This window comes from Glycomyces sp. YM15 (assembly GCF_016918015.1).
In the GTDB taxonomy this organism is placed as follows: domain Bacteria; phylum Actinomycetota; class Actinomycetes; order Mycobacteriales; family Micromonosporaceae; genus Glycomyces.
Genome location: NZ_JAERMK010000016.1, coordinates 75,892 through 129,513 on the forward strand (window position 1 = coordinate 75,892; position 53,622 = coordinate 129,513).

67 protein-coding genes (2 of these 67 cut by a window edge) are annotated in these 53,622 nt (G+C 66.8%); 28 read left to right on the forward strand and 39 right to left on the reverse strand.

What is annotated here, in order from left to right; genetic code table 11:
- Positions 1-217: the 5' portion of a hypothetical protein gene (locus JHY01_RS17800; protein WP_205327011.1), read on the reverse strand. Its footprint begins 335 nt before the window's first position; 217 of the gene's 552 nt are visible here — the first part of the coding sequence; it begins with the start codon at positions 215-217; its stop codon lies beyond the left edge, outside the window.
- A 37-nt stretch (positions 218-254) separates the two neighbouring features.
- On the opposite strand from JHY01_RS17800, the gene JHY01_RS17805 reads away from it, so the two are divergent.
- Positions 255-704 (forward strand): hypothetical protein, encoded by a 450-nt coding sequence (locus JHY01_RS17805; protein ID WP_205327012.1) that lies wholly within the window; start codon positions 255-257, stop codon positions 702-704.
- Positions 705-754: 50 nt separating this feature from the next.
- On the opposite strand, the gene JHY01_RS17810 is transcribed toward JHY01_RS17805, so the two are convergent.
- The 3 genes from JHY01_RS17810 to JHY01_RS17820 all read right to left on the reverse strand — a co-directional run bounded on the left by JHY01_RS17810 (position 755) and on the right by JHY01_RS17820 (position 2,628).
- Positions 755-1,210, reverse strand: a complete 456-nt coding sequence (locus JHY01_RS17810; RefSeq protein ID WP_205327013.1) for a hypothetical protein — start codon at positions 1,208-1,210, stop codon at positions 755-757.
- A 66-nt stretch (positions 1,211-1,276) separates the two neighbouring features.
- Positions 1,277-1,897 (reverse strand): hypothetical protein, encoded by a 621-nt coding sequence (locus JHY01_RS17815; RefSeq protein WP_205327014.1) that lies wholly within the window; start codon positions 1,895-1,897, stop codon positions 1,277-1,279.
- A complete protein-coding gene (locus JHY01_RS17820) occupies positions 1,894-2,628 on the reverse strand; it encodes a hypothetical protein (protein WP_205327015.1) in 735 nt (244 codons plus the stop codon). Before JHY01_RS17820 ends, JHY01_RS17815 begins: the two co-directional genes overlap by 4 nt.
- A gap of 397 nt (positions 2,629-3,025) precedes the next feature.
- Between JHY01_RS17820 and JHY01_RS17825 the strand changes: the two genes are divergently transcribed.
- Complete coding sequence (locus JHY01_RS17825) at positions 3,026-3,229, forward strand: hypothetical protein (RefSeq protein WP_205327016.1); 204 nt, start codon at positions 3,026-3,028, stop codon at positions 3,227-3,229.
- Positions 3,230-3,284: 55 nt separating this feature from the next.
- Here the strand turns inward: JHY01_RS17825 and JHY01_RS17830 are convergent, their stop codons facing one another.
- The 7 genes from JHY01_RS17830 to JHY01_RS17860 all read right to left on the reverse strand — a co-directional run bounded on the left by JHY01_RS17830 (position 3,285) and on the right by JHY01_RS17860 (position 7,727).
- Positions 3,285-3,947: a GIY-YIG nuclease family protein gene (locus JHY01_RS17830; RefSeq protein WP_205327017.1), complete on the reverse strand. Its 663-nt coding sequence runs from the start codon at positions 3,945-3,947 to the stop codon at positions 3,285-3,287.
- Positions 3,944-4,201, reverse strand: coding sequence for a hypothetical protein (locus tag JHY01_RS17835; RefSeq protein WP_205327018.1), 258 nt, complete (start codon positions 4,199-4,201; stop codon positions 3,944-3,946). Before JHY01_RS17835 ends, JHY01_RS17830 begins: the two co-directional genes overlap by 4 nt.
- A gap of 148 nt (positions 4,202-4,349) precedes the next feature.
- Positions 4,350-4,685, reverse strand: a complete 336-nt coding sequence (locus tag JHY01_RS17840; RefSeq protein WP_205327019.1) for a hypothetical protein — start codon at positions 4,683-4,685, stop codon at positions 4,350-4,352.
- Positions 4,686-4,999: 314 nt separating this feature from the next.
- Positions 5,000-5,440 (reverse strand): leucine zipper domain-containing protein, encoded by a 441-nt coding sequence (locus tag JHY01_RS27820; RefSeq protein WP_205327020.1) that lies wholly within the window; start codon positions 5,438-5,440, stop codon positions 5,000-5,002.
- Positions 5,437-5,709 carry a hypothetical protein gene (locus JHY01_RS17850; protein ID WP_205327021.1) on the reverse strand — a complete coding sequence of 91 codons (273 nt, stop codon included), beginning with the start codon at positions 5,707-5,709 and terminating at the stop codon, positions 5,437-5,439. Before JHY01_RS17850 ends, JHY01_RS27820 begins: the two co-directional genes overlap by 4 nt.
- A 423-nt stretch (positions 5,710-6,132) precedes the next feature.
- Positions 6,133-6,930, reverse strand: coding sequence for a hypothetical protein (locus JHY01_RS17855; protein WP_205327022.1), 798 nt, complete (start codon positions 6,928-6,930; stop codon positions 6,133-6,135).
- Positions 6,927-7,727: a hypothetical protein gene (locus tag JHY01_RS17860; protein WP_205327023.1), complete on the reverse strand. Its 801-nt coding sequence runs from the start codon at positions 7,725-7,727 to the stop codon at positions 6,927-6,929. The genes JHY01_RS17855 and JHY01_RS17860 overlap by 4 nt, the downstream gene beginning before the upstream one ends.
- A 417-nt stretch (positions 7,728-8,144) precedes the next feature.
- On the opposite strand from JHY01_RS17860, the gene JHY01_RS17865 reads away from it, so the two are divergent.
- Together JHY01_RS17865 and JHY01_RS17870 are read left to right on the forward strand one after the other, a co-directional pair.
- Positions 8,145-8,591 carry a helix-turn-helix transcriptional regulator gene (locus tag JHY01_RS17865; protein WP_205327024.1) on the forward strand — a complete coding sequence of 149 codons (447 nt, stop codon included), beginning with the start codon at positions 8,145-8,147 and terminating at the stop codon, positions 8,589-8,591.
- Between the two features lie 92 nt (positions 8,592-8,683).
- A complete protein-coding gene (locus JHY01_RS17870) occupies positions 8,684-9,094 on the forward strand; it encodes a hypothetical protein (RefSeq protein WP_205327025.1) in 411 nt (136 codons plus the stop codon).
- A 44-nt stretch (positions 9,095-9,138) separates the two neighbouring features.
- On the opposite strand, the gene JHY01_RS17875 is transcribed toward JHY01_RS17870, so the two are convergent.
- Positions 9,139-9,744 (reverse strand): hypothetical protein, encoded by a 606-nt coding sequence (locus JHY01_RS17875; RefSeq protein WP_205327026.1) that lies wholly within the window; start codon positions 9,742-9,744, stop codon positions 9,139-9,141.
- A gap of 326 nt (positions 9,745-10,070) precedes the next feature.
- Between JHY01_RS17875 and JHY01_RS17880 the strand changes: the two genes are divergently transcribed.
- From JHY01_RS17880 to JHY01_RS17915, 8 genes are all read left to right on the forward strand, one after another.
- On the forward strand, positions 10,071-10,487 hold the full coding sequence (locus JHY01_RS17880; RefSeq protein WP_205327027.1) for a hypothetical protein: 417 nt from the start codon (positions 10,071-10,073) through the stop codon (positions 10,485-10,487).
- Between the two features lie 65 nt (positions 10,488-10,552).
- Positions 10,553-11,368: a hypothetical protein gene (locus JHY01_RS17885; RefSeq protein ID WP_205327028.1), complete on the forward strand. Its 816-nt coding sequence runs from the start codon at positions 10,553-10,555 to the stop codon at positions 11,366-11,368.
- An 85-nt stretch (positions 11,369-11,453) separates the two neighbouring features.
- On the forward strand, positions 11,454-11,711 hold the full coding sequence (locus JHY01_RS17890) for a hypothetical protein (RefSeq protein WP_205327029.1): 258 nt from the start codon (positions 11,454-11,456) through the stop codon (positions 11,709-11,711).
- A 3-nt stretch (positions 11,712-11,714) separates the two neighbouring features.
- A complete protein-coding gene (locus JHY01_RS17895) occupies positions 11,715-12,047 on the forward strand; it encodes a hypothetical protein (protein WP_205327030.1) in 333 nt (110 codons plus the stop codon).
- A gap of 89 nt (positions 12,048-12,136) precedes the next feature.
- A complete protein-coding gene (locus JHY01_RS17900) occupies positions 12,137-12,958 on the forward strand; it encodes a protein phosphatase 2C domain-containing protein (protein WP_205327031.1) in 822 nt (273 codons plus the stop codon).
- A gap of 37 nt (positions 12,959-12,995) precedes the next feature.
- Entirely contained in the window at positions 12,996-13,967 is a 972-nt protein-coding gene (locus JHY01_RS17905; protein ID WP_205327032.1) for a hypothetical protein, read from the forward strand.
- A 17-nt stretch (positions 13,968-13,984) separates the two neighbouring features.
- Positions 13,985-14,899, forward strand: coding sequence for an endonuclease/exonuclease/phosphatase family protein (locus JHY01_RS17910; protein WP_205327033.1), 915 nt, complete (start codon positions 13,985-13,987; stop codon positions 14,897-14,899).
- 214 nt (positions 14,900-15,113) lie between these two features.
- Positions 15,114-15,413, forward strand: coding sequence for a hypothetical protein (locus JHY01_RS17915; RefSeq protein WP_205327034.1), 300 nt, complete (start codon positions 15,114-15,116; stop codon positions 15,411-15,413).
- Positions 15,414-15,752: 339 nt separating this feature from the next.
- On the opposite strand, the gene JHY01_RS17920 is transcribed toward JHY01_RS17915, so the two are convergent.
- The 4 genes from JHY01_RS17920 to JHY01_RS17935 form a co-directional block, all read right to left on the reverse strand.
- Positions 15,753-17,567 carry an ABC transporter ATP-binding protein gene (locus JHY01_RS17920; RefSeq protein WP_205327035.1) on the reverse strand — a complete coding sequence of 605 codons (1,815 nt, stop codon included), beginning with the start codon at positions 17,565-17,567 and terminating at the stop codon, positions 15,753-15,755.
- 471 nt (positions 17,568-18,038) lie between these two features.
- A complete protein-coding gene (locus tag JHY01_RS17925; RefSeq protein WP_205327036.1) occupies positions 18,039-18,851 on the reverse strand; it encodes a hypothetical protein in 813 nt (270 codons plus the stop codon).
- A gap of 150 nt (positions 18,852-19,001) precedes the next feature.
- Entirely contained in the window at positions 19,002-19,949 is a 948-nt protein-coding gene (locus JHY01_RS17930; RefSeq protein ID WP_205327037.1) for a GIN domain-containing protein, read from the reverse strand.
- Between the two features lie 160 nt (positions 19,950-20,109).
- Positions 20,110-20,478, reverse strand: coding sequence for an ASCH domain-containing protein (locus tag JHY01_RS17935; protein WP_205327038.1), 369 nt, complete (start codon positions 20,476-20,478; stop codon positions 20,110-20,112).
- 92 nt (positions 20,479-20,570) lie between these two features.
- Between JHY01_RS17935 and JHY01_RS17940 the strand changes: the two genes are divergently transcribed.
- Positions 20,571-21,407, forward strand: coding sequence for a hypothetical protein (locus tag JHY01_RS17940; RefSeq protein ID WP_205327039.1), 837 nt, complete (start codon positions 20,571-20,573; stop codon positions 21,405-21,407).
- Between the two features lie 10 nt (positions 21,408-21,417).
- Here the strand turns inward: JHY01_RS17940 and JHY01_RS17945 are convergent, their stop codons facing one another.
- Entirely contained in the window at positions 21,418-22,584 is a 1,167-nt protein-coding gene (locus tag JHY01_RS17945; protein WP_205327040.1) for a nucleoside 2-deoxyribosyltransferase domain-containing protein, read from the reverse strand.
- Positions 22,585-22,808: 224 nt separating this feature from the next.
- On the opposite strand from JHY01_RS17945, the gene JHY01_RS17950 reads away from it, so the two are divergent.
- Positions 22,809-23,162 carry an Lsr2 family protein gene (locus JHY01_RS17950; RefSeq protein ID WP_205327041.1) on the forward strand — a complete coding sequence of 118 codons (354 nt, stop codon included), beginning with the start codon at positions 22,809-22,811 and terminating at the stop codon, positions 23,160-23,162.
- Positions 23,163-23,210: 48 nt separating this feature from the next.
- Here JHY01_RS17950 and JHY01_RS17955 read toward each other — a convergent pair whose 3' ends face one another.
- The 3 genes from JHY01_RS17955 to JHY01_RS17965 form a co-directional block, all read right to left on the reverse strand.
- The gene (locus JHY01_RS17955) at positions 23,211-23,489 is read right to left on the reverse strand and encodes a hypothetical protein (RefSeq protein ID WP_205327042.1); all 279 of its coding nucleotides are present in this window, start codon (positions 23,487-23,489) and stop codon (positions 23,211-23,213) included.
- Complete coding sequence (locus JHY01_RS17960) at positions 23,446-23,778, reverse strand: hypothetical protein (RefSeq protein WP_205327043.1); 333 nt, start codon at positions 23,776-23,778, stop codon at positions 23,446-23,448. The genes JHY01_RS17955 and JHY01_RS17960 overlap by 44 nt, the downstream gene beginning before the upstream one ends.
- A 301-nt stretch (positions 23,779-24,079) precedes the next feature.
- On the reverse strand, positions 24,080-24,730 hold the full coding sequence (locus JHY01_RS17965) for a hypothetical protein (RefSeq protein WP_205327044.1): 651 nt from the start codon (positions 24,728-24,730) through the stop codon (positions 24,080-24,082).
- A 134-nt stretch (positions 24,731-24,864) separates the two neighbouring features.
- Between JHY01_RS17965 and JHY01_RS17970 the strand changes: the two genes are divergently transcribed.
- From JHY01_RS17970 to JHY01_RS18000, 7 genes are all read left to right on the forward strand, one after another.
- Complete coding sequence (locus JHY01_RS17970) at positions 24,865-25,116, forward strand: hypothetical protein (RefSeq protein ID WP_205327045.1); 252 nt, start codon at positions 24,865-24,867, stop codon at positions 25,114-25,116.
- A 235-nt stretch (positions 25,117-25,351) separates the two neighbouring features.
- Positions 25,352-26,083, forward strand: a complete 732-nt coding sequence (locus JHY01_RS17975; RefSeq protein WP_205327046.1) for a hypothetical protein — start codon at positions 25,352-25,354, stop codon at positions 26,081-26,083.
- Positions 26,080-26,898, forward strand: a complete 819-nt coding sequence (locus JHY01_RS17980; RefSeq protein ID WP_205327047.1) for an HAD family hydrolase — start codon at positions 26,080-26,082, stop codon at positions 26,896-26,898. Before JHY01_RS17975 ends, JHY01_RS17980 begins: the two co-directional genes overlap by 4 nt.
- A gap of 110 nt (positions 26,899-27,008) precedes the next feature.
- Positions 27,009-27,605, forward strand: a complete 597-nt coding sequence (locus tag JHY01_RS17985) for a GntR family transcriptional regulator (protein ID WP_205327048.1) — start codon at positions 27,009-27,011, stop codon at positions 27,603-27,605.
- A 30-nt stretch (positions 27,606-27,635) separates the two neighbouring features.
- Entirely contained in the window at positions 27,636-28,067 is a 432-nt protein-coding gene (locus JHY01_RS17990) for a hypothetical protein (protein WP_205327049.1), read from the forward strand.
- 111 nt (positions 28,068-28,178) lie between these two features.
- On the forward strand, positions 28,179-28,400 hold the full coding sequence (locus JHY01_RS17995; RefSeq protein WP_205327050.1) for a hypothetical protein: 222 nt from the start codon (positions 28,179-28,181) through the stop codon (positions 28,398-28,400).
- Between the two features lie 4 nt (positions 28,401-28,404).
- Positions 28,405-29,001 carry a hypothetical protein gene (locus tag JHY01_RS18000; RefSeq protein WP_205327051.1) on the forward strand — a complete coding sequence of 199 codons (597 nt, stop codon included), beginning with the start codon at positions 28,405-28,407 and terminating at the stop codon, positions 28,999-29,001.
- 399 nt (positions 29,002-29,400) lie between these two features.
- On the opposite strand, the gene JHY01_RS18005 is transcribed toward JHY01_RS18000, so the two are convergent.
- From JHY01_RS18005 to JHY01_RS18035, 7 genes are all read right to left on the reverse strand, one after another.
- Complete coding sequence (locus JHY01_RS18005) at positions 29,401-29,748, reverse strand: hypothetical protein (protein WP_205327052.1); 348 nt, start codon at positions 29,746-29,748, stop codon at positions 29,401-29,403.
- Positions 29,718-30,059, reverse strand: a complete 342-nt coding sequence (locus JHY01_RS18010; RefSeq protein WP_205327053.1) for a hypothetical protein — start codon at positions 30,057-30,059, stop codon at positions 29,718-29,720. The genes JHY01_RS18005 and JHY01_RS18010 overlap by 31 nt, the downstream gene beginning before the upstream one ends.
- Complete coding sequence (locus JHY01_RS18015; RefSeq protein ID WP_205327054.1) at positions 30,056-30,478, reverse strand: hypothetical protein; 423 nt, start codon at positions 30,476-30,478, stop codon at positions 30,056-30,058. Before JHY01_RS18015 ends, JHY01_RS18010 begins: the two co-directional genes overlap by 4 nt.
- Positions 30,475-30,882, reverse strand: coding sequence for a hypothetical protein (locus tag JHY01_RS18020; protein ID WP_205327055.1), 408 nt, complete (start codon positions 30,880-30,882; stop codon positions 30,475-30,477). Before JHY01_RS18020 ends, JHY01_RS18015 begins: the two co-directional genes overlap by 4 nt.
- Before the next feature lie 100 nt (positions 30,883-30,982).
- The gene (locus JHY01_RS18025; protein WP_240192944.1) at positions 30,983-31,606 is read right to left on the reverse strand and encodes a GNAT family N-acetyltransferase; all 624 of its coding nucleotides are present in this window, start codon (positions 31,604-31,606) and stop codon (positions 30,983-30,985) included.
- A gap of 5 nt (positions 31,607-31,611) precedes the next feature.
- Complete coding sequence (locus JHY01_RS18030) at positions 31,612-33,096, reverse strand: APC family permease (protein ID WP_205327057.1); 1,485 nt, start codon at positions 33,094-33,096, stop codon at positions 31,612-31,614.
- A 24-nt stretch (positions 33,097-33,120) separates the two neighbouring features.
- Entirely contained in the window at positions 33,121-33,804 is a 684-nt protein-coding gene (locus JHY01_RS18035; protein ID WP_205327058.1) for a GPP34 family phosphoprotein, read from the reverse strand.
- 292 nt (positions 33,805-34,096) lie between these two features.
- Here JHY01_RS18035 and JHY01_RS18040 point away from each other — a divergent pair, with 292 nt between their 5' ends.
- Complete coding sequence (locus JHY01_RS18040) at positions 34,097-35,356, forward strand: helix-turn-helix transcriptional regulator (protein ID WP_275889815.1); 1,260 nt, start codon at positions 34,097-34,099, stop codon at positions 35,354-35,356.
- 19 nt (positions 35,357-35,375) lie between these two features.
- Here JHY01_RS18040 and JHY01_RS18045 read toward each other — a convergent pair whose 3' ends face one another.
- The gene (locus JHY01_RS18045; RefSeq protein ID WP_205327060.1) at positions 35,376-36,251 is read right to left on the reverse strand and encodes a phosphotransferase enzyme family protein; all 876 of its coding nucleotides are present in this window, start codon (positions 36,249-36,251) and stop codon (positions 35,376-35,378) included.
- Positions 36,252-36,507: 256 nt separating this feature from the next.
- On the opposite strand from JHY01_RS18045, the gene JHY01_RS18050 reads away from it, so the two are divergent.
- Together JHY01_RS18050 and JHY01_RS18055 are read left to right on the forward strand one after the other, a co-directional pair.
- A complete protein-coding gene (locus tag JHY01_RS18050) occupies positions 36,508-36,804 on the forward strand; it encodes a hypothetical protein (protein WP_205327061.1) in 297 nt (98 codons plus the stop codon).
- A 105-nt stretch (positions 36,805-36,909) separates the two neighbouring features.
- On the forward strand, positions 36,910-37,989 hold the full coding sequence (locus tag JHY01_RS18055) for an NAD-dependent epimerase/dehydratase family protein (RefSeq protein ID WP_205327062.1): 1,080 nt from the start codon (positions 36,910-36,912) through the stop codon (positions 37,987-37,989).
- A 92-nt stretch (positions 37,990-38,081) separates the two neighbouring features.
- On the opposite strand, the gene JHY01_RS18060 is transcribed toward JHY01_RS18055, so the two are convergent.
- Complete coding sequence (locus JHY01_RS18060; protein ID WP_205327063.1) at positions 38,082-40,295, reverse strand: site-specific integrase; 2,214 nt, start codon at positions 40,293-40,295, stop codon at positions 38,082-38,084.
- 238 nt (positions 40,296-40,533) lie between these two features.
- The gene (locus JHY01_RS27825; protein ID WP_205327064.1) at positions 40,534-41,751 is read right to left on the reverse strand and encodes a tyrosine-type recombinase/integrase; all 1,218 of its coding nucleotides are present in this window, start codon (positions 41,749-41,751) and stop codon (positions 40,534-40,536) included.
- A gap of 71 nt (positions 41,752-41,822) precedes the next feature.
- Between JHY01_RS27825 and JHY01_RS18070 the strand changes: the two genes are divergently transcribed.
- Positions 41,823-42,248 carry an HNH endonuclease family protein gene (locus tag JHY01_RS18070; protein ID WP_205327065.1) on the forward strand — a complete coding sequence of 142 codons (426 nt, stop codon included), beginning with the start codon at positions 41,823-41,825 and terminating at the stop codon, positions 42,246-42,248.
- A 106-nt stretch (positions 42,249-42,354) separates the two neighbouring features.
- Here the strand turns inward: JHY01_RS18070 and JHY01_RS18075 are convergent, their stop codons facing one another.
- On the reverse strand, positions 42,355-43,923 hold the full coding sequence (locus JHY01_RS18075) for a hypothetical protein (protein ID WP_205327066.1): 1,569 nt from the start codon (positions 43,921-43,923) through the stop codon (positions 42,355-42,357).
- A gap of 67 nt (positions 43,924-43,990) precedes the next feature.
- Positions 43,991-44,836 (reverse strand): hypothetical protein, encoded by an 846-nt coding sequence (locus JHY01_RS18080; protein WP_205327067.1) that lies wholly within the window; start codon positions 44,834-44,836, stop codon positions 43,991-43,993.
- A 108-nt stretch (positions 44,837-44,944) separates the two neighbouring features.
- Between JHY01_RS18080 and JHY01_RS18085 the strand changes: the two genes are divergently transcribed.
- Complete coding sequence (locus JHY01_RS18085; RefSeq protein WP_205327068.1) at positions 44,945-45,832, forward strand: Ku protein; 888 nt, start codon at positions 44,945-44,947, stop codon at positions 45,830-45,832.
- Between the two features lie 57 nt (positions 45,833-45,889).
- Positions 45,890-46,105, forward strand: a complete 216-nt coding sequence (locus tag JHY01_RS18090) for a hypothetical protein (RefSeq protein ID WP_205327069.1) — start codon at positions 45,890-45,892, stop codon at positions 46,103-46,105.
- Between the two features lie 478 nt (positions 46,106-46,583).
- Here JHY01_RS18090 and JHY01_RS18095 read toward each other — a convergent pair whose 3' ends face one another.
- Entirely contained in the window at positions 46,584-47,267 is a 684-nt protein-coding gene (locus JHY01_RS18095; RefSeq protein WP_205327070.1) for an ATP-dependent DNA ligase, read from the reverse strand.
- A 20-nt stretch (positions 47,268-47,287) separates the two neighbouring features.
- Positions 47,288-47,884, reverse strand: coding sequence for a hypothetical protein (locus JHY01_RS18100; protein WP_205327071.1), 597 nt, complete (start codon positions 47,882-47,884; stop codon positions 47,288-47,290).
- Between the two features lie 307 nt (positions 47,885-48,191).
- Between JHY01_RS18100 and JHY01_RS18105 the strand changes: the two genes are divergently transcribed.
- The gene (locus tag JHY01_RS18105) at positions 48,192-49,442 is read left to right on the forward strand and encodes a hypothetical protein (protein ID WP_205327072.1); all 1,251 of its coding nucleotides are present in this window, start codon (positions 48,192-48,194) and stop codon (positions 49,440-49,442) included.
- 121 nt (positions 49,443-49,563) lie between these two features.
- Here the strand turns inward: JHY01_RS18105 and JHY01_RS27830 are convergent, their stop codons facing one another.
- From JHY01_RS27830 to JHY01_RS18130, 5 genes are all read right to left on the reverse strand, one after another.
- Positions 49,564-51,885 (reverse strand): recombinase family protein, encoded by a 2,322-nt coding sequence (locus tag JHY01_RS27830; protein ID WP_205327073.1) that lies wholly within the window; start codon positions 51,883-51,885, stop codon positions 49,564-49,566.
- 12 nt (positions 51,886-51,897) lie between these two features.
- Positions 51,898-52,311, reverse strand: a complete 414-nt coding sequence (locus JHY01_RS18115) for a hypothetical protein (RefSeq protein WP_205327074.1) — start codon at positions 52,309-52,311, stop codon at positions 51,898-51,900.
- On the reverse strand, positions 52,304-52,543 hold the full coding sequence (locus tag JHY01_RS18120; RefSeq protein ID WP_205327075.1) for a hypothetical protein: 240 nt from the start codon (positions 52,541-52,543) through the stop codon (positions 52,304-52,306). Before JHY01_RS18120 ends, JHY01_RS18115 begins: the two co-directional genes overlap by 8 nt.
- A 167-nt stretch (positions 52,544-52,710) precedes the next feature.
- A complete protein-coding gene (locus JHY01_RS18125) occupies positions 52,711-53,127 on the reverse strand; it encodes a tetratricopeptide repeat protein (RefSeq protein ID WP_205327076.1) in 417 nt (138 codons plus the stop codon).
- Between the two features lie 156 nt (positions 53,128-53,283).
- Positions 53,284-53,622 carry the 3' portion of a Tn3 family transposase gene (locus tag JHY01_RS18130; protein WP_205327077.1) on the reverse strand. It continues 333 nt past the right edge of the window, so the window shows 339 of its 672 coding nt (coding positions 334-672); the start codon falls outside the window, past its right edge; the stop codon is at positions 53,284-53,286.

Consider the following 53,622-nt stretch of genomic DNA (forward strand, 5'->3'; position numbering starts at 1 on the left):
ACCGCGGCCAGTACCGGATCAACGCTCCGCCGTTCCCGTACGTCCAGAACGTCCGCCACTGGTCGATCGCGACCGTGCCACCGGCCTTGTCGACCGCCGCGAGCGCCGCCGCAACCTCAACCGTTGCCAGCGGCCGTTCGACGGAACCAGTGCTTGACGAGTGCGCTGTCCAGGTCGTACGTACGCACTGGCCGATCATGCTGCTGCTGTTAGCCACGGTCGCCGTCCAGGCCGTACCGGCCAGGGGCACACCCATGTCCGCCTCTGGCGAGCACCTGCTCGTCGGGGTCGAACTTGTTGGCGAAACCGCGCAGGACCCTCTCGGCATATCCACCGTCCAGTACAGCGCCAACGGCTTTGCGTCTCACAGCGTCGTGTTCCAGGACCGAAGCGGCAGCGCGAAGCACGATCGCGGCAATGTGCGGCGCGGCAGCGGCGACGCCAGCGCGGGCGAGCACGCCGTCAGCGAGACATTCGCTCGCGCCTGCTTGCTCGATCGCTTCCTCAATCGCGCGGTGCGCGGCGTCTTCAGCCCAGGTGAGCTGTCGCGGTTCGGCCCGGATCGCGTCGTGCGCGATCCGGACGGGAGAGTCCGCAGTCGTGTACGGAAGACTTTCCACCTGGTTCCTTTCGTCGTGTTTCCTTGCGCTGCTTCAATTCTAGTCGACCTCGACGTGCGTTTTTGCTGCTCAGGCGGGTTGTAGTCGCTTCGATGTTGGATCGTTGTCGACGCGCGCGAACAGGTCCTGAGGGGTTAAGCGCTCGCGGCCGCGAGCCGGTGGGCCAGCATCAGGTACCCGATCGCGGTCACGGTCCCGCGGCCGCCGGTCACGGTGACCCAGCCGCGGTCAATGAGCATCGCCGAACCCACTGCGTCGATTAGCCTGCCGGTCAAGCGGAGCCGGATCTGCCCGAGCCGGTCAAACTCTCCTGTGAAAGCGGGTGCGTCCGCGACACGTGCGAGCAGTTCCCACTGCCACGGCAGCGGACGAACACCGACGTGCGCAGGCGTGAACGTGACCCGTTCGGCCGGGTCGCTGCGGTCGATGACGATCCTGCGGTCGGCGTCGACGGTGATGGCTGCGCCGACATGTTCGGCTTCGGTGATCTCGTGGCACGCGAGCGCAGTGTTGATCTCAGCCCGCCCGGTCCGGTTCGAAAGGCGGACCCACGTGGTTGTGCTGTTGACGTCGTCAGGGTCGTGGCGCATGCGGTGGTGTCTCCAAGTGAGGTTCTCGGTCGGACGCGGGACGGCCAGGTGGCCGCCCCGCGTGGCCTATTCGGCGGGTTGGGTGTGGCGTCGTGTCTGCAGAAGCCGCGCGGTGTCGATGACGGCCTGGCCGAGCGGCGCGGGGTCGCTGCTGCGTTTGCGTGTCGCGCGGTGCGCGGCCGCGGCAGCCGCGGCACGATGGTCACGCTCCCGATCAGGTTCCACAGCTGCCGGGGCCGCAGCCGCTTTCCGGCGTTCAGCGAGAGCAGCGTCAATGAGCGCTCGCCCACGGCGGATGCGATCGACAGCTGTCGCTGCACCGAGCTCCGGCCGCGGAACGCTTGCAGTGGTGACAGGCCCGCGCAGCAGCGCACGCACGCGTTCGCCGTAGTCGGGTGCGTCAGCGGGAACAGCTCGCAACGCCGCCTGCAACGCCGCCCCGGCGCCGGGGCGTTCACGCATGAGCCGCCTGCGGTCCTTGACGCGGGCGATCACATGGCCGACGTTCATGCGATTTCCGGGCTCCTTCGCCACTTGCTCCATGACGGCCCAGCGCGCTTCGGCCAGCGTGACGCGCTCCCGCTGCAGGGCGGCGAGCCACAACGCGATGTCGTCTTTCGCGACAGTGCGCGCGTCAATGCCGGCGATGACCGCGAGCAGGTCGCCGACTTCATCGGGGGCGATCACGCGGGCCTGCCTTCGGAGTCGATGACGTGCCCGCCGCCCGGCCACGCCGGTGGGTCGATCCCGGCGGGGCCCGCATCCATGTCCGCTTTGAACGCCGCTACGGCCTCGTCGATTTCGCGGCGTCGACGAACCGCGAGCGGTTCGGTGCGCTGCAGCAGGGCGTGCTGCGAGGCGCGGTCGACCGGTTCAGGTGCGTTTTCCCAGCAGCGGTTGTGCAGCCACGTCTTCGCAAGCTTGGTGTACTTCGCGTCTTCGCCTTCGCGTTCAGCGCGGTACCGTGCCGCGCCGGCAATGATGACTTCCGGGTCGACGCCTTCAGCGACGCGCTGCGTCCACTTGTCCCACGCCGCCTGCTTGTCACGGCGGCGCGGGTACGCCGCCCAGAATGCGAGGAACGGCGCATCGTACGGAACAGGTGCTGCGCCTCCCCGGCGGTCGTCCTCACCGTCTGACTGCTCGTCTGGATCAGCGAACTCGTCGACCAGGGCGCTGTTCGGCTCCAGGGGGGTCACGTCCTTGAGCCCGCGAATGAGGTTCTTGCCGAACGCGACCGTCCGCGAATTCCACGTCACTCGCTGGCGCAACTGTGCAACCAGCGCATCCACCGTCCAGCCGCGGTCGAGGAGAGCGCCGGTCAAGGTCCGAATGTCGGCGACCTCTTCGGGTTTCGTGAGCCTCGCCCGCTGCGGCGCGCCGTACACGCCTCGGACGACGGCGCGGATCGTCGCCACCCGGTCCGCTTCAGACGTAGCGGGGTCTGCGTTCGCGGCGGCGGAGCCGTCGTCGACACACACACCTGGTTCTACTTGCTCTGGTTGTAGTTCCCCTAGTTCTACTTCGTCCCCCGTGGACGGGGGGAGGGCTTCCCCAGCTCGGCGGGGGAGGGGTACCCCCGTGGAGCGGGGGAGGGTCTGTTCTCCTCCCTGTTCGGACCCTTCCCCCGTGGAGAGGGGGAGGGTGCCGGAACCCTGTCGCTTCGCGCGTTGCCGCTGCCGCCGGGCCTCATCCCACTCGCTGATGTACAGGAAGCCTCTGTAGTCGTCAGGGACTGTCGTCTCGATCTCGTACACGTTCGTCAGGTTCGCCCCGTCCGCGCCCCAGCGGCGCTTCGGCTCCGACACTGCGCCCATGGCGATGAGCGCATTCAAGTGCGGGTCGACCGATTCGGGCTTCTTCAAGCCGATGAACTCGGCCATGGCGGCTTTCGACGGCCAGACCGTGTACCGCTGGTTCGCCTCGTCCACGTGCGCACGCAGGTACAGGTACAACTCGGTCGACTTGGCAGTCTTCAACGGGTGCATGGCAATCCAAGCCATGGTGATGACGAACTGAGGACGGCCGGGTTTGATCCGCCCTCGGTACTCGACCACTGGTGCAAGGTCGGTCATCACCGTGACCCGCCTTCCGAATGGCGACCGAGCATCGGCGCCGACACCTCGTTGTCTTCCCAGATGCGGGCCTTTCGTGGAGCTGGCTCGACCCGAACGGTGGCCCATTCGGTGATGACCCCCCGCCGGTTGAACTTCGGTGCTTCGTCCCTGATCGCGAGTGCTTCGGCGATTGCGGCCGCTCTACGGCCGATGAACTGCGCTTCAGCACAGTGGTCGAACTCATCCCACCAGCGGCTACGTGCCTGGTGTGCCTTCATCCGCTGCTGAAGGTCCTTGGTCATGCCGACGTACAGCAGATCTCCTGCGGCATCGAAGCATCGGTAGACGGTGTGCAGTCGGCCTTCCGGTTCCCAGGGGTCGATGGGCTCGGGGACGGGTGGTTCACCGTTCGGCGTCAGAATGTACTCGACCTGATGGTTGCCGCCGTTCTCGTCGCTGTACGCAACGCGGAGAAGGAAACGGCGCTCTTGAAGCTTCCGGAGAGCCTTGCTCGCGCGAGTTTGTCCCATGTCAGGAATGTGGTTTCGCAGCTCGCTGACGGTGACAGTGCGACCAGCCGCATGAGCCTCCATGATTTGCAGTGCCACTGCAATCTCCTCCGCGGTGAGGCGGGCTTGCGTGAACGCTCGCGGCACGTGGATCTCGTTTGACTCGTTCACGACTGGCCTCCGTTCGCGGCTTCGGTCAGCTCGTCGACCTCGTCAATGAGCGCGGTGACGGCGTACTGGAGGGCGAGCACGCCCGGAAGCGCGGCGAGCGCATGATCGGGGCGCTCCGCGAGGTACACGCGGGCTTCTTCGCGCAGGTATGCTCGTTCGTCCTCAAGGTCCATGATCTGGTTGAACAGGCCCTCGGCCCACGCTTCGATCGCGCTGGCGTCCAAGGGCGGGGGAGTGGATTCCGTGCCGGTCACTGCCCACCGCCAACCGTGAAGTGCAACGACATATCTCTTACGCGAGGTATACGCTGGCGCGTCGGACGGGTCGCGGCCCGCGCCGCCCGGGGAAGGAGAAAGGAGGCCCCTTCGGGGCCGCAGCCATGAAAAAGCAGGTCACGGGCCATCATTGAGGGAACACCGCCTCGTGTCCGTCGACGGACACCCCAGCATCAGCGGCGATGATCGCGGGGATCATCTCGAGGTCGAACAGGAACTGCACCACCCGGCGCAGCTGCTCACGACTGCGGCGCGGGACGCGGAGGTCGCGCGCGAGCGCGCCCAACGTGACCGGTTCGCCAGCGCCGACGCGGCGCACGAGGGCCGCGTACACAACGAGCGCGAACCGGTTCCCGGTGGCCGCCAACGCCATCGTGACGGCACCGGGCACGGCGACGCAGTCGTCGTCAACGACAGCCGACAGGGCAACCGCTTTGCCCCAAGATTCCAAAAATGTCTGCATAGGTGGGTCTCCTATTGGGTAGGGGAGACCGGCGACGCGGCCCTTACGGGCTCCATCGACAGCGCACACACGTACCGGAGTGCGCTATCGTCAGTAGGGCGAACAGGCCGCTCGGTTGGCCTGTCGCCACGTCGCACGGGGAGCTTCCTTAGGCTCTTCTCCGTGTTCGGAAGGTCAAGCGTTGGCGCGCTTGACCTTCGTCATTTTCTCCCCAAAGTCTACAATCGAACGCCGACGCTGATCTCCGCAAAGACCTTGCGCGGCAACAACAATCAAGCAACACCAGGGCGTGCCGGACACCCCGATGCTCCCGGTCAAGGCACCGTGTGCACGCCGCCCGCTTCGAACGTCGCCGGCCAGCCGTACCGGCACACGTCGCTCACGCTGATCCCGAACCACCGTGCGGTTTCCGCCGCGGTCCAGTCCTCGTCGTACGTCCGCCGGATCAGCACCTCACGCCCGTGCAGGCGCGCTTTCGCCCACCGGCGACGGTCCGCAGCCCGCTGCATGAGGGCCGTTTCACCAAGGCCTTCCTCATCGCCGGGGACCGGCACGACCAGGGCCGTAGCGACCGCGAGCCCTTCCCGGGACGACGGCGCTGCAGTGAAATCCCACCGCGGTTCGCACTCGAGCTCGACGCCGTCACCGAGGCACGCGAACGCGAGCAGGTCACGAGCCCTCGTGGCCGCAAGCGACATCGGCAAGTCCGCGTCAACCGGGAACAGGAACCGGCGCAGCGCCGGCGCGGCCGTCACCGGCCCGCCCCGGCGGCCACCGGGGCCAAGTCGATCTGCAGGAACAGCGTGCTCGGATCCGCTGGCGTCGCCTCCACCGTGACGTCGACGACGTCGAGCGCGTCGGTGGGCGCGAGCAGCGGATGAAACGCGGCCCGGTGCTCGTCGCGATGCTCGATCGCCCAGTCGTGCACCGACGACGCGAGTGTCGACTTGCGGTAGGCGTTGCACGGGCATTCAGCGATCCACGACCCGCTGGCCTTGTACACCTTGATGTGTTCGGTTGTCATTCGTGCTCCGAAGCGAAAGTTGAGGGAAAGGAGAGGGCGCCTAGTACGGCGGTCACGCGCTCACAGGTAGTGCTGTTGGACCGCCGAGCCGCACGAACGGGCCCGTACCGGTTGGGTTGCTGCTCAGTGGGATGAGCGCCGGCAGGTAGTGGAAGACGGACCAGTGCCGTGTGGTCCACCCGATCGCTTCAGAGAAGGTGTCTTCGGCATGCAGGTGCTTGTGGACAGCGCAGTGGACGAACCACCGTCTGTCCCTTTTGCGGATCCGAATTGCAGATGCAGGTTTGTGGGTCATGGGTGTGCTCCGAAAGGGTTGGGGATGGGAACACCGGTAGGTAGGTAGGCGGTGCTGGACCGGGAGGATCAGTCCGCTCCGTACAAGGTTGAGCCCCGGGGCGGGCACGCGGCCCGCCCCGGAGTCAGTCAGCCGGAACCTTCGGCAGTGACGGCCTCAGCCTCCACGCTGGGCACGTCCACTGGCGTCAGGGCCGGTTCAGGAACCGCAGCTGGAGCCTTCCGCGACTTGCGCGCCCGCTTCGGCTGCTCGTCCGGCTCGACGTCAAGCATTTCCTCAGTCGAGTAGTGAATACCGCCGAGCGCGTCCGCAGCCGTCAACCGGCAGCATTCACTCGTCGCACGCGCCACAAGCATGTTCTGCGGCATGTTCTGCCAGTTCGACTTGCCTGTCAGGCGCAGCTGCGCGGCCCGTTCGAACGTCCACACGGACACTTCGGGGTCCAGGTCGAACTGGCCCTTCCGCCACCCGTGCACGACCGCGCGTTTCGGCGTTGCCTCCACCAAGTGGATGCGGTGTCCGGCCGCTTGCAGCAACGCGCGCATTGACTCGGCTTTGAGCGTCGGCGTTCCCTGGATCGGGACGATCGCCCTGATAGCCGCCATTGGCCGCATGCCCAGTTCAAGGCCCGTCAGGATCGCCGCCGTTACCTCGTACGGCATCTCCCGATACTGAGCGGGCACGAACGACGTGGCCGCAAGCTTGACCGACATGCGGTAAATCTCGGAGGCGTCCGAGACCCACTGCGCCATCGGCGACACTGCGGCAGCAGGGACCGCCGGGTTGGCCAAAGCCGCTGGCCGTTCCAGGACGGCAACCGCGGCCGCGGCGACGTTGGACTCATCAGGGTTGGACTCGTCGGTGGGATGCTCCACGGGAACCGGTTCGGGGACCAGCTCGACGGTGGTCGCCAGTTCGTCGCTCACGCTTCCACCTCCGCAGCGAAACCGGAGCGGACCGGCGCCCCGATCCAGTCGGCTTTCTGCACGGTCTTCATCTGGTGGTAGAGCCACACGAGGTGCTGCATCACCTGCCACACGATCGGGCCCGCGTTCAGGTCGTACACGTGCCAGCCGCCGTGGTCCTGCAAGTGAAGGACTTGGACCGCTTCGATGCCGAGGTCGGCAACGGACTGCTCGTCGCCGGCGGCGTCGACGTAAATCTCCGCGTTGCGGTACGCGTCGAGCTGCAGGGCGACTTCGACGTAGAGCGAACGGCCGGTCTTGAAGTCCAGCAGGGTGCGCACGCCGTCAATGTCGGCGATGAGGTCCACCGTTCCTGCGTACCGCCAGGTCCGGTTCGCCACCGACTGTTCGATAAGGACCGGGACGGGCTGGACCTCGCGGTGCCAGTCCAGGAACGCCCGCATGTATCCGGCGATGTCCGGCGCGGCGATACCGCCGGTGCCGTGGCGGAGGAACTTCTCGGCGGCATGGTGCACGCGGGTGCCGCGTGCGGCCGCGGCGCGCTTGTACTGCTCGGGAACGGCCGCGAGCTCGTCGGCGGTTGCGAACAGGGACGTGACGTCGCCGGTGTGCTCGTACGCTTCCCACGCGTCGAAGGCCGCTTCGGCGACTTTGGCCGCGGCCCAGTCGATCAGGCTCGGTTTGGCGAGTGTCTTGTCGAGGATCGTGGTCACGCCGGGCACTTGGCGGCCGTCGAGATAGTAGGCGTGCCAAGCCTTTCCAGTGGTGGACGTGTAGTCGTGTCGTTTCAGGCCCACGCGGGGCCTCCCGGTTGTACTGGGGGGACACCCTGCTGTCGCGAATGTGACAGCACGGTAACCCGCCGGGTTCGGCTAAGGTAAGGCTTCACGGCATCCTCTCGGTGAAGTCGAGTTGATTGCCGGGCGAGCCGCGGACTGCAATCCGCGGCGCGCCCGTACTCAAGGTAGGTATCTCCCTTGTGGTCCGGTCTGACCGGACCTGGTGGGCCACAAGGGAGATGCGTTCGAGTGATGCAACCGTACCGCTTGTCGGTGGTGCGTGCATGACCCGGAATGTCGTTAAGTATCAACCGAAAGTATGAATCGTTGCACCTCACTCGGTGTGCGATCGGTTTGAGGGTAGACCTCGGCCATGTAGGGGCGTAACGTTTCCTGAATCAGGAAGTGTTACGAGGATACAGAGGATACGAGATCGTGACGGACGGTGCAACCCAGTACGGGCACCAACCCACCGACCCGCGGTTCATCGAAGCATGCCCGACAATCAACAACTGGATCCGTGCCGTCGTCGTTTCTCACCGAGACCGGTTCGGACACTCGCTTGAGGATCTGTCGAAGCTGACCGGTGTCCCCCGTCCCATGATCTCCAACTGGCAGCGGACCGGTGGCCACCGGCCACGCAGCCAAAACCTCGTCCGGTTCTGCCTTGGGCTCGACCTCGACCCTGACCCCGTGTTGCGCCACTTCGGTTACATCGCCGCTCCCGGGGCGGTTCGCGCCCGCAAAGTCAAGGCAGCCATAGACGCGATCGAGGAGGTTCTCGCAGATCCGGACCTGCCGGCGGAGGAACGCCGAGAATACGAGCACCAGACACTCCTGTTGCTAGAGTTGGCTACCGGGATTAAACGAAACTCCCAATGAGACACTGCTCACGGGTGTAACCGTTCCCATGTGCCAAACGTGTCCCTATGGTGACAGTACATACCCCAAACCCACGTAGACCCTGGCTCATCATGACCATCGCCACCGGCGCGACCGTCATCTTCATCCTCTGCGCACTCCTGGCCCCGATGCAGAAGTTCGTCGCGATCTGGTGCACGCTTGCCGCCTGCTCCATCGTCACCATCATCTTCATGCTGTGCCTGCAGCTGTTCCTCTCCGAGGCCACCGCGCAAAACGCGGCCGTGCACGCCCGGCTCGACGAAGCCGACATGATCCACAGCGCCACGCAGTCACACGTGAACGACATCGGGAACGCGCTCGCGCAAATCCTGACGCGCCTTCCCGCAGGAACCATCGACGACGAAACGAGACGACGCCTCGACGAACTCGAAGCAGCCCAGTCGAGACTCCGCGGCGTTCTCGCCAAAACCGTCAGCGACGACCTGGCCCTCACCGCAACTGAGCCCGACGCTCTCACCTGAAGACGCACCGTCCCGCCGGCACCGGGACCTCGCGCACGCACGGCTCAGACTCGCTCGGGAACCGGTACACGCCGCGCCCACCCGCAATGCCCGCACACCAAAGCCGCCGCCCGGCCCTCCGCCTCCGGGATCAGCGCGATCGCAGGGACCCTCACCCGCTGATCCTCAACCCACGCCTCCGTCATCGACGCCTCGCAATGCGGGCACGCCGCACCCCAGATACGCCGCACCGTCTTCGACGGGTTCAGCAACTGCTCGATCCGGTCCGCCCACGCCCGAACGTCACCGACGAACCGAACAACGTCGTCTTCCCCGCGGCCGCTCACACGCTTCCCTGCCGCCTGCCACAGCGCCCGCACCTGCGCCACCCGGTCCAGCCCAGCGCACACGGCGCCCGCGTCCACATCGCATGAAGCCGCCCAGTCCCGCGCTGACTCGTCAACGGCCCGCCACAACTCGAACGCCCCCAGGTCGATCGGCGGCACCGAATGCGCGAACGACCGCAGCCCGTCCCCCGCCTCACCTGAGTTCGCGAGCGCGTCCGCCAGCTGCTCCAATTTCGCGGGCACGTGCGCGGCCTGGCCTCCGATCGTGACCGCAGCCGGGTCGCACAACGCCGCGACGGCCTCCGTGACCTCATTCGATCCCATAACGCCTCCTTGTAGACAGTGAGGCCACGGACCGTAACGCGCACAAGCGAAACCAGCAAGAAAGTTCATGACGAACTCTGCCGCACCGCAGGTCAAGGCGCCCAGTGCGACACACTGATCGGCCCTGGCACATCTACACGTCGGCGTATCACCTGAACGATCGGGCCTAGGGCGACGCTAAGTCGCCCGTAGGGCCGGTGAGGCCACCATCAATGCCTCGGTCCTCAGCGCTGTGCGCCAAGGCTGCAGCGGGTCTCAGCACATGGTGATTCTCAGGTAACGTCGAGTGCGGAAACCCTCAGCCGCGCAACACGACAGGACCCCCATTGCAACACGACGACCTCGAAACCCTCCGAATCCTCGATGACGCCACTCGCGCCGACATCCAACACATAGCCACCACTTGGAACCTCCACCCCGCCACCGTGATCCGTTCCATGATCCGGTCCGGGCTCGCCGTCGAGTCCCTGCCCTGCACCGCAGGACGCGAATCCGACCTCCTGTTCCACCTGACCGCCTACCTGGCAATGCACGGCTGGCAGCCCGGCCGCGTCCCCGACACCACCCAGGTCGCCGTCATCCTCTGGTACCACCCGACCGGACTTGCCGCCGCCGTCCCCGCCAGCGCCGACACCCCAGGCTTCTCCGACCTGTACCGGTCCGCTGCCGAACACATCGCCGAAGCAGAACAGCGACCCATCACCGCCCTCGCCGACGACCTCACGCCCGCACGCAGGACTTGAGGAGGCCCGCCCCGTAACCGTGTTGATACGCTCACAGCCGATCCGCGACGGAAAGGGCACCTCCGATGAGCGACACCACCACCGAGACGATCGACTGGGCATGGGCGGTCCTCGACCGCGTCATCACGCCGACGCAAACCGGTTTCAGGGAATCCCACACGGTCACGATCGCCACCGTTCCCGACCCGCGCAAGGCCGACTACCTCACCAGCCCCGAACATCTGATGAACGTCAGCGGCGACATCTACCCTGACTACCCAGTGCGCGAACACGGATGGGAAACCGTCAGCGACTTCGACTACCTTGCCACCACCGTGGTGAAGCCAGTCGACACGAACACCAGCTTCGGGATCCTCCCGCACTACCGCGCCGCCGCCCGCATCCGCCGCCAAGGCCTCGCCATCCCCAGCGGCGAAGCGGAAACCGTGCCGTACGGCAACGAACTTGCGGCGCTCTTCGCGCCCGGACACCTCCCGTCCTTCCTCGGCGGCGACAGCGAACACCCGCTCCTGGGGTCAGTCTCAGCGTCCCTGGACCTCCTCGGGGAAACCGCCGCGACCGGCATCCGGCATTGCGACCAGCCCTGGCACACCGGGCCCAACGCCGGCGACGACCCCGACTGCACCCACATGTTCATGGCCCGCACCACCGTCGACGCCTTCCACGGCTGGTTCCTTGAGGCCGTCCGCGAACACGGCTGGCCGATCATCGGCGTTGACCTGCTCCGGGTGTGCCACCTCGCCGCCGAGCAGGCCGCCGCCCACCCCGACGCGGCATTCCGAGCCGAATGCCTTGCCATCGCCCGACAGCGAGCCGCTGAGGGCACCATGGACCCCGACCACCTGGCGCTTCTTGAAGCGTCCGTTGTACCCGCGCCCTGATGCGCACCCGAAACGGCCGCCCCACGAGCCGCGAAAAACCCGTAAAATAGGTGCTGAACGCACACTGATCCCCGAGGAGCCTGCCGTGACTTTCCTGGACCGTTTCGATGCCTCGGCGGAGACCGCTGACGGCGGCGCGTACACGCTCCACCTCAACGGGAACGACATCGACGTGCGCCGCGGCGACGACTTCACGATCGACGGCACACGCATCGTCTGCGACGACAACGGACAGGTCACGATGACCAGCGGCGGCGGGAACCCGAAGTTCGAGAACAACTTTCAGCAAGCGCCCAAGCGCATCGTCAAAGCGGACGTCATCACCAACCTTCGCCTCGACTAGGTCATGTACACGTACCTGGTCGCGTTCGAAGGACGCAACGTCGCCACGGGAACCGCTCAGCTCATGAACTCGGTGACCACTGTTGGTGTTCCCGTGGACTCCCCCGAGCGGTACAAGGAACTCGTTCGCGCCATCCGCGTGGACCAAGCCAACCCTGATCTCGAGATTGTCATTCTCAACTTGCAGCTTCTCGGTGACCCAGCTGCGGAACAGATGCGGCTGCGGGTCGAGACCTTCGCCGCCCGGCACACCATGCCGTACACGGACGCGCTCGCGAAACTTGTTGCTCTCGGACTCAAGGCCGCCGACAACGCGAATGGTGAGGGCAGCGTCTAACTCCCCGCTTGACAGGCGCACCGGACCTGCTCCCCCGATCGGTCAGCATCCCCCAGCGAACCACGCTTCAACGAACGGAATCCCTGCCTGTGCGCATCACCGCTGCTACTGACCCCGGATCGGCTAAACCGAACGAGGACGCGTTCATCGCCAGCGAGCACGTCCTCGTTGTCGTCGACGGCGCCACGGCACGAACGGAAACTCGATGCCGCGAAGGCGTCAGCGTATACGCGTATCGGCTCGCAAGCGCGCTTGCGCACCACGCCGCTGACCGCAGCAAGTCCATGCAGGACGCGCTCGCGGCCGCGATCGGCGACGTGACCGCTATGCACGACCCCGCGTGCGACCTGACGTTCGACGGTACGCCGTGCGCGGTCCTCGCCGCAGCCCGCCCGAACGGTGACCTGCTCGAATGGATCGTGCTCGGGGATGTCACCCTCGCGATCGACCACGATAAGGGCCTGGACGTGCACCGGGTGACGCACCGGCACGTCGGTGAACGCTACCGGGACGAAGCCGACCGGTACCCGATCGGCGACCCCCGGAAAGCTGAAGTGCTCCTCCAGATGAAGCAGGAAGAGCACGCCTGGCGTAACCGCCCCGGCGGGTACTGGGTGGCCTCCACGGACCCGACCGTGGCCTACCAGGCCCTCACCGGCGCGGTCACGCTCGCGGACGTCACCTCAGTCGGGATCTTCTCCGATGGTGCTGCACGCCTGGCTGACCTGTTCGTCGAAACCGACTTCGATGGCCTGCTGGCCATGGCGGCAAAGTCCGGCCCGACCACGATCATCGACCGCGTCCGCGCGCTCGAACACGCCGACCCTCTCGGCGAGCGGTACCCGCGAAACAAACGCAGTGACGACGCCACCGCCATCTACGCAACCCTCAGCGCGCCGGGTGCCTCATGAGCACGCTCCGTTTCCGTCCCACAGGATGGGCCGCCGCATGCGTGAAGTGACCCTCGTCGTCCAGAACATCGGGCGTGGCGCCGGCGCCCTCGACGCGCACCCTGGCATGCCCCGAGAGATGATCGGCGCCCAGCGCTGGCCGATGCTTGTCGAGCGACTCAAAACCGTGACATGGACCGAACCGGACGGGACGGCCACTACGGTGACGCCGGCGCTCGTCGCGCTCAACGAATGCGAAGGATGGGACTGGGCCCGTCTCGAGACGGCCGCTGCCGACCTCGGACTTCAACCGCTCGGCATCTGCACCGAAGGCTCCGGGAACGCCCCCGCCATGCTGTACGACCCCGCCCAGTTCGGTGCCGACGCCGAATGGTTCACGAAACACTCGAACTCCTCCCATCACGGGCTCGGCCTTGCCGGCTTTGCAGTTCCCGGCCTCCCGGACGGGAAACGCCTCGGTGTGTGCGTCTCGCACCTGACGCCGTTCGACCCTGACGCCGCCAAAAGCGAAGCGCACCTGGTCGCCTGCCGCGCCTACCGGTACGGCGGATACGCAGTCGCCTTGGGGGACTTCAACTATCTGCCGCTCGTCGGCCGTCACAGTTACGACACGGGCCCGATGACCGCGTACAACTGGGCGAACCGGTTCCACTTTCCTCGAGCGTTCTACTGGCAGCCGACCGGACGCATCGGTAGGGCGATCCGCTCGATGCTGCTCAAAGTGCAACGACCGCGCCCGAACTTGAAGGTGGCCAAAGCGTTCCACGCGATGCGCCTAGGGGACGCCGCCGCACTCATGTACCAGCGCACCCGCAACAAGCAGTACCTGGCATGGACATGCCCGTCAATGCGCATCGACTGGATCTGCCTTTCCCCAGCACTCGCCGAAGCGCTCGTCGACTACCAGGTCATCACGAGCCCCGAATGGGCAAGTGACCACCATGCGGTCGCAGTCCGGCTCGACCTTGACCGGATCGACCACGCCAAAGCCAACTGGGACTACCACTAGACACAAGGGGATACCTCGTGGTGAAAGCTCCGACCGTACGGTTCGTCCTGCAGAACATCGCCCACGGCGGCTTCCGACTCACTGGGGGCGGCCAGGTGGAAGACGACCGCTGGCCTGAAGGGATCCTGCCGCGCCTCCAGTCCGCGGGACCGATTGACGTGCTCGCGTTGAACGAATGCCGCGGCTGGGAAACGGAGACGACCGCGCCCGATGGAACGGTCTACCGCCCCTACCTCGAACGCGCGCAGAAGGACCTCGGCCTCGAACTTGCCGGGATCACCCGCGTGCATACCTTGGAAGGTCAACCGTCCGTCATCCTGTACAACCCGGACACGATGGGCGACCTCGTCAACTTTGACGATCGGCACCGCGACCAGTTCTACCACGGGTACGGCATTGCCACGTGGAACACGCCCGGCCTCGAACAGCCGCTTTCCCTTGCCGTCTGCCACCTCGACCCGTACGACCGAGAACGGTCCAAGATCGAAGCGGCGAAACTCGCAACGCACGCCTACTACAACGGCCCGTACGCGTTCCTCGCCGGCGACTTCAACTCCAGCCCTATCACCGGACCTGACCCCGACATCGAGAAGATGCGGCCGTACAACCGCGCAAACCGGTGCGACTGGACGCTCGACGCTGCGACCGGGGAGCGGATCTGGACGCCGAACCGTGAAGTGGCACAACGGCTCCTGGACTACGAGTACTACGACACGGCCGTCCTTCATCACGAACGCACCGGCGACATGGCTGCGTTGGCGCGCACGGGGAAAACCGACCGTATCGACTGGGTCATGGCGTCCCGCGCACTGCGTGACACGGTCGTCGACTACCGCATGCTGACCGAACCGGCTGGGGCCAGCGACCACATGGGTCTCGCCGTCACGCTCGACCTCGCCAAATGCGCCCCTGCGACGTGGGCCTACGCATAATCGATCCGCACCTGACGGCCAACTCGCCGGAGCACCGCGCGCCCCGTTCGGGTCGCTGGATGCCGACCCGAACGTGTGGCGGGCCGAACATGTCCCAGCCGCGGCGGCAATCTGGGGCGACGCGCGACCGGTCCTGGCCGCCGCCGCGGCCAAGCCTGTGACCCACCGTCAGCCAGACCTGAGCGTAGGCAACTATTGCGACACAATGAGACCTATGAATCCCGACCACGACGTCCGCGCCAACTCGGTTTCCATGTACTTCATCAACATCGTTCTCGACGTTCTAAACACGGAACTCACCCAATCGAAACCCGGTGAAACAGTCCTGGGGAACTCCGGTTACAACCGGCTTCAGGTTGCCGCAGCCGCTGCTACCGCCGCGTTCCGCAAGGTCGGACACGAATCGCTGCACCAGCGAATCACCGACCTGACTGGCAGCAGCGACTGCTCAGCGGTTACTGAGGTCCGCGACGAACTCCTGGCCGTTATTACCGCAATACCACCGGCCGAATGAAGGAAACAATCGACCAATCCCCGTGGCACTAGCGAGCAGCCGTCACGGCGGGGGCAGAGCACCCCACCATGGCGGCGGCGCAAACTTCACGAACGGCCTACTGCTCGCGCTGGCCGATCAGCGCATCTTCAGGCTCAAACCGTTTCGCGGCCGCGGCCGCAACGTCTTCACGGTCAGCATCTGGAACGCCAGCAGCCCATGAACGCTCCAACGCACCCAGAACCTCCCCGAGCCGCGGGATCGGTTCAGTGTCCGTTCCCCGCACGCCGAACGAGGACCGGCAGTACCGCCACCACTGCTCCACCAAGTTCACCGCAGTTCGCGCCCGCACCGCTTTCGCTAGGGCAGATATGAGGCTGCTTGCAGGTCGAACATGGACGCGTATTTGCCGCCTCGTGCCATGAGCGTGCTGTGGTCCCCGGTCTCGATGATGCGGCCTTCCTCCAGGACGATGATCAGGTCCGCTGAACGCACCCCGGACAGGCGATGCGAGATGAGCACGGTGATCCCCTGCCCGGCCCGTTCCTGCAATGCGTTGAAGAGCTTTGCTTCGGCCAAAGCATCGAGCGCGGCTGAGGGCTCGTCGCAGATGAGGACGCCTTTCGCGTCCGGGTCGCGGAACAGGCCACGAGCTGCAGAGATCCGCTGCCATTGGCCGCCGGACAGCATCGTGCCGCCTTTGAACATTTTGGACAGGAGCGTGTCGTAGCCGTGGTCGAGTTTCATGATCATGTCGTGCGCGCCTGCGGTCTGCGCCGCTTCCGCGATCGCGTCCTGCTCCGCGTCGGCGTCGGGACGGCCGATCCGGATGTTCGTGCCCGCGCCGAGCGGCCAGTGGTAGATGATCTGGCCGATGACGGAGACGTGGCCGCGCCACCAGTCCGGGTCGACGAGCGCGAGGTCTTGGCCGTCCCACAAGATCTTGCCCGACGTGGGTGTGTACAGGCCTGAGAGAAGCTTCGCGAGCGTGGTCTTCCCGCTTCCATTCTCGCCGACGAGCGCGACCGTCTGCCCGCGTTCGATCTCGAGCGACACGCCTTCCAGGGACAGCGCGTCCGCGCCCGGGTAGGTGAACGACACGTTGTCGACCGTGATCCGCTCCGGTGACGGCAGCGGGCCCTCGACGGGCGCTGGCACGTGCCGGTGCGGTTGCGCGTCAATGCGTTCGTGCGTGGCTCTCTCGAACTCCTTGACCGCTTCGGCATACAGCGAATCCTCATACGTCGTGTTGATCGCGACCATCAGGCTCCGCATCGCGGCCCCACCAGACTGCAGCGCGACCACGGCGGCGGCCGCGGCCGCGAGCGGCACCATGCCAGTCCCGATCATGCCCAGCAGTGCCGCGTACACGCCGCCGAGCGCGACACCGGAAGCGGTACTTCCAGCGAGGCGCGTCCACGTCTGCTTCTGGATCACGGCGAAGTCCGCGGCCGTCTCGACAGCGACCATGACCCGGTACTGGGCTCGCAGCCACGGCCCGAGCTCCATGACGCGCACTTCGTCCGCCGTGTACTCCGACGCCATCAGCATCTCGTACACCCACATGCGTCGCCGCCGCGAAACCCGCGACCGGTTCGACGCGTACTGGAGCCGCGCGGACCGCACCGCGGCCCAACCAGAGGGGAGCGCCGCAAGGAACAGGAGCACGAGCAAGATCGGGTTCAGCACGACCAGGGCCACACCCACCGCTGTGACGGTGACGAGGGCGGTCACGAGGTCGACGGTGTCTTCGACCAGTTCGACGACCGCGCGCACGCCGCGCTGGCGGCACTGTTCGATGATGTCGGCGTACGCGTCCTCGTCCCATGCCGCGCGCGGCACTTGTGTGGACAGTTCGAAGAACCGCGCTTCGATCGCGTTCTGCACCAGGGGTGCGAGACGCTGCTGCGCCCACCCGGCCGCGAGACCGAGCACGGACCTGCCCGCGGTTGCCCCGGCGACCACGGCCACCGCAGGGAGCGCGGCAACGATGCGGTCCATGGTCGGTTCGGCCGCGAACAAGGTCGCGGTCACGTCCGCGACACCGAGCAGCGCCGTTGTCGTCAGCACGCCGGCGGCGAGGTTCAATCCGAGCGCGAGGACGGTGAGCCACCGGTTCGCGTCCCACGCGAGCGCGATCGCCTCAGCGGCAAGCGCAGGCAGTTTCCGCGCCATACGCCAAAACGAGGCCGATTCGGCTTCGGTGGCGTGAACATACCAGGCCGCATCTTCGAGCTCTGGAAGTTCTGCGGCTGCGGCTTCGGCCGCGGGTTTCGGTCGTCGCTGCCGTGGAATGAGTGCCCACCACCGTCGCATTCGGCCTCCTGTTGCGTCGTGTCCGGCAGGCATCATCCCAAGGGCCACCGACGAAACGGGCCCTCGAACGGTCCGTGCGGCCTGTCGGAAACGCGACACCGCGTCGCGGTAGGAGCTACGTGGTCAGACGCCGGACTGCTGGCGACGCCGCCCCGGCGGCCGTGTCGGCAAGGTCCCTGGCGAGGTCCTGGGACCACGGCCTGTAGGCAAGGAAGTCTGGGGACTCAGCGTCGATGAGCTCCAGGGTGGCGACCGCGCGGCCATGGTCACCGCACGCGGCTGCGGCCAGGGCAACATCCTTGTGGAAGTGCGCCCGCTGGTGCCCCGTGGTCAGCAGGGCCGCGTCGACGCGGCGGCTGCGGCCAGGGCAACATCCTTGTGGAAGTGCGCCCGCTGGTGCCCCGTGGTCAGCAGGGCCGCGTCGACGCGGCGGCTGCGGTCGAGCACAAGGTCGAACGCGCCCGCGATCATCGCTGTGGACATGGCGAACACGTTCACGTCGTTGACGGTGAACCGCGTCGGCCGAGCCGCCGTCTCAAGGCGCGCGCGTGCGACGGCGAGCAGTTCGTCTGCGTCGTCCAACGCACCGAACCCAGCGCAGGTGTATGCCGTACTTGAGGCTGTCTCCGCCCACGTTGACAGTGCCGTGGGTTCTGTGAGACCGGTGGCGTGCTCAAGCCGGTCCGCGGCCGCCATCATCAACCCCGTTGCCCCGCTGTCCCCAGAGCGACGCACCACGACCGCGGCGACACGTTCAGCTTCGCAGGCAGCGACCGCATCACCGGCCTCTTCCGCGTGGGCGCGAGCCTCAACCGCAAATCGAGCGGCCGTAGCCTCGTCTGAGGTGCGGTAGGCGACATGTCCGGCAACGGTCAGCAGACGCGAGAACAAGCCAGTAGCGACCGGTCGGTCCGCGCCTGCGGTGCCGTCCACTGCCGACTGTCCGGCGGCAAGCAGGCTCGGCAGGGACTCGGCGAGCGCTGCCAACTGGGAAGCGTCCAAATCCCGGCGTGCTCCTGCGACCACGGCCGCGAACGTTGCGGTGTCGACCGGCGCGGCCGCAGCCCAAGCGACCGAACCCATCGGCACGACGGCGGCGGCAGTCGAAACCGCACCTGCAGTAAGAACGAGTCGGCGCTTCATGCCTTGCACCATAAGGCCGTCAGAGGTTCCAGTCCACCACCACTCGCAGATCAGCCTTCGCCGAGACGCGGGCCTGGAGTGCCAACGCGTGTGGGGGGCGGGTCCATGTTCGAGCCCGCCCCCCACCGCTCCACGTCCCTATCGGCGCAGCTACCAGCCCTGCCCTGACTTCCTCCTGTAGACGACACCCTTCACAACGATCGTGCCCGAACCGGACACGCTCTTGTCGGCGTCACCGATCACGGTCGACACGGCAATGGAACCCGAGCCCGCCACACTCAGCCTCGCGTCCCCATCGATCGCGCCGCCGTGCCGGACCGAGCCGGAACCTGCCACGCTCGCGGACAAGCGCGTACTCGACCCGCCGCGGACGTCCACTGATCCCGACCCGGCGATCCTGGCACGCACCTGGCCCGCAACCGACCCGATGACGTACCCGCCCGAACCGTTGATCTCCAGATCCGCGTCACCGTTCACGTGAGCGATCGTCGCCGTCGCCGATCCGTTGATCTCGCCCGACAGGTGCCCGATCTGCGAAGCGACCAGGCTTGCCTGAAACGTCGGGCTGAAGTCGACGGCGCCGCGCAACGTGTCGGTGATGCCGACAGCGCCCACGAGGTCGCGAACCATGAGGTTCACGTCCTGCGGGACCATGATGACGAGCCTCATGCCGCGCTCCAGGTCGACTTCGCGTCCGTCGATGATGAACGTGCTCCCTCCGCCTCCGACGACGCGGCCGTTGATGATCGTGGTCGACGAGAACGAGCCTCCACCCACGAAGACGTTCCCGCCGTGCGAGTTGAACCCGCCGCCGCCCGAGCCGGGCTTGAACGGCAGGTCTCCGTCCAAGAGGAGGCGACCGCCGTCCACGCGGCCGCGCAACGCGCCGAACATGGCGGTGTCGCCGTCGGCGAGGCTGACCGTGATCTGGCCGTTCCGCGAGGGGACCAGGGCGACCTGCGCGAGCATGCGTCCGAGGACGATTGTGCGGACTCCGCTCGTGTCGTATCGCTGCTCGCGCTGGCCTCCCGGCACAGCAGGAAGGTTGCGAGGGTCGGCGAGCGCAGCGGAAGCAGAGAGGTACTGATCGATGCTCATGACGGGGTGACCTCCGGGTCAAAGTGGATGATGCAATCGCGGCCCGGAAACGTTGCGATTGAACAGGTTTCGGGCCGACACCTCCCTATATTTTAGTGGATTTTGACTGATTGCGTTCTGGCGAAATTGCTGCCTGTATGCCTTGCAACGCGTGCGGCGGTCACCGCTGTTTGCGTGTTGAGCCCGTCAATGCGATGCCGATCGCGAGCACTCCAAGAGCTTCCTTTTCCGGCGGGTACAGTTCGCGAAGTCCGGCGATCTGGTCCGCGGCCGGCAGGCGCGGATTGACCGCCGACGCGTCCTCAGCCTCGTACAGGGCATCGAACGACGCATATCGCGCCAGGCGCGTCACGGTCACCGCCACGGTCTCGCCAGTGCTCATGCACGTGAACTCGATGCGGTCCCCGACCTTGACCTGGAGGCGTTTCGGGTCGGCCACGCGAATTTCGGTCCGCTTCAAGCCCGCCTGGACCGTTTGGAAATACTGCTCATCGAGACGCATCGGGTGGGAGCGCGAGGTCATGTCCATGGCTGTCATGATTCACTGTTCCGTCGACGACCGTGCACGGTCGGGTGTGTCGTCAGCCCGATTCAGCGGCGAACCCGCTGATAATCGACGCTATGCAGAAACGTATGCGACTTCCGGGTGCGGAGCCCGACGCGTCCCTCGACACGGCTGCCGTCGACCAGGCGCTGCGAGAGCGACCGGGCTGGATCCTGGACGAACGCACGCGCTCCTGGACGTACACGCCTTCGACGCCCCCGGCACGCGCCGGCGTCACCGTCCCTGACAGTTGCTTCCTCCGGCCGACTGAGCTCGACTTGGAACTCGAAGCGCCTACGGCATTCCCGCCTTCAGTGGTGCACCAATTTGACGCTGGTGACCCGCCAGTCCTAGCCCGGGACGTCACCGGTTTGGACGACACGCACCTTGCCGAGCGCGGACTGGTTGAAGCGATCGACTTGCCGACTGACGTCGCCGCAGTCGTCGCGCTGTTGCCGCACATCGAGTCGTGGCGGTGGCCGGACGCCCTGCCAACGGACGGATTCGGCCCGCCCGTCATGCGTTTCACGCCGTTCCCTGCGGAGGTCGATGAGCTGCGAGCGGTCATGGCCGAGCGGCCCGCATGGGTCGTGGAAGACGCGCCGTACGAAGGTGATCCGCTTGTGCAGATGCCGCCTCGTTTCACACACACCTCCGCGGAGGGGCACGTCGTCGAAATCCGGCCGCTGCAGAACCGGCCCGGGTTCAGCGTCCGCAGCGAAGGCTCGCCGGCAATGACGGCCTTGGAGTATGAGACCGGAACTGACATGCTTCGACTCGCTGCGGTCATCGAAAAGCACGGTCTGAGCTTCCGCAACGTCATGCCACCGGCAAGGCGCCGCAAGCAGTCCATGCTCAAACTCCTCGAGCGGAAAGACACGAAACGACGCATGACGGTCCTCGCAAAGGAATAGCGCCGGTCCGTCAGACTCGTCCCGCGAGCGCCTGCGTGATCATGCCGAACGTTGCCCAGTCGACCAGCCGCTGGTCGCGAATCTCGGCGTACGTGGCAAGTTCAATCCAGGTCTGCTCCGAACCGAGACCATCGCCGCCCGGGATGTCCTGGCGTGCCCGCAGCCACTCAAGTTCGGCACCGGTGATTTCCGCAGCGAACAGGTGCGCGCGGTGCGTGGTGACCGTTGCGGCAACCTGCCGGGCCCCGAGGGGACGCAACCGGTCGGCGTCCAGGACCAGGCCGGTTTCTTCCCGAACTTCGTCGACGGCCCAACCGGTCGGATCCTGCGTGCTGCCGCCGCCGGGAAGTTCGTGTACGAAACCGTCCGGTGTGGCCGCCGGGGATCGGAACTCCCGCACGAGGACCACGACCGTGTCGTCCAAGTCGCGGCCGGGGCAGTACAGGGCCACCTGTGCCGTGTCCGGACGCGAGAGCACGACCTCGTTGTCTTTCACGCGGTCCTCGGCCGCCACATGCACCGCGACGTGCGCGGCCCAGTAGAAGACGGTGTCGCGGGCCGGGCCGACCCGGAACGTCCATTCGACGTGGGCGCTGACGAGGCGGTTGCCCGCGGCCCGCTGCGCGCGGTGCCAGGCCTGGAAGCTGTCGGTCGCCCACACCTGGAGCGGCACAGTGCGTTCGCCTTCGGTGCGGTGCGCGCCGGTTCCCACCTGCGCCAGTGCGGCCCGGACCGTGTCCGCGAGCGTGTCGCGGACCGGCACGCCGTTTACCTCTGCCAGGTGCCGGAGGTATTCGTTCTTCGGCGCGGTCGGCGGCGCCCCGAACACCACTTTTCCGGAGGCGACCCACGCTCCGTACTCGATGTTCGTCGTCAGCGCTGGCATCGTGGCCATGTCCCTGGGCACCCAGAACACGATGGCGTCAGCGGCGTTCATCCACTGGTCCTCCCAGTCGGCTTGGCCCGTGTAATCGGCGAGGACGCCTTCGCGCAGTTCCGGGGTGAAGACGACCAGGCGGCCGTCATGCCGCCACTGGTCTTGGAAGAGCGCGGCAGCGTCGCGGTTCCAGGCGGGAACGTCAGCAGACCGGGGGAGGGGACCGGCGAGGAACACGGCGGCGTGCCACGACTCGGGCGGTGTCTCGTTCGCGTGGACGATGACGACTTCACTGGCCATGGACACTCGCAATGCTCGATACAGGCTTGGGGACCATCTGAGTCTACGAAGTCGCAAAGTCGCCACAGCCCCACACATAGCCGCCCGGGGACGGTTGCAGCCGGAGTCATCAATCACAGAAGTCCAATGTGCGCGCTTCGGGAGATGACAAGTGCGGGAGCGAACGTTACGATCCAACTCGCACACGAACGTGCGCACCCTCGCTCCCATGGAAGGTCCCCGCAATGGCGAAGAAGATCGAAACGTACCTGATCGACGACATCGACGGCACCCCTGCCGACGGGACGGTTCAGTTCGGTATCGACGGCGAGTTGTACAGCATTGACCTGTCCAGCAAGCACTCCCTTGAGCTGTACAAAAGCATTGAGAAGTTCCGCGACAACGGGACCCGGCTGGGCCGCATTCACCTCAAGTCGCGCACGTCGGACACGTCAGTGAAGCGGGTGCCTGTGGGCGTGAACCGTGACCGGAATGCTGCGATCCGCGCGTGGGCTGAGCAGCAAGGCATTACCGTGAGCACTCGCGGTCGCATTCAGGAAGCAGTGGTTGCCAAGTACGACGCTGCTCACGCCGCCTGAGCTCGCGGAAGCCGCCCAAGCTAGTGCCTTAGGTTGAAGAGCCAGTGTCTATTCGTCAGGGCTGCCGTATCGGTAGAGGAGCGCTGCGGCCGCGACGCCACCGATGACGGTCAACGGACCGAACACGAGCCCAATGAGCTTCGTCGCTCCCGATGCGGCCCAGCTCGTCCCGCCGGACATTTCGGCGTTCACCACGCCAACGGTGAACACGCCACCCAATATGATGAGCAGCGTGACTTTGAACGGCACCCGCTCGAGGTATCGAATGACGAAACGACGCACGTTAGCGGGTGCTGCCGCCTGCGAGCGCGGTTTCGTGCGCGGCATGGATGACGCCTGCAGTTGTCGGTGGGAAGTCGTAAGTGGCCTTATACAGGACCGGGAAACGGTCGGCGGGATCGCGTCGCAAGCGCGCTTCGATGAAGAGGAACAGCTCGGGGTCACCTGCGGCAGCTTCGAGGAGCTCTTGCTCAGTGTGCTGCAGAAACTTCCACGTCTCCATGATTTCCTGCGAGAAACGTTGGCTGACCTCGGTAGGGAGCACGTTGAGACGGTCGAGGAACGTGAGCAGGTCCGTACCGGTCAAGGCTTGCGTGCCGCTGTCCTTCAAGTTCACGATCGGTGATCCTTCAAAGGCTGGGTTGACGGTGCGGCACGAGCGTACGCGGCAGTGCCGACATTCGGTCTGGTTCGGCGTGGCGGTGGTGCGCTTCCTTGATGGAGCCCACCGGGCTTGTTCTCGACGTTGCCTCCCAGGTCAAGGCACCGGCCCCGGGTGGCTTCCATGATCGGCCCAGACGCGAAGGCGTTACCGCTGGTCAGTGCATCATCATGGTGCCCGCTGGCTGCTGTGCGCCGGGCACGACCTGAGCCAGCGAGGCAACAGTATCGTGCGGTGCGGCTCTTGCAGCCGGTGTTCAGTCCCTGTGGGCTTGCACCCAGCGGCGCATTTCGGCGCCGGTCACGGTCTTCCCGGAAGGCAGTACCACCGTGGCAGTGTCGCCGAAGGACGCACCAGCAAGCATGCGGATGAGGGCAGCGTCGTCTGCGGTGACCTCGTGAGCGTGCAGCGGCGACGGTTCACCGACTGGTGTCCGCTCGCCTTCACCGTCGTGGCCACCGACGCCGTATTCGTCTCGGAGCCTGCGCGCTGCGCCACGTTCCACTTCCTCGTACAACGCTGGGTTCACTTCCCGGAAACTCTTGAGCGCTTCGGGGATCGCCGGCCACTCACGGAGGGCCGCTTCCGCAGCTTCGTACCGGACGCGGGCGTTCTTGACAGCAGAGCGGCCCTGCCAACCCCACAAGCCCCGAGCTGCGCGTTCCGCACGGCCAAGATCCACCGCGGCGAACAAATACTCGTTTGCTTTGCCGCCGAACAGACCAGCAGCTTCGAGACCATGCTCGTCAGCGACCATTTCAATCCAGCGGACCGTGGCGTCGTTTGCGCTCTCCCCGTCGACGGTGACTAGGTCGCTCGGGCGTCCGGTCCGGGCCGCCTCGTGGTAGGCGCGAGCCCACGCGTGGACGAGGCCTTCAGGTGTCTGGCGGTCGCTACGAGATTCCACGGACGGTCGCTCCTTCTTTGGGGTTTCGCACGAGGTCAGGACTGGCCGAGCTGGCTCTTGCGATGCATGAGCCACATGGTCTCGTAGGCGATCGACTCGATTGCGTCCCGGTCGTCAGATTCGACTGCGCGCTGATGGCGTTCCTGAACTGCCTGAGCGTCTCGGCGGAGCACGGCACCGTCAACGTCTCGTTGCATTCGTTCGTGTTCGACGCGCTCCTGTTCGCTCATTGGCGCGTCGTCAAGGGCTGCGAGGAGCTGCTGCGCCAGGTCGAGTTCGTCAACGGGTTCAGGTACGGCCACGAGCGGAGCCCTTCTTCCATCGGTGACGGGTGTGCAAGGGTTCTATCTACCTGCAATTTTACTCGAAGCTGCGGTTTGGTGTAGCGGCCGCAACGGCGGGGCCGCGCCCACTGGGTCCGACCACTCCGGCGGCGTCCACCAGCGCCGTCATGCGCGCGGCAATCGAGAGCTCTGCGCCGCTCGAGCCGCGGGTCGTCGCCAGGTGCAGCCGTAATTGGGCCTGAAGAGGGTGCCCCCAGCACCCACACAGTACGTGTTGCGTTGAAGCACACCCGCATCGAAGCCGCTAACCTGCTTGAAACGACCAGGAGGAGGCCGTATGCAAGCACCGGTTCACGCGAGTGCGCCCGCGAGCGACCCGGCAGGGTACCCGTGGCTGCCGCTCAATACGTCTGCCATCGTCACCGCCGATGCGGTCGAACCGGTGCTCGTGGACGGCTCCCACTGGACGACCATCAACGCACACCTGTCAGCCGCAGGCTCCGCTCCGATGTCCGAACGTCATGCAGTTTTGGCGATCGGATCGAACCGATCCCTAGTGGCCCTGCGCCGTAAGTACGCCCGCGTGCCAGGCTGGGTCCTGCCGACGCTGCGAGTGACCGTCCCCGGGCTTGACGTCGGCCATGCCGCGTGCGTGTCCAGGCCCGGTTGGATCCCCTGGGCGCCCAGAGTCGGTACCTTCGGTGTCCGCTGCTCGTACGAGGTGGCGTTCCTCGACGGCGACACGCTCGCGGTCCTCGACGCGACCGAGCCCAACTACCACCGCGCCGCGCTGCCGCCTGAACATGACGTGCGCCTGGAGAACGGCGAAGTACTCGTCGGCGTTGACCTGTACTGCTCCCGGCACGGCCTCATCGGCGGCGCGGACGGCATCGCGGTTCCGGCCGGCCGACAGGTGCAAGCACTCGAGCTCGTCGCGGCCGCGCTCGGCCGAGCCGTCACCCACGCTGACCTTGCCGCTGACGACGGCCTGCGCGAAGAAGCCCGGGAGGCGTTCGCGGCCACGGCAGTCAGCGACGGTCTCGCAGCCGCGGCTGTCAAGGCCGCATGACCGCGTTCAAGGTGATCGCCACCGACCTTGACCGGACACTGCTCGGGGCTGGCGGTTCGATCACCCCGAGGGCCTTGGCGGCGCTGGCCGCCGCACGGGCCCACGGCATGGCCACGGTCGCTGTCACCGCGCGCCCGCACCGGGCGTTCGAAGTGTGGACTTGGGCCGCTGACGTGTTCGACGCGGTCATCTGCGCGGGCGGGACGACCGTTTGGGATCCCGCCACCGGAGCTGTCGCCGTCCAACACACCGTGGACCGCGCCGCGGCCGCGAAGGCAGCAGCCCGGCTGCAAGCCGCCATGCCGCGCTTCCGATTCGCGGTCGAGACCGGGCATGACATCGTCACCGAACCCGGGTACACGAAACAGGACTCGGTTCTCGACCGGCGCCGCACTTGCAGTTCGCTCGAGGACGTCTTCGCCGCTGACGGGCCGTTCTTGAAACTGCTCGCGCATGTGCCCGGCGGCCGCGTCGACGAGCTCGTGGAAGCAGCAGCCGCACTCGAACTTGAGGGCGTGCGTCTGTGGGAGGCCGGCAGCCGCGACCAGATTGAACTCGGCCCGCTCGGCGTTGACAAGGGCACGAGCCTCGCGGCATGGGCCCGCCGTCGAGGTTTCGCAGCGGAGCACGTGGTCGCGTTCGGTGACGCACCCACGGACGTGCCGATGCTTGCGTGGGCGGGCCGCTCGTACGCGGTTGAGAATGCGCATCCGGCCGCAGCCGCCGCAGCGACCGACCAGTGCGCAGCCAACGCTGAAGACGGCGTTACCAGGATCATCGAAACGCTCGTCGAAACAGTCACCTTGCGACAGTGAGTGGTGCGCCCTTGAAGGCGCTCGATTCGGAGGTTCGTCCGCTCCGATAGCATGAACATCAAAGCATCTGACCAGATCGGGTGGAACTTGTGGCATCGAAGAAGCCGGTCGTGGCCGTGATCGTTGACGACGTGAAGCATCGCATCCAGAACGGTGACCTGTCGCCAGGTGAGCAGCTTCCCACCACAGACAAGCTCACCACGCACTATGAGACCACCGCACGGTCCGTGCATTCTGCGATCGCGCTACTGAAAGCGTCGGGGCATGTCGTTGCACACCGCGGCAAAGGCGTCTTCGTTGCAGACAACTTGCACTTGGATGCCAGCGCTGAAGTGCGCGCGCTTCAGGAGGCACGCGCGCTTGTAGAAGCGTGGGCTGACGTGTACTGGCGTGCTGGTCGGGACGGCACCTCCGCCATCAATGCCGTGCTAGCGGGCGAGCGCGTCGACGAGGCTCGCGAACGTTGGCGTGCCATCGTTGCGGATGCGACTAGTCCAGGCCACGCAGTCGTGTTCACCACTGCGGAGATGGAGTTTTTGGCCGCGAACGAAGAGGTCGGTAGGTGCGAGGCTGCGGCAGACGAAGAGCGAACGTTCGAGACCGGAATGGAACTCGGCAGGTCAGGACATCGACGGTTTGTCGCGACCGGTGAATTCCTGCGAGTAGCGCTGACTCCCGGTTTCGGCGGCAGCCGGCCCGCCTACTGATTGAGTTCTTGCGCCGCGACCACAGCGCCAGTGCGCATCGACGCCAACCCCGAATGGACGACAGTGCCCCAGTCAGATCCAGTGCTCACCCTCCGCACCGGCCACGCCAACCGGGTCCACAACGGCCGTGCCACCACGATCGTGCTGCACACCGGGGTGTTCCCGTGGGCTTCGAGTTTGCAGGCCGGGTCAACGTTCACCGTTGCCGCGCCTGGCGCGTACGGTGCGCGCACGGCCGTGCAAGTCGCCCGGGTGTGCACCCATGAAGGCCTGCAGTCCATCCCGGACTGCGAGGCAGGACACGACCCTGAAGCTGTCGCACCCGGCCGCACCGGCTGGGTCCGCAACCTGAAGGATGCACTGGCGTTGGCCCGTTCGGCAACACCAAGCACTGTCGAGCATGCCGATACCTGGCTGGTGGTCGATCTCGCGGTCGTTGCAGACACGAGTGCAGCGACGTAATCGCAGTTCAGAGGCCGAATTGTAGTGGTCTTCACTGTCCTGTCACGACAACATTGAGGGAAGCCCGGGGCGTAGATCCCGAGATCCTCACTGTGACAAGGACTTTCGACAATGAGCTATACGCGAGACCAGGTCAGCACCGCCGTCAACGCTGGCGCTGACACGATCAAGGACGCGCTCGAACTTGGGGAGCGCGACGCTGACCTGATCAACCTGATCGTGAACGCGGCCCTCACATGTCTGGACCGGCCTGACGCCTCGTTCGACGACGTCGTGAACGAGAACTACGGCGAGACCACTCCGGAGGACGTGCGCGGCTGGTGGGACTGGTAGGACCGTGCCGTCCAAACCGAGCCCTGCTGAAGCGGCGCTCGCCGAACTGCTCGGCATAGACCTGGAAGCGGTCTTCACCGAGATTCGCCGAGTCGAAGCAATCGAAGACGCCATCGGCAGCGAGTCCGAACGCCATCCCGAAGCTGCCGACCTGCTCTTTCACGCCCGACCACTGCTCGAGCCGACTCATGAAGCCATGCGCAACGTTGACCTGCACCTCGGGCACGCCCGCGAGCTCCTGGCTCGCGTCGCAGTCGGCGCGGACACGAGACCGGCGACCGCAGCGGAAGTCTGCATCGGCCTGTCGCGCATCAGCCAGCTGACGCCGATGCAGTCCAGCGTTAACGGGCTCTACTTCAGAATGTGGCTGCAGACCGGCATGCCCGACGTCGCCGGAATCGCCACGGCCAGCGAACATCACGAAGCGCTCGAATCGTCACTGGTTGACGAGCATGAGGCGCTGACCCGCCGGAAGCTCGCCGTGTCCAGCCGTGTCATGGGCAACGTCGAATGCGACGGATTCCACTACGGCAAGCAGGTCAAGTGTTCCTATTCGGTTGGCAACCAGGACCGTAAGGTAACAATCCCGACTCATCGGTAACAGATCTGACTGTTGTAACAGGTGGGGCGTAAGACTATTGCGCCCGAGAGAAGACCATCCCGGCTGCGCGGGCCAGTCAAGCACAGCACCACCGAGACATCCGGACGCACCGAGAATGAGCAGACGCATGACCTAAGCATAGGGAAGGAAACGTTCGACGCCAGGCGTTCGTGGCCGCCTGGCGTCGAACGTTCGGGGTGCGCCCCGGCGTCTCAAACACCGGATTGTGCACGGGACCCCGGGCATCGTGCCGCATCTCATCTGCCAGTTCGGAGTATCAAGTGACGCAAGGGCTTCCCGTGATTCGGATGCGGATCTGTCCGGCCGAACACGTTGCGAACGGACGGATTAGAGGCTCCTGCTGCGTTGACCCGTTCATGGAACACGGTGCGGGCCTGGTTACGAGTAGAACTCGATCGCGACAGCGGTCAGCACGATCGTCGAAAGCAACTCGGCCGCGATCACGAAGCGGACCACCTTGGCACCGATGTTGCGGCCGCGGGTGACGATCCAGGCGCTGCCAGCGACGTATGCAGGTCCGGCGAGCAGGATCCAGAGAGGCGGGAGTGCGGCGGACACCGCGGCAGCGCCCCCGGCGGCCGCAGCGACGACATGGCCGAGCACGTTGCTGACGCTCGCGGGGTCGGGTAGGCCCCGAGTGGTGTACAGCAGCGCCACAGCGCCGGTTCCGCCGGCGAGCAGGGGCAATCGGAGCTTCACCGGCGCCTGCCAGTCATTTCGTTCCATCCGGAAATCAGCTGGAGACCGAAGTCGCTGGCTGCGGCTAGGGCGGCGCGGAGCTCCGCAAGTTCGGCAACCTGGTGGCGCAGTTCGTGGACGTCGATGCGCAGGCGCTGCAACAACACCGGATCCAAGTCGTCGCTGACGTGCGCGGCGAAGTCGACGGTGACGCTGCCCAACGGGGTGTCGGCGACCGGGCCGCCAAGGATGTCAAGCCGGTAGTGTGCCGTGCCGTTCTCATCGTCGACGGTGACGCCGAGTTCGTATCCGCGGTGGCGGATGATCGCGAAGCGGCCGGTTCCGACGGCGGTGTTCACCGTGTGCCTCCCACGCGAAATGTGGTCGCGGGATGGACGGCAGGGCCTGGCAAGACGAGCGGCTGCAGCGGCGGCACCTGCTCGATGAGGACTGTGCCGCGGTCGGTTGCCGCAGCGACACGGATCTGGCCGTCCGTGGGGAAGTCCGCGTTGGCGACGCAGTACGCCGGCCCGGCATCGAGGGAGCGGTACTCCCACAGTTCCAGGCGGTCTTCAGCGAAGACGGCGAAACCGCGCCGCCACCGGCTGCATCCTGCTGGGCAGCGGTGATGGTCGTCGGCGCCGCACGTGAACCGGACTGTGACGGCGCCAGGGTCAGCGTTGAGGCAGTACCGGAGGTGGTAGGCGAACTGGACGGCGAGCACGCCTGCTGCAGCTGCGGCCGCGACACCAAGCAGTCGGGCAGCGAACATGGTCACGAGGTCCATTCTGGAAGTGAGCGGGCGGGTGTGATGCCGAGAGCTGCGGGAATCGGCAGGCCTTGGAAGCAGTGGTCGGCGAGCGCGGTGACGCGTTGACGGAGGCCGTTGCGGAACGTCGACTCCGCTCCCGAGGTCACACCCAGGTCGAGGCCGGTGCACAGGTATGCCAGGTCAAGCCCAGCGGGACTCGGCGTAGCGATGGCTACGTTGGTGCGATCGCCGTTGCGGCTGCAGTGTTTGACGGTGAGGAGCCCGGTGTGGCCGGTGACGGCGAAGTCGCGGCCGCACCACGTGAAGCGCCCGAGGTCGGTTCCAGCGGCCGCCGGGGCGGCCGGGAAGGTCGCCTTCGCGTTGACCTCGCGAACGAGTCCAGGATGCGGGTGCAGTGGTGTGTCGATCATGGTGCTTACTTTCGTCGGTCGAGTGGATTGGACGTGCTCAGTTGCCGGAAGCGGGGTCGACGCGACACCCCTATCGCGTCGACCCCAGGGAAGAGAGCCGTTAGTGCCCGAGACGCAGCATCGGGTACAGGTGCGGGCCGTCGTCAGGCAACGTGATCGGGTCGCTCGCGGTGAACCCGTGCCGGGCGTAGAGGCGGCACAGGTCGGCGCTGGCCGCTTCCAAGTACGCGGCGTGGCCTGCGTCGTCGACGCGGTCGAGGCCGTGTCGGAGCAGGTCCGTGCCGATGCCGTTGCCGTGCACGCTCGGGGCGACAGCGAGGAACATCAGGTGATGATGTGGGGGCGCGACCGGATGACGCGCTTCGAATGCCGCATCCAGCGTTTGCAGGCGGGGCAGGTGCGGGCCGGCGAGCGCGGCCAGGCGCTCGTCGTACCGCGGGGGCGCGGCCGCGGGGCGAGCCCGGTCGGCCCAGACAGCGACACCGGTCCAGTCGGAGGCGTCGTCAACAGCGACGTCAACCCATCCGCCGGTGTGCATTACGTGGTCGACGAGCATGGTGAACTGGCCGGAGAGGACACGTTGCCGTTCGATGCCGTCAGTGATGAGCCACTGGGCGACCTCCAGGCGGTCGAACGCGGCTGCGATGAGGGCACCGGCGCGGTCCGCGTGCCCGGTGACCGACAGGATCGTGGTCACCGACCGCTTCGACTCCGGGTGCTGCATGCCGGTCACCGCCCAGCCGTGGTCGTGGTGACACGGTCGGCGGCCGGGCCCGCACCGATTCGCTGGTACGTGCGCGGCCGGACGAACGCCAGCACAAGCCCACAGACGGTCCCCGCGAGCCCGATCGCCGCGATCGTCACGGGGATGGCCACAGGCAGGTTCGAGCCCGGCGGGGCACCCAGCAAGTCGCCAAAGTCCACGGTGGCGAGTACGAAGATGCCCGTGAGGAGGACCGCGGCCGCCACGGGCGCGATCACGGTCTGCCAGCGGGACATGCCGTCACGGTTCCTAGTGAAGTACCGGACGACAGCGAACCCGGCGAGGGCGACCAGGAGCAGGATCGCGTACCCACCGGCGGTCCCGAGCGTGTAGAACATGTCCACGAGCGGGTCCAAGCCGAGGGCCGCGTACGTGCAGATGATGACGCCGGAGATGACCGACTGCGTGAGGGCGGCACGCGCGGGAGCACCTGTGCGGGGCCGGGTCCGGCCGAGACTTTCGGGCAGGACGCCTTCGCGGCCGAGCGCGAACATGTACCGGGCGGTCGTGTTGTGGAACGAGATTGCGGCGGCGATGACGCTCGTGACGAGGAGGACGCTTGCGGCCGTGGCCACGGGCCCACCGAGGTGTTCGGCGATGAGGTTGAAGTACACGTCGATGCCATTCGCGGCCGCAGCGTCAACGACATGGTCAGGGCCGACCGCGACGGTGAGCGCCCACGCCGCCGGGGCGTACAAGGCGACGAGGGCGATCAAGGTGAGGAACGTGGCGCGGCGGACGGTGCGTGTGGGGTGGCGGGACTCTTCGGCGTAGACCGCGGGCGCTTCGAAGCCGACGCAGCCGAGAAACGCGAGCGCGAGGAGTGCACCGCCGCCGCCGCTGGTCGCGAACGCGACCGGGTCGAGTGCGGCAAAGGAGAACTCGCCGCCGCGCGGGTTCGCGAAGCTCACGGCCGCCGCGGCGGTGATGATGGCGCCTTCAGCGACGAGAAGAATCGTGAGGATCCGGCCGTTCAAGTCGACCGCGCGCGTACCGAGGATCGCGACGAGGAGCCAGCAGGCGCCGGCGGCGACCCACCACGGCACGACGATGCCGAACAGGGAGTCCAGGAGCGGTGGCGTGGCGACGCCGATGAGGCCGTACAGGCCTGCGGTCAAGGCCGTGTACGCGGCGTACGCGATCCAGGCGGCGCCGACGCCTGCGGCGGGGTTGAGGCCTTGCGCGATGAACGCGTAGAACGCGCCCGCGTTCGGGATGCGGGCAGCCATCGCGGTGTACCCGATGGCGAACAGGGCGAGAACGGCAGCGATTGCGAGGAACGCGACCGGGAGGCCGATCTGGCCGGTGAGGGCGATCCCGGTCGTGGTGACACCGGCGACGACAGTGAGTGGCGTGGCGGCGCAGAGGGCGTACGCGACGAGGGACCCGGTGCCGAGACGGTCGGCGGCGAGCCGGTCAGTGATGGCGTTCGCGGGGGGCGGGGTTGGCATGGTGCCCTTTCTGGTTGGTGGGTGTTAGGTGCCGGTGGTCAAGGCGGCCGCACCGGCGGCGGCCCGGAGTTGGTCGAACAGGGTGCGTAGGGGCTGGGGTAGGGCGGCGTGGGCGCGGCTGGTGTCGACGGCGTGCGCGGCGTCGCCGAGGCGCCCGGTGAGGTCGAGCGCGGTCAAGATGCAGTACAGGTGCAGGTCGCGGCTCGTTGGTCGTTCCTGATGGGGTTGGGTGAGGCGCCGTCGCAACCGCACGAGCGGCCACGGCGCGAGCGTCCGGTCGACCGGGTCGTAGTCGACGGTGTCGCGGGAGAACCGGCGCCGGCGTTCACTGCGCGTCAGCAGGCCGCGGTAGACCATGCGTTCGGCGGCTCTGGTGGCGAAGTCGTCGGCAGCCCAGTAACGGAGCCAGTCGGATACGGCCAGGACCGCGTGCTGTGCGGCGATCGTCTCCCACACGGTGTGCGCGAGTGCGGAACGTGGGCAGCGGTCGGCTGCACCGAGCGCTTGCAGTTTCCCTTCCGCAGCGTCCAAGTGGAGAAACTGGTCCCCGATCAGGTCAGTGAGGACGGCAGCGGCCAAACCGAGTGAAGCAATGCCGCCAGTGACGGTGAGCGCGAACGAGTGCTCGTCGAGAAGGCTGAAGTACACCTCGTCGACAAACTCGAGATCGTCAGCGCCGGGCTTCCGCGGGCTTGATATCGCATACATGTCAGTCCTGTGTGACTCGTGAGACGCGACGGGCACGGTCGTGTGCAGCGTCGACGCAAGTCGAATGCGGCACACGGGAAGCGCGTACGCTGATGGGGGTCATCAGCACTCCTTACTGGAGGACAGCTGGTGAGCGGCCCGTCAGTACTTCGCAGGTTGCCGTCGAGCCGCTGCACCTCATACAACCGCTCCAGGCATGGGCCCACCAGGCCATCTCGGGCGTCATCTACGGGCCAACTGAGGGCCAACTTCCTATTCTCGGTGCCGGAAGCGGCACTGTTCCTGCGACGCCATGTTGGATCCATATCGTCGACGGAGGGGGCAGGTGGCCCAGCAACGACGTACGGCACTCGTCCGGGCCCGCCGGGCCCGTTCAATGACCCAAGAAGACCTGGCCGAGCTACTGCAGGTGGGGTTGCGGTCGGTCAAGCGGTGGGAGAGCGGCGAGTCAACGCCGTACCTGTCGACGCGGCCGGCGATCGCTGAAGCGCTCGGGGTCAGCGTGACCGCGTTGGAAGCCATGCTGAGCGAACCGGAACCGGTACTGCCGCAAGCACCCGAAGTCGACCTGGCTCTCGCGCCCACCCTGACGGTGCCCGCCGAGGCGGGGCTGCGCGCGGGTCTGCCGGTGCCGCGGCATGTAACCGCAGCTGACGCTGCACAGCTCGATAATGTCGTCTCCCACTTGGAACAGCTCGATCACACGATCGGCGGCCGGTCTGCGTCCCGCACGATGGCGTTCGCGCAGCTGGACATGGCACTCGCGTGCCTGCGCGAGACCGCCATGTCGCTGACCGTGCGAACACAGTGGATGCGCGTCGCCGCGCGCCTGGCCCGCTTGTGCGGGTTCTCGTCAGCGGACGCCGGGCAGCACACCGACGCCGAACGGTCGTTCCGGGTCGCCTTGTCGATCGCACGCGAAGCCGGGGACGTCGACGGGTGGCTCAACATCGTGTGCGGCATGATCCGCAAGTCCCTGCAGATCGGCGACCTGCGCCGCGCCACTGAGCTACTGGGCATGGCGGAAGCTGGGCAGCGGCCAAAGTCGCCCATGTCGGCGTGCATGCTGCACGCCGTGCGTGCCCGCGTGTACGGCGCGCTTGGTGACGACGTGCGCGTCCTCGAGTCCATCGACCGCGCCGAAGACTGGTTCGCCGCAGGTCCATCCGACGCTGATCCGGCGTGGCTGTGGTACTACGACGAGCCGCAGCTGCGCGGCGACACCGGCCACGGCCTGTACCCGATCGCGATGCAAGGTCGTCTGGTTGATGAAGCGGCGGGGCGGCTTCGCGACGCAGTGTCGCTGCATCGGCCGGCGAACGCTCGCAGTATTGCGTTCTCGACGGCGAAACTAGCGACGTTGACCGTCATGTGGGGCCTCTCGGACGCTGGCCCTCTGGTGAAGCAGGCGATTGTTGCGGCTGAGCCGGTCCGTTCGGCACGGCTCGACGAAGACTTGCATGACCTCGCCGGGGCGCTCCGCCGAAGCGGTGCCGTGCACGACCCGGCGCCGCTCATGGCCATTCGGGCACTGCTGGACCGGGAGCGGTAGCCGCGGCCCGCCCGTGAGCCTATCGGCGGGACCAGGAACGAGGGAGCGCGTCGTCAGCAAGGCACGCGACCCGGTGGCGGAACTGAACCGCCGCCTCCGCTGACTCGCTGGCAAGCTGCGCGTACCAGGACGTCATGCGCAGTTCCCTGATGCGGCGCAGCAACCGGAAATGCGGGGACGCGGTCACGTCCGACCCTCCGTACGCGTCGACGAAGTCCTGGTATTCGCCGGGCTTGAGCCATTTGAGCGAGGCCGTGTACGTGCCCGGCAGGGCCAAGTCCCATTCGGGCGGGCCGACACACACCGTCTCCAGGTCGATCAGGACGGGTTGGCTGGCGGCGTGGGCGACGTTCCCCGAGTGCGGGTCACCGTGAATGAGACGGCGCTGCGACCCGAGGTCAGTCTCGGCCCACTCGGTTTCGAGCTCGGCGGCGACGTCCAGGAGCGTCTGCCGTTCGCCGTCGCCGATGCGCGCGGTGCGGATGCGTTCACTGACCCGTTCGAACGCGTCCAAAGCAGGAAGCGTGAAACCTGCCGGTAGGGGCACTTCATGCAGCGCGGCAAGCACCGCACCGATCTCGGGGAACGTGGCCCGTCTGGACACGTCAAGCTCCTGCCAGAACGTCACCGGGTGCCCCTCAATGTTGACGACCGCCGCCCCAGGCAACGGCAGGCCACAGGGGACGCCTTGGTTGTGCAGGTAGCGGGCGACCGCGATTTCGCGTTCGGCAGTGTCCTGCCACGCGGGGCCGCGGGCGACACGGGCAACCACGCCGCCGCCGAGGCGGAACATGCCGTGCTCGCCCATCCGGATCAGGGTCAGCCCTGCAGGTTCCAAACCCATCTCGCGGGAGGCCCTGAGCGCCAGCGTCTGCGCGACTGTCGCAGTGAACATGTGGCCTCCTTCAGTTCGGGCCCTGGCAACGCTACCAACGATGCGGAGCTCATCTCGCGGCCGTGAAGCGGCCAGGTGCAACCCGTACCAGGGCAACATGGTCGGTCGAACAGCGATCGTGCCGCCAGCAGCAGTCGCCTACATGGCAGGTTCCTGAACTTGCGCCCAAAGTGGATCGGTGGCGATTAAGGTCGGTCCCGAATCGGCGGCCCGCGCGGGAACGGGCCGCCGAACCCACGCCACGGCAAGGAGCACGATGACCAACCGCCGCCAGCCCAAGCACTACCGGACCTTCAGCATCGTCACGGCCGCAATCGCCGCCGGCGCACTCATCTCTCCCAGCGCCGCATCCGCGGAGCCGACTTCCGGGCCGACGCTCGCCGAAGCGCTCGCTGCCCTCCCGGTCGTCGCTGAGGAACGCGACGGGTACGACCGGGACCTCTTCAAGCACTGGGTCGACGCCGACCGCGACCGGTGCAACACGCGAATGGAAGTGCTCATCACTGAAGCTTCTCTGCACTTGTCAAGTCCCGCCTGCATTCCTTGTTGCTGAGAGCGCTGTGGCGAACTCCCACTGTTGCCTTCCACTCCGAGCAGGCCGGGCTGCTGTGGGCTAACGCTCCTTGCGAGCCGTCTGGTTGGCGGCCATGCTAAGTGGATGAGCACACAACCGAAGCGGGTCCTCGTCCTCGGCGGGACCGCCTATCTCTCCCGGACCATCGCGAGGACGGCGGTCGAACGCGGCCACCGCGTCACCGTCGCGGCGCGCGGCACCAGCGGCGAGCCGCCCGAAGGCGTCGAGTTCGTCAAGATCGACCGCAGCTCACCGGAGGGGGTGGAGGCGCTGCGGGGCAGGGAGTTCGACGCGGTCTTCGACGTCGCACGCATCCCCGCGCATGTCGGGCCCGTCCTGGACGTCCTCGCCGAGAGCACCGGGTACTGGTCGTTCATCTCCTCGATCTCGGTGTACGCCAAGAACGACGTCGTCTCGGACGAATTGCACGAGCCGACCGCGCCCGACTCGACGGACCCGTCGGGGAAGGTCTACGGCGTGAGCAAGGTCGCCTGCGAGAACCTCGTGCGCGAGCGCCTGGGCGATAGGGCGCTGGTTACCCGGCCCGGGCTGATCGTGGGCCCCGGGGACACGAGCGATCGGCTCGGCTACTGGCCGCTGCGTTTCAGCGAGGGTGGCGAGATCCTGGCACCGGGTGCGAAGGACCGGCCGGTGCAGTGGATCGACGTGCAGGACTACGCGAACTGGCTGCTCGACGCGGCGGACGCGAAGCTCACCGGGACGTTCGACGCGATCGGCGACCACGTCGGCATGGGCGCGTTCCTCGACGGGATTGCCGAAGCGCTCCTGGAGGAGGGAGTCATCGATGAGCTGCCGCGGTTGACGTGGGTGTCGCAGGAGCTCCTGCTCGAACACAAGGTGGCCCCGTGGACGGGGCACGAATCGATCGGTTTCTGGGTGGTCTCGCCCGATTACGACGGGCACGGCTGTCGGCCGGCGGGCCCGGCAGTCGCGGCGGGGCTGCGCCTGTCTTCGCTGCAGGAGACGGTGAAGCGGTGGTGGCGGGCGAACGCGGCGTCGCCGATGCTGCGGGCGGGCCTGAGCCGGGTGCGGGAGGGCGAGGTGCTGGCGGCCTGGCACGGGACCGAGCCGGATCCTGAGCTGGCGCGGTACGACCGCGAGCGGGCCTTCAAGGTGCCGCCGGCGACGGCGTCTCCCGCTTAAGAACGCGACGGGCGGCCCCGCCCGGAGGTGGGGCCGGTCGTGCAGCGCGGGGCGCTACGCACCTGGCCCGCCACCAGCCAAGCAGCGCCCGGTTACCGGCCGTCCGCGCCCTTTCGGGACTGCCTGATGGTGGGCAGGCCGAGGTTGATGGCGCGGCGGGCCTGGTGGCGTTTGCTGCGCAGGAAGGTCAGGGTCAGGTCGATGCCCTCGATCTCGCCGCGCCAGTGCTCCTCAACTGCGCGACGGCGTCGGTCCAGGAGATCATCCTCAAGCTCATCGAGGCGGGGCAGCATTTTGGGGTCGATCGAGAGCATCGGACAGCGGACGCAAGCGTGCTCATGGGCGCAAGGCGTCCCGTACGGGCGGCCGCAAGAGCCCAACTCGACGCGGCGCTTGTCGAAGTGCTCTTGGAAGTCAGCCCATTCCTCCGTCGTTGGATCGCGGTACTCGTCCTGCGGGCGAAGTTCCCGGCGCCGGTCGAGGAATTGCTGGTAGTGGGTGACGACGTCCTCGTCGAATACGGCAACATATCCGCGGGTAGTCTGTATGTTCATGTGCCCCAGCAGCTTCGCACCGATGTGGATGGGTAGTCCGCTGTTGACCACTTCGGTGGCGAACAGGCGTCGGAAGTCGTGCGGGGAGAACGTGATCCCCTCCAGCTTTGGTTGGGTCTTGGCCAGATCGGCGACTGCCTTGTTGATCGTCCGGTTGATCGTGGTCGCCGACAAGGCACGCCGACTGCCGGCGTGACCGCCTTGGAACAGGTAGGGAAGTTCGGGGCTCCAAACCTTCTCGAGCAGGTCGTAGCGGGCGCACACCGGGACGGTGCCGTGCTGGTCAATGTGGCGGCGGATCACCTGGGCGATCACGTGGAACAACTCAGCTGACATGGGGACAACCCGCTCGCGGTCGGTCTTAGAAGGGCTGATGACCAGCAGGGCCACAACTTCGCCGTTCGGCCGCCGATAGTTGCGGACGCTCAAGTGGGTCAGCTCGACGAGTTCTTCGCAGCGGACACCGGACAGCCGCAAGGTTTCGATGAGCGCCCATCGCCAGAACGCCAGGTTTTCCTGGTTGGTGATCGCGATGATCTCACCGGTCAGACAGTTCTGCACCCGGACCGGGGCGTGCCGGCTCTGGTACCAAGTGGCGTTCCGGGCGCTGATGAGTCGCTTCCACGTCCGGCCGTGCAGTTCGAACTCCTCGCCCCTGCCGCGAGCACTCGCGGCCTTCAGCAGCTCTCGGTGCCAATGCCACCGCTCGGTGACGTGATCGACCAGCAGCGGCAGGATCGGCTGGAGTTCTCTGGTACGCCCATCCATCCGCTCTTTGACCCGCTTACGCAAGACCTTGGCCCATCGCAGGTCCGCGTCACGGATCGGGCAGGGCACCGCCCAGTGGCCCCACCGTGCGGGCTCGGCGACCGCCCACGACTGGAGGTCCAAGTAGAGCGCTCGAACGCTGAGGAGCTCGCGCTCAAGGTCCTTCCGGGGTGTGCCGTCGGGTCGAGTGGCCGCGCGTCGCTTCCATTCGGTGACCGTCGCCTCGTCGAGCCGCAGGTCTTCCTGGTCGGGACTGATCGCCTCGATGGCCTGCCAGAAGTGCTTGGCCAACGATACGGTGAGCCCGTTGACGCTCGAGTAGTCCAAGCTGACCGCTCGCCGCTGGATGTAGTTGATGAGCAGCTCGCGGACCGCAGCGTTGCGGATCGGGTAGCGGTCGACCAGCTCGGGGATGCTGCGTTGCCCTTTGACCACGGCCGCTCGTAGTGTCTTCGGCGCCGAGGCCGGGAAGATGCCCATCTCGTAGAGCACCGGCCAGACTCCGATTGCGGCGTAGCAGCCATCTCGGCCCCGGCTGCCGCGGGACGCTCCGAGTTGACGGGAAGCAACCGAGTAGTGCAGGAGGGCTTCGGGAGTCATTTCGGCGATGTCGATGCCAAAGACGGTCAAGGCGACGGCCAGGTCAGATCGAGCAAGATTTCGTCGGCTCGGAGGGATCGTCGGGTCTTGGAGCCGACGGAAGTACTCATGCAGTTGCGGATCGTCGCTGACCTGTTCGAACGAGGCCGCATACTTGTTGAAACGGTAGGAGCGGAACGCCGCGAGCGACGGCTGCACCACCCGCATCGCGAACAGGCGTCCCAGCCCCGCGTTGAGCGAGTAGTAGGCGGCCGACTTGTCCTCGACCGCATCCAGCAGCGGTGTCGATCCGCTGTTACTGCCCGACGCCTGCCACCGCTCCTGCCACGTCTCACCGTCGAAAACGGCAAGCGCCTTGAGCGCCTGGTGGACGCCTTCAGCCATCCGAACATGCAGGCTCGTATTCCTGATACCAAAGGTGCGACAAGCGATGTCGACGATGACTTCAGCGTCAGTGCCTCCCAGTTCCCCCAGCGGCCGTGGGGGTTTGGCCGGTGGTGGGGGCGGCGCAGGTGTCACCGCGGTGGGTTCGAAAAACACAGTCGGAGCGGTCTGCTCCAGTGCATGACGGCGGACGCGACTGGTCGTGGAGCTTTGGAAGCTGGCGTTCTTGCCAGGAGGGCTACTGGGCACCGAACACCGCCTCGATATCGGCCGGGTCGTAGCTCGGATTCCACCGGGTTTCGGGGGCCGGACGCTGGTAGTGCTCGGCAAGTTTATCGATCAGGTCGTCCAGGCCGACCGCGGTATAGAGGGCAGTAGTCGTGATGTGAGCGTGCCGCAGGATCGTCTGGACTTCGACCAGCGTCATATTCGGATCCCGCGCCATGCGCTGTGCGGCGGTATGGCGGAAGTCGTGGAGCGTCCAATTGGTGCCCAGAAGTTCCTGGGCGCGTTGCAGGATGCGGCGGGCCGCCCAATAGGTCAGCGGCCGGGGGGCGCCACGGCGAGTACGCCAGATCGGGCCGACGTCAGGGACACCAGCCTCGTCCAAGTAGCCGGCGAGCCAAGCCAGAGCTTCCGGTGCGACCGGGACCGGCTGACGATTCCTGCTTCCCTTGGAGATCACCCAGAGTTGCCCCTTCATCCAATCGACGTCCCCAGCCTCGATTCCCAGTAGCTCCGAGGCGCGCGCCCCGGAAGACACGTAGCAGGCCAGCAGCGCCCGGTCGCGGTTGCAGCGCATCTGAGCGAAAAGCTCGCTCCAGTGGTCGTCCGGGATCGCCCGCAGCCGCCGATCCTGCAGCTTCGGTCGCAGCCGCGCTCTGGCGAACTGCTGCCGCTGCTCGATCGGCGAGCGATGGGCCAATGCCTTGCGGCGGGCTTTATTCTCGGGAACCGGGTTGACCAGTGGACCGCGGCCGAAGTGCAGATGGAAGTCGTAGAAGCCGTGAACCACGGACAGGTTGTGCGCAACCGTTGCCGACGCGTAGCCCGAGGCCAGCACCGCCTTACCAGTCTTCGGATTGACAGTGCCAGCAGGAAAGCCTTCCGAAGTGCTCCGGCGCCGCTGCGGGTTCCGGGCGTTCCGAAACCAGCCGACCAGGGCCGCCGCCTCCGCCTCGGTGGCCTCCTCCCAGCCAACATCGACCGTCCACAGCAGTCGAAACCATCGCAGCAGGTCATATGCATAGCTGCGGCAGGTCAGCGGGCTGACATCGCCCAGAAGCCGATCCCTCAAGTAGTTCGAGACGGCCTCGACCTCACGGTCCACCCCGTCGAACACGACCCACGGCAGCGTCACCTCGTCACCGGCAACTACCGAGCCCAGACCCGAAAGAGCACAACGACCCTCGATCACATCCCGAAAGGCACGCGAGACCTCATGCGAAACATCCACGCACCGATCATCAACAACCAGGTCGCGAAATGCAAACTCAGGCGCCTGTTAGTGCAGTCAACGGTGCGGTCATGGCGCCCGCTGTCGACGACGACTGCAAACTCACGGGCGGCCGCTGGTACTCCTACTACGACGACGTGTACGTGGACGGCGCGAAAGGCCTCGACATCGACCACATGGTCCCGCTGGCGGAGTCCTGGGACTCGGGTGCGCGCGACTGGGATGCGGCACGGCGGGAAGCGTACGCGAACGACCTGGGCGAGGACGTGCCTTTGATCGCGGTCACGGCACGGTCGAACCGGTCGAAGTCCGACCAGGACCCCGCCGAGTGGATGCCCACCGACGCTGACGCGGCCTGCCGGTACGCGTACGAGTGGATCTCGGTGAAAACTCGTTGGGGCCTGTCCGTTGACGAGGCTGAAGCGGAAGCTCTTGATGCGGTCGTGGCCGACTGCCCTGCAGCAGTGGTCACCGCTGCACCAGCGCAAGTCCGATAGGGCAGGCGGATCCACCACGGCCAAGCTGTCGCAGCCCCATGCGCGAACACGGTAGCCGGGGCCACGTCTGACCTGTCGGGGCCCAGGAACACCGCCACCGCATGTGTCAATGCCGCCCGGCTTCGATGGCGGCTCGACGTCGCGGCAAATGCGGCTCGTCCGCGGGTCGACCCGAAGCGGTCACGCATCGTTTTCCTGCTGGCGCTTCGCATCGGGGGCACTGAACGTCCTTAGGACGTGACGTACCTCGACTTTGGCGCGGCAACGTCGGCACTGGAACGGGAGCCCACTGTCCAGCAGCGCGGAGGTCACGGCGCCACCGCCGAGCCGTCAGGATCCGCGGCCGGTGCGGGACGTCGCCCGCGCAGGTTTCCCCGGGTTTCGCACCGCACGACATGCAGTCGTAGTCCCGAGCCCGCTGAACATCGACCAGAAGGTAGCGGCCGCTTTCGGAGGGGATGTCGGACCGCTCGGCCGCGATCTCCGCCTGCTCTTCTTTGCTGAGGTGGTGCCAGCAGGCACGGCCCCAGTCGTTCGGCCGGTCGACCACGAACGACCGGCAGTCATGCGGACATGTCGGTGTTGCTGACTGATAGCCCGGTGCGCTCTGGGGGTGCGTGCCGGCAGCGAGCAACTCCTCGTCGCGTTCACTCCATTGCGTGCTGAGGTACGCGTCAGCGTCGACGTCCAGCATGTCCGGCTCGAGCATGTCAACGTGATGCGGGGCGTACACGTTCCGCGAACGGTACAAGCCGACCGGCGCCAAATGCCCGTCCTCGACCAAGCGCTCGACTTGATCGGCTGTGACCGGGACACCCCACCGTTCGGTCAAGTACTCCGCGGTCTTCACTGCACCTTTCGGCATCCGTGTTCCCACCCAATCCAGGATTTCCTCCCGGTCGAGGTCGGCACCGTCAACGAGTGTTCGCACCCACTGCGGCGGCGCGCCGTGCGGCAGCGACCATGAGGGGAGCGTTGGCGTCAGCAGTCCAAGGAAGTTCGCGCAGCTGACCTGCCACGCCATCAGATCCAGGCGCTCCTCCAGGTAGCGGGGGCCGACCGTCGCCAGTTTGGACCGAAGGTAACCGGGTGATTGCGGACCCAAGTACCGTCCGGTGCCGGGCTCGAGCCGATGGCGCATGTCATGCCAGTACCGGGCCCGGTCGCTGACCTCTTGCGGTGGCTGGCCGGCACTGTCTCGCGCTGCCGCGTCAACAACCCACGGTTCAAGGAACTCGTCCTCGTACCCGTGGACATACGGCAGGTACGCGCCCAGGCATGCGTCGCACCCGAGGGCCGACGCAATCGCGCACGCCGTCAACGCGTTCACGCAGTCGACCGGATCGAGCAGTGTTCGTGGGTCGTTCGGCAGGCCGTATTCGGGGCACGGTTCACCGGGGAAGCCCAGCCGGGCATGCATCTCCTTCGCCAGGTCGGTCCGCACCGGGCCCGCGGCCGCAGCGACACGAGGCTCCTGTGCCGGGGCCGCCTGTCCGCGACTGGTGTGGACACCCGGTCCTGCGAAGTCGCTGTCGTCCCGCCGGATCGGCTGGCACTCCTCCCCTGGTGCAGCGTTGCACTTGTGGCAGTACACGTCCACCGGTGACACCGTGCGCGGCACAGCTGGCTTCTTCGACCGCGCGACCTTCTTCTTTCGTTTGCGGCTCTTCGGCATGCGTTCACCCTACGAGAATGGAATGTCGCGACCTGTAGCGACTCAGGGTGTCTCGCAGCGGATCCGCCTACTCGAGCGAGTCCAGCCGGACTCTGAGAAGCTTCGCGTGCCGCAGCCGCCCGTCAGGGGTCCGCGACGGCGCGGTCACTTCAACAGCCAGTTCAGGCCGAACCCAGTGGACACCGCCGCGAGCATGGGGGACTGCTGCCGCGGGCTCGCTGACCTCAAGCGACGCTAGAGTCGCGCTGACATCCGCGGACGTTTGGCATCTGCCCAGATACACGAGACCGTCTGGTGTTTCCTCACCGAGCAGCAGCGAGACCCCGCCTTTGGATCTGGATGCCCACCCGATCACCAGCGCGTCGATTGCCGTCTTATGCCGCATCTTCACCCAAGCCCGGGAACGACGCCCAGAAATGTACTTGCTATCGCGGCGCTTCGCCACCACTCCCTCGAGGCCGTGCGTGGCGCTGGCGGCCACCATCGCGGCCGCGTCGCGCGAAACCGGGGGGACGATCCATCCGTCAGGCAGTGTTAGGGCTTCCAGCGCCGTGCGGCGCTCCTGGTACGGCCGCGCCCGCAGGTCCTCACCGCTTTGCGCGAGCAGGTCAAACACGATGACCGTCGCCGGGCTGCGTTCGGCAGCCGCGCGAGCGTTGCGTTTGGCCCCGCCCATGCGCGAGAGCACGGCGCCGAAGTCAGGCTTGTCGCCGGTGAACACCATCAGCTCGCCGTCGAGAACGACGCTGCTGACTGCGGTGATCGCGGCCAGTTCGGGGAACCGGTCGGCGATGTCGCGACCGCCGCGGGTGACGAGACGGAACTGGCGGTCGTCGGTTCCGACAATGACGCGAATGCCGTCCCATTTCGCCTCGTATGACCAACCTGGGCCGATCGGCAGTTTCCCTTCCATGGGGAGCATTGGTGCAGGTAGGTCAGACACGCTTCGATCGTATGGCAGGGCGTGATGAAATCTCATCTTTCACGCCTGTCTCACCGTTCACGATGTCATCCTGAGTGCATGCCGCGCTCGATTCTGAACACCACGCTGGAAGTCGGCCTGGTGCGCGTTCCAGTGAAGGTGTACTCCGCGACGGGCAGCCACGACCGCACCCTGAACCAGTTCCACGCCTCCGACGGCGGCCGCATCCGGTATGAGAAGGTCTGCGAGATCGAGGACGAACCAGTCGACGCCGACCAGATCCGCAAAGGCTACGAGACCGACGACGGCGACATCGTCCTGCTCGAGAACAAGGACTTCGAGTCCCTGCCGGCGCCCTCGTCGAAAACGATCGAAGTGGTCGGGTTCATTGACCCCGCCCAGATCGATCCGATTCACTACGAGAAGCCCTACTACCTCGGCCCCGGCACGAACGCGACAAACTCGTTCATCGTCCTGCGGGACGCAATGGTCGAGAAAGGCCGCGTTGCGCTCGCCATGTTCACGCTCCGAGCGCGTGAGACCCTCGCCGTCATCAGGCCGTACGAGCAGGTCCTCGTGCTCGACACGCTCCTGTGGGCCGATGAAATCCGCAATGCCGAAGTCGAAGGCACCGGTGGAGCCGTCGACCCGAAGGAAATGGAGCTGGCGCGTCTCCTCATTGACGCGCGCACCACCGACACGTGGAACCCGGAGCAGTACCAGGACGACTACCAGCGAGCGCTGAACGAACTCATCGCAGCGAAAAGCCAAGGGCGAGAAGCGCCCAAAGCTCCGGCGGAGAAGAAAGCCGAAGTCGTCGACATCATGGACGCGCTTCGGAAGTCCGTCGAGCAGGCCGCCCCGGACCGGCTGCCGCCGGCCACGGCGCGGAAGGCGACCGTGAAGAAGGCCGCGAAGAAAGCCGTCCGGAAGAAGAGCGCGAAGAAGACGGCGAAAGCTGCGGCACCGAAGCGTTCGGACTCGTGACCCGGTAACGAGGATGCCGGATGTCGATCGGCACCCACCACTAATGGAGTGCATGCCATGACGAACCTTCGCTCAGATTTCCCGGACGAGCCGGAAGCAAGCAATGACCTTGCCGAGCACGTGGACGACCAGGCCGCGAAACGCACGTTCGACGAGGTGCAGGATTCCGTGTCAGCCGAGACAGAGGACGCCCGCCGGGTCCTTTCGGATGACATCAAGTCAAGGATGAAGACCAAGGGCGACGAGGAAAAGCCGCTTGACGACGAAGGATAATGGGTGGCGTGACGATGAACCGAAAGGGCGATGCCGCGTAGGCCGCCCGCGCGTCTACGCGCACAACAGGACCGCTACCTCCCTTCCTGGTGGAGGAGGCGACCCATCCCCCGCATCCCTGGCGCTTCAGGCGCCCTCCAAGCCGCGATCGTGCGACTTGAAAAAGGCAACGCCAGCCTGACGCCCGGCGATATCGCCGCCGCGTTCCTCCGCTGGAAGCGCACCGTCCACGGCCCCGCGCGCCGAATACGGACCGGCGGCCCCTGGACCGGCGAATACTGCTGCGACTACTGCCCGCCACAGCCGGGCCGAGAAACGCTCGAGCTTGCCTTGCATCGGCTGCCGAAGCGACCCGCTCAAGAGCTGCGGCGCTTGCTTGCCCCGCTCGACGCGGAACTGCTACGCCGAAGCGTGCCGCTGCCACGTCCACCCGACAGTCCATGGTGGGCGTATCGAGGGTGACGTCGGTGGTGGCCGGTCAAGGCCGCTGACCCCGCGGCATGACCTCGGCCAGGATCGCGTCCAGACGCTCGCGGGCCTCACCCGGCGCGGCCGCGTGCTCGTCCATGCCCGCCCACGGGTCGCTCTTGCGCGCCAAACGCCGGGGCGTGGAAGCGATCGTGTATCCGCCTGGTGTGGCGCGGGCGAGCTCGGACCAGTCGATCGGCGTGGCAACGCCCGCGCCGGGGCGTGTGCGCAGCGAGTACGGGGCGACGAACGTCTGCCCGCGGCCGTTGCGGTTCACGTCGAGGAAGATGCGGCCACCGCGTTTAGCGATGCGCTGCTGGACGGTGAGCAGGTCCGGTTCGCTCGCGGCCATGAGCGCAACGATGTCGCCAGCGAGGACGCGGACGAGACGGAAGCCTGCGGTCCGGTCGAGCGGGGCGACGATGTGGAACCCGCGGCCGCCAGTGGTCTGCAGGTACGGCTTGAGGCCGATCGCGGTGTAGACCTCGCGAGTCAAGCGTGCTATGCGCCGAAGCTCAGCGATGGGGACGCCTTCGGGAGGGTCGAGGTCGACCACGATCCGGTCGGGGAAGTCGATCTTGTCGACGGTCGTCGGGCGAATGTGGAACTCGATCACGGCATGGCTCGCCAGGTAGACGAGCGAGGCTTCGTCGTCGCACGCGTCAATCGACGTCGTCGGTTCACTACCGTCCACGATCGATTCCATGCAGGGGTCTACAGCGGAGGTACGGCCATGGGACCGGCGCCAGGCCGCGTGTCGACGTTGGTCCAGGTGACGTCCGCTCGGTCGGACACGAGCTTCCCGGTGTCCGGGTACCGGGCGTAGAGACGGTCGACGAACGTGTTGAATGCCTGCTCGTGATACCCGGTTTCGAGTTGGGCCGCGAAGGTGTCACGGACGGCGTCAGCGGCCGCGGCGGGCCACGAGACTCCGCGGATCGCTTTGATGATGCCGGTGGACGCGTCGATGAGCATGATCGTGCAGAACATGCCAGTTCCAGGATCACCCGGAAGGTCTCGGCGTCCGTCAGGTTGCAGCGCATGGTGGTACGGGGCGTCTGACCACGGCACGCCAGCGCCCGACTTCGTGTCGATGAAGTTGAAGGCCAGCACGGCTCCCTGTTCGCCGCGGATCCAAGCGAACCGGGCAGGTGCACGGCGGACTGCCTTGACCTCGGCCGTGTCGGGACGGTCGAAGAACAAGGTCAGGTGGGCGCCGCTCGGGGTGATGCTCAAACGTGGGCCTTCGGGCCACCGGGTCTTGCCGGCGGCGAAGGGCTCCCCCACTTTGAACACGTGCAGCTCGGTCATGATGTCTCCAGTCGGCGGCGTTGATCGGGGCCTGATTCAAGCTAGTGGTGGCCGTTACTTGGAATCGCTTCTTACCCTAAGGGCGTCCGATCTGCGGGCACCGGACCGGGTTTCGACTTGCTGCGGCGGTGACCGTACGAAGCTCGCGGAGCGGTCCAGCCGCTAAGCACTGCGAGGAACCCGCTGCGCTACAACGCCTCCGCGTGCGGACGGGCCTTCTGAACCGACCGGGATGGCGGTTGCGCTCGGGCCATACAGGGTCGATTCTGACAGCGTCCACTACTCCCGCACGCGGAAGGACCCCTCGATGGCATCGACCGCGAATCACACCGACCTCGGCCTGCTCGACCTGACCGACTTCGAGCTCGACGACGTCCCCACGTGGTGGCCGCAAGTGCACCGGGCGAAACCGCCGCTGACCTGCCGCACCTGCCGAGCACCCATGACGGCGGTGCAGAACCTGAACAACCGCTGGCGCAAGCGCTTCTTCAAGCACCTCGCGGCCGAGCAGGCCGCGCCCGACTGCTGGCTGCGCAAGTCTGAGTCCGAGGAGCACTTCTTCCTCAAGCACGAACTGGCCCGGCGGATCCGAGAGTTTCCCGAGTGGACCGCTGACGTTGAGCATTCCGGGAAGGACTGGCGGGCCGACGTGCTGGCCGAAGGCACAAACGGGCGCCGCATCGCCTTCGAAGTGCAGCTCTCGCCCGCGTCGATCGCCGAGATCAGCGACCGCACGGCACGGTACGCGGACGCGGGCGTGGACGTGTGCTGGGTGACCGACAACCGGGCCGCGACCTGGTTCGGGACGGTCCCCTCGATCCTCATCCAGCCGGGCAAGCACTTCGGGAAGACCGTCGCCGACGGCGTGCGCGAGCTCATGCGGGCCCCACTACGGGGCATCGCCGCGGTCGACGTGGAAACGATCGAACCGCGCGCCTTCACGCCGCTGCCAGGACACTCAGCCCCACTGAGGAACCAGGAGATGCCCTGGTGGACGTGGCCGCACCTGGCCGCACTCACCGAAGTGCCCACGATGGTCTGGCCCTGCAAGCCGATGCCGTTCCCCGCCGCCGAGCACGAACGGGCGCAGATCGTCTTCGGCTTCTACGGCACCCGGTCGCTGCGGTCGGTCCTCAAGGGCGTCCTCGATGGCGACCTGCTCCCGGTAGCCCTCGGTGGTCCGTTCCGTGAGCACACCCGCTCAGAAGGCTGGAACACAACGCCAGTGGTGTGGGTGTCCCGGACCGACATCGCCCAGGCGCGTAAGCTGCTCGCTTTCGCCGCCGGCTGGCGCGTCCTCACCCAGTCGGGCTCGGCGTGCGAAACGTGCGGCGGCGACGACCTGCTCCTGCTGTACGGGTGGGAGGAGTTCACGGCCCAGGTGTGCTCCGAATGCGACGCCGACCTATACACCCTGGTGCGGGCGGTCCACGAGCAGATCGAGTACCCGCAGATCACCGAAGGCGACCGAGACGCCCCGATCCGGCTGACGGTCAACCACGCCCTCGTCTACAAGAAACGCACCGGGCAACACGCGGCTGCCGCTGCGTCCGGTTGAGGCGGCGCCTCACATGGGGCACTGCACCAGGGGCGACGATGCCGGGCCTCGAGGCCCGCTCCATCATTCACGGGCACATCAAGCGCTCTTTGCGACCAGCGAGCGGTGGGCCGACTGAGCGTCACCGCTCATCGACCACGATGAGGCCGTCCACCGAGGAGGGGAAGGACCGCCGGAACTCACGGTCGTCCAGGAATTGCTCAACGTACTGCGGCGGACGTCGCCGGTAGCCCTGCAGCGCATACCGAATGTGAGGACGGTTGAGATGGCCTGGGTCGTCAGGCAGGTCGGGGAATACCGCGTCGGTGTCTTCCTCGACGTCTGGCGGTGCTGGCGCAATGGCCTTGAACTGCCCCTCTCGGAACCTGGCCAGGCTGAGAGCAAGGGCCGCGGCCGCTCGTCCCGCACTGGTGGTCTCGGCTGCTTCGCGCAGATCCCGCCAGACTTCGCGGTAGCGGGGGTGCCGGAAGTCGAGAAGGTCCCAGTCCGCTTGCCTTCCGGGCTCCGCCAGTTGGGGTACCGGTAAGAAACGTGTCACCAACCGCAATAAGGAGGATTGGGCGGCCGTGACCTCGGAGTCCACGGGTTCGGCCTCCTCGAGGAGGCGGTAGACGGTGGCGAGCGAGGGGTGCTTGCCCTTGTTCTTGCCCGCGGGGATGATGAGCCGGGTGCGGATCTCGGCGACCGGAACGCCTTGGTCGCGTAGGGATTTGGCGTAGGCGGCCATGTTGTCGTCGGTGACGGCGGGTCGGCCGCCGCGGCGCCCGGCCTTGCGGGCGACCTCTTGGCCTTCGAGGGTCTTCTCGCGGATGTACTCCCGGTCGGACTCGGCCATGCCGGCGAAGAACGCGAACAGCGCTGCGCCGTGGCCGGAGGGGTTGTAGACGCCGGCGAGCGGGCCGGTGAGCATCTCCAGGCCGATGTCGGCGGCGCGGAGGTCGGCGGCGGTCGCGATCAGCTCGGCCGAGCCGCGCCCGAGGCGCTTGAGCTCGTGGACGGTGAACAGCACCTGCTGGTCCTCGCCGAGGATCTCCTTGAGCTCCTGGACGTAGGCGAGGGCGGCGTTGAACTGGGGGCGGGTCTTGACGCGGGTGGAGATCTTCTCGCTGAACACCTTGGCGCATCCGGCGGCCGCGAGGGCGTCGAGTTGGGACTGGAGCTCCTGAAGGACCGTTGACGTCCTGGCGTACCCCACCCGCACGATGCGGGGCTCGGCGGTGCGCGGCGCGGGGATCGGCGCCGGGCTGGCCTTCCACACTGTACCGGGTTCGCGGCTGGCGGGGGTGCGCACCTCGAGTTCGGTGCGGAGCTTCGCCACGAGCAGGAACCGGGGCGTGTGGTACTTGACGGCCACGTAGCCCGAATGGGTGCGGCAGGCCGATCCGGCAGGGGCGTCGCATGAGGAGCAGTCGTGTCGCTCGATCGCAGCGGCGGCCTCGTCGGGATCCATCATTCGCAGAACCCTATCAGCGCGACCCTTGTGAGAGCAGAGTTGTGCGAGGTGTTTTGAGAATCGGTGGCCTGGGCGGACATCGGGTCGGCGCACCGCGGCCGCGGTTTCGCATAATCGACCATTTTTGAGAAGTCGCCGGAGCAGACCGGGGCGACGGTCGCTCCGCTCGGCGTCCTTTGCCTTGGCCTTCTCGGACTCGAACGTCTGGTGCGGGATGTCCTTGACGGCTTCGAAGCGCATCGCGGGCGGATGCTGCCACCACCCGAAGAGCCGCTCGCCAGTGATCGCGCCGACCGCGACCCGCAGGCCCGTCACCGGGCCCAGGTCGATGCCGTGCCCGGCCGGGGCGACGGTGAAGCCGCGGTCGGTGTAGAACCGCTCCAGGCGAGGGTCCTCGTCGAACTGGCCGTAGAGGATCTGGGCGCCGAGCTGGCGGTGGAGGCGCAGGGTCTGGTCCAGGATCTTCGATCCGAGCCCGGCCTCGCGGACCTCGCCGTCGACGACGAGGCCTTGCAGCTTGGTCACCACCGTTGCAGCCCACAGCGCCCGCGGTCCATCGGCGCCCCGCGGTCCATCGGCGCCCATGTCGGCGGCTTGGGCGAACACGCCCGCGGGCGGGAGCGTCTGCGCCGCGGCGATGACGCGACCGTCCCGGTCGCAGGCGGCCAGGAGCAGGATCAGCCGGTCCAGGCCCATGTCGGGCGCGCCCGATGTCGCGGCCGCGGCCAAGGGGCCCATCATCGCCTTGTAGCCCTGGTCGAGCCCGAGCAGCGCCGTCGAGGCGAAGTCGCCCGCGCCCATGAGGCGGACGATCACGGGGTCGGGCTCCAGGTCGATCTCGGTGAACAGCTCGGCGACGCGGTCGAGGTCGCCGGGGCGGGCGAGCCGGAGCCGGTAGCCGTCCCCCAGGCTGATCCCTCGCCGCAGGGCGGCCGATCGGATGCGCGCGGGTTCGCCTGCGCGGGCGGGTTTCTTGCGGGGCTTCGACACAGCCGCTCCAGGTCAGGGTTTCGAGTCGCTGGTGACGTACCCGGCACTGCCCAGCCGCGCCCACGAGCGGGCCAGCCACGCGGGCGGGTTGCTCAAACCGTAGGTGGCGTCCACGCACAGCATGTCGTCGTCGCCGGTGTAGACGTTCGGGACGATCCGCCACCCGGCCTTGACCAGGGTCCGTTCGTACTTGGCGATGATGCCGTCGCGCGTGCGCTTGTCGTCGGCGCAGACGACGTTGAACGGCATCGGCTTGCCGTCCTCACCGACATGGCCGCCCTCTACGGCGAACCCGAGCCGGAACTCCCCGCACTCGCGAAACCAGGCCCGGCGCAGCGTGCGGCGGATCAGCTCGGCGACGAAGGCCCGCTCATCCCACAGGGGACGGCCGCGGCGGCCGTACCCGAACCGGGGCCGATCACTCATCGCCGGCCTTCAACCCGAACTCGCGGTAGAACCCGATCACCAGGCAGAGCCCGGCCGAAGCCGTCAATGCGGCCGCGACGAACGCCGCGATCCGCTCCCAGGGCTCGGGAGAGGCGGTCGCGCCGGTTAGTTCCAAAGCGATGGCCGCACCCGCCCAGACCAGACTGAAAACGAAGAACGCCAGGACGATCCGGGGGACCCGGCGACGGACCCGAGAGAAGAAGATACGCACGGTCCCAATGTAGGTCCCGCCGCCGACACCCGCAGTACTCGAGCCGCGCAGATCGGTGTACCGCTAATTTCTGCTCCGCTGTTCCTCAGCCGAGTCGCTCAGCAGTTTGCGGCTCATGACAGCTACCCAAGCACCGGCCGACGCAGGTGCTCCAGGTCCGGGGCGGGTTACGCGAGGGACTTCAGGCGCGTGCGCAGGCGGGCGGAGTCCACGTCGAGCGCTTCGATCTCGTCGACGACAGTGCTGGCGGCGTCGAGTTCCCCGCGGACGGTGTGGGCTTCGGCGAGCCACGACAGGTAGAGGGCCTTCTCGCGCTTGTGGTCGGCGGGGTAGCGGTCGATGGCCGGGCGCAGCAGGGCGGTGGCGCGGCCGGGGTCGCCCAGGCGCAGGTGGCAGCGGGCGGCCATGACGTCGGACTCGTCCCGGTTGAGCCAGTAGACCCAGTGCGGCTCGGGTTCGGCGCCGACATCGGCGTAGGCGTCGTCGACGGCGGCGAGCGACCTCGTGCAGGTCTCGGCGTCGCCGTTCTGGGCCGCGGCCCAGGCGATCCGCTCAGCGAACAGGATCCGCACCAGCGGCGTCATGGCCTCGCCGGCGCCGTGGAGGGCGGCTCGCGCGAGCAGCAGCGCGTCCTCGCCGCGGGAGGCCTTCTGGTACGGGGGCCAACAGAATACGCCTGAAACCCGCCATGCTCCTTAATGGACCATCTGTCCGATGGTCATTTCCTCTGGTGAGGTGTGCTATGCGCTTGGCGGGAACAGTGCGCCGGGGACGAGGTCGAGGCGGGTGTCCGGCTCGGACTCGGGTGGGGTGAGGTCGAGGACGTAGTCGCCGAATCGGCGGATGTTCTCGGTGATGTAGGGCGAGACGGTGGCGAGGTCTTCGGGGTCGACCGGGTAGCCCTCGGCCGCGAGCTGGTTCGCGGCGACCGTGATGTCGCAGGCGTTGGAGTAGATGACGATGTTCGCCAGCAGCTCGTTGAACTTGACGATCTTCTCCTGCTGGACGGGGTCGTTATGGCCGATGAGATCGGCGCCGAAGGACAGCCAGTCGCTGAAGTTGTGGAAGGACTCGACCTT

Excerpts from the sequence above, each read along its gene's own strand:
- JHY01_RS18085 (WP_205327068.1), top strand. The coding sequence starts at position 44,945 with ATGCCGCGCTCGATTCTGAACACCACGCTGGAAGTCGGCCTGGTGCGC.
- JHY01_RS18080 (WP_205327067.1), bottom strand. The coding sequence starts at position 44,836 with ATGGAAGGGAAACTGCCGATCGGCCCAGGTTGGTCATACGAGGCGAAA.
- JHY01_RS18060 (WP_205327063.1), bottom strand. The coding sequence starts at position 40,295 with ATGGCTGAAGGCGTCCACCAGGCGCTCAAGGCGCTTGCCGTTTTCGAC.
- JHY01_RS17810 (WP_205327013.1), bottom strand. The coding sequence starts at position 1,210 with ATGCGCCACGACCCTGACGACGTCAACAGCACAACCACGTGGGTCCGC.
- JHY01_RS18115 (WP_205327074.1), bottom strand. The coding sequence starts at position 52,311 with ATGAGTGATCGGCCCCGGTTCGGGTACGGCCGCCGCGGCCGTCCCCTG.
- JHY01_RS18005 (WP_205327052.1), bottom strand. The coding sequence starts at position 29,748 with ATGGAACGAAATGACTGGCAGGCGCCGGTGAAGCTCCGATTGCCCCTG.
- JHY01_RS17935 (WP_205327038.1), bottom strand. The coding sequence starts at position 20,478 with ATGGACATGACCTCGCGCTCCCACCCGATGCGTCTCGATGAGCAGTAT.
- JHY01_RS18030 (WP_205327057.1), bottom strand. The coding sequence starts at position 33,096 with ATGCCAACCCCGCCCCCCGCGAACGCCATCACTGACCGGCTCGCCGCC.
- JHY01_RS17970 (WP_205327045.1), top strand. The coding sequence starts at position 24,865 with ATGGCGTTCCTGAACTGCCTGAGCGTCTCGGCGGAGCACGGCACCGTC.
- JHY01_RS17940 (WP_205327039.1), top strand. The coding sequence starts at position 20,571 with ATGCAGAAACGTATGCGACTTCCGGGTGCGGAGCCCGACGCGTCCCTC.
- JHY01_RS18070 (WP_205327065.1), top strand. The coding sequence starts at position 41,823 with ATGGCGCCCGCTGTCGACGACGACTGCAAACTCACGGGCGGCCGCTGG.
- JHY01_RS18045 (WP_205327060.1), bottom strand. The coding sequence starts at position 36,251 with ATGTTCACTGCGACAGTCGCGCAGACGCTGGCGCTCAGGGCCTCCCGC.
- JHY01_RS17925 (WP_205327036.1), bottom strand. The coding sequence starts at position 18,851 with ATGAAGCGCCGACTCGTTCTTACTGCAGGTGCGGTTTCGACTGCCGCC.
- JHY01_RS18105 (WP_205327072.1), top strand. The coding sequence starts at position 48,192 with ATGGCATCGACCGCGAATCACACCGACCTCGGCCTGCTCGACCTGACC.
- JHY01_RS18090 (WP_205327069.1), top strand. The coding sequence starts at position 45,890 with ATGACGAACCTTCGCTCAGATTTCCCGGACGAGCCGGAAGCAAGCAAT.
- JHY01_RS17870 (WP_205327025.1), top strand. The coding sequence starts at position 8,684 with ATGACCATCGCCACCGGCGCGACCGTCATCTTCATCCTCTGCGCACTC.
- JHY01_RS17920 (WP_205327035.1), bottom strand. The coding sequence starts at position 17,567 with ATGGCGCGGAAACTGCCTGCGCTTGCCGCTGAGGCGATCGCGCTCGCG.
- JHY01_RS18035 (WP_205327058.1), bottom strand. The coding sequence starts at position 33,804 with ATGTATGCGATATCAAGCCCGCGGAAGCCCGGCGCTGACGATCTCGAG.
- JHY01_RS18075 (WP_205327066.1), bottom strand. The coding sequence starts at position 43,923 with ATGCCGAAGAGCCGCAAACGAAAGAAGAAGGTCGCGCGGTCGAAGAAG.
- JHY01_RS17955 (WP_205327042.1), bottom strand. The coding sequence starts at position 23,489 with ATGCCGCGCACGAAACCGCGCTCGCAGGCGGCAGCACCCGCTAACGTG.
- JHY01_RS17850 (WP_205327021.1), bottom strand. The coding sequence starts at position 5,709 with ATGACAACCGAACACATCAAGGTGTACAAGGCCAGCGGGTCGTGGATC.
- JHY01_RS17840 (WP_205327019.1), bottom strand. The coding sequence starts at position 4,685 with ATGCAGACATTTTTGGAATCTTGGGGCAAAGCGGTTGCCCTGTCGGCT.
- JHY01_RS17825 (WP_205327016.1), top strand. The coding sequence starts at position 3,026 with ATGGCGATGAGCGCATTCAAGTGCGGGTCGACCGATTCGGGCTTCTTC.
- JHY01_RS18125 (WP_205327076.1), bottom strand. The coding sequence starts at position 53,127 with ATGACGCCGCTGGTGCGGATCCTGTTCGCTGAGCGGATCGCCTGGGCC.
- JHY01_RS17945 (WP_205327040.1), bottom strand. The coding sequence starts at position 22,584 with ATGGCCAGTGAAGTCGTCATCGTCCACGCGAACGAGACACCGCCCGAG.
- JHY01_RS17905 (WP_205327032.1), top strand. The coding sequence starts at position 12,996 with ATGCGTGAAGTGACCCTCGTCGTCCAGAACATCGGGCGTGGCGCCGGC.
- JHY01_RS18025 (WP_240192944.1), bottom strand. The coding sequence starts at position 31,606 with ATGCAGCACCCGGAGTCGAAGCGGTCGGTGACCACGATCCTGTCGGTC.
- JHY01_RS18055 (WP_205327062.1), top strand. The coding sequence starts at position 36,910 with ATGAGCACACAACCGAAGCGGGTCCTCGTCCTCGGCGGGACCGCCTAT.
- JHY01_RS17915 (WP_205327034.1), top strand. The coding sequence starts at position 15,114 with ATGAATCCCGACCACGACGTCCGCGCCAACTCGGTTTCCATGTACTTC.
- JHY01_RS17950 (WP_205327041.1), top strand. The coding sequence starts at position 22,809 with ATGGCGAAGAAGATCGAAACGTACCTGATCGACGACATCGACGGCACC.
- JHY01_RS17895 (WP_205327030.1), top strand. The coding sequence starts at position 11,715 with ATGTACACGTACCTGGTCGCGTTCGAAGGACGCAACGTCGCCACGGGA.
- JHY01_RS17885 (WP_205327028.1), top strand. The coding sequence starts at position 10,553 with ATGAGCGACACCACCACCGAGACGATCGACTGGGCATGGGCGGTCCTC.
- JHY01_RS18020 (WP_205327055.1), bottom strand. The coding sequence starts at position 30,882 with ATGATCGACACACCACTGCACCCGCATCCTGGACTCGTTCGCGAGGTC.
- JHY01_RS17930 (WP_205327037.1), bottom strand. The coding sequence starts at position 19,949 with ATGAGCATCGATCAGTACCTCTCTGCTTCCGCTGCGCTCGCCGACCCT.
- JHY01_RS17805 (WP_205327012.1), top strand. The coding sequence starts at position 255 with ATGTCCGCCTCTGGCGAGCACCTGCTCGTCGGGGTCGAACTTGTTGGC.
- JHY01_RS18040 (WP_275889815.1), top strand. The coding sequence starts at position 34,097 with ATGTTGGATCCATATCGTCGACGGAGGGGGCAGGTGGCCCAGCAACGA.
- JHY01_RS18100 (WP_205327071.1), bottom strand. The coding sequence starts at position 47,884 with ATGACCGAGCTGCACGTGTTCAAAGTGGGGGAGCCCTTCGCCGCCGGC.
- JHY01_RS18050 (WP_205327061.1), top strand. The coding sequence starts at position 36,508 with ATGACCAACCGCCGCCAGCCCAAGCACTACCGGACCTTCAGCATCGTC.
- JHY01_RS17875 (WP_205327026.1), bottom strand. The coding sequence starts at position 9,744 with ATGGGATCGAATGAGGTCACGGAGGCCGTCGCGGCGTTGTGCGACCCG.
- JHY01_RS17980 (WP_205327047.1), top strand. The coding sequence starts at position 26,080 with ATGACCGCGTTCAAGGTGATCGCCACCGACCTTGACCGGACACTGCTC.
- JHY01_RS17975 (WP_205327046.1), top strand. The coding sequence starts at position 25,352 with ATGCAAGCACCGGTTCACGCGAGTGCGCCCGCGAGCGACCCGGCAGGG.
- JHY01_RS17995 (WP_205327050.1), top strand. The coding sequence starts at position 28,179 with ATGAGCTATACGCGAGACCAGGTCAGCACCGCCGTCAACGCTGGCGCT.